This is a genomic window from Bacillus sp. Leaf49 (assembly GCF_001426125.1).
GTDB classification, from domain to species: domain Bacteria; phylum Bacillota; class Bacilli; order Bacillales; family Bacillaceae; genus Bacillus; species Bacillus altitudinis.
Window position 1 is genome coordinate 57,672 of the sequence record NZ_LMRK01000003.1, and the last position, 57,671, is coordinate 115,342.

The 57,671-nt window shown below is 40.0% G+C and carries 63 protein-coding genes and 1 pseudogene (1 of these 64 only partly in view); 32 read left to right on the top strand and 32 right to left on the bottom strand.

Translation table 11 applies throughout. The features are described 5' to 3' along the window. Positions 1-372 precede the first annotated feature (372 nt). The 5 genes and pseudogenes from ASG46_RS03620 to ASG46_RS03640 all read left to right on the top strand — a co-directional run bounded on the left by ASG46_RS03620 (position 373) and on the right by ASG46_RS03640 (position 7,153). Complete coding sequence (locus ASG46_RS03620; protein WP_041092751.1) at positions 373-1,833, top strand: CoA-acylating methylmalonate-semialdehyde dehydrogenase; 1,461 nt, start codon at positions 373-375, stop codon at positions 1,831-1,833. 223 nt (positions 1,834-2,056) lie between these two features. After that, the gene (locus ASG46_RS03625; protein WP_056703198.1) at positions 2,057-3,601 is read left to right on the top strand and encodes a glycoside hydrolase family 43 protein; all 1,545 of its coding nucleotides are present in this window, start codon (positions 2,057-2,059) and stop codon (positions 3,599-3,601) included. 44 nt (positions 3,602-3,645) lie between these two features. After that, positions 3,646-4,908: pseudogene (locus ASG46_RS03630) on the top strand (glucuronoxylanase). A 131-nt stretch (positions 4,909-5,039) separates the two neighbouring features. Then, the gene (locus ASG46_RS03635) at positions 5,040-5,747 is read left to right on the top strand and encodes a response regulator transcription factor (RefSeq protein ID WP_008343743.1); all 708 of its coding nucleotides are present in this window, start codon (positions 5,040-5,042) and stop codon (positions 5,745-5,747) included. A 2-nt stretch (positions 5,748-5,749) separates the two neighbouring features. Next, a complete protein-coding gene (locus ASG46_RS03640) occupies positions 5,750-7,153 on the top strand; it encodes a sensor histidine kinase (RefSeq protein ID WP_056703201.1) in 1,404 nt (467 codons plus the stop codon). A gap of 53 nt (positions 7,154-7,206) precedes the next feature. Here ASG46_RS03640 and ASG46_RS03645 read toward each other — a convergent pair whose 3' ends face one another. Then, a complete protein-coding gene (locus ASG46_RS03645) occupies positions 7,207-7,515 on the bottom strand; it encodes a DUF4870 domain-containing protein (protein WP_056703204.1) in 309 nt (102 codons plus the stop codon). A 373-nt stretch (positions 7,516-7,888) separates the two neighbouring features. Between ASG46_RS03645 and ASG46_RS03650 the strand changes: the two genes are divergently transcribed. The 6 genes from ASG46_RS03650 (at position 7,889) to ASG46_RS03675 (ending at position 14,470) form a co-directional block, all read left to right on the top strand. Further along, positions 7,889-8,731, top strand: coding sequence for a PRD domain-containing protein (locus ASG46_RS03650; protein ID WP_035700999.1), 843 nt, complete (start codon positions 7,889-7,891; stop codon positions 8,729-8,731). A 118-nt stretch (positions 8,732-8,849) separates the two neighbouring features. Further along, positions 8,850-10,742, top strand: a complete 1,893-nt coding sequence (locus ASG46_RS03655; protein ID WP_056703207.1) for a beta-glucoside-specific PTS transporter subunit IIABC — start codon at positions 8,850-8,852, stop codon at positions 10,740-10,742. 14 nt (positions 10,743-10,756) lie between these two features. Beyond that, positions 10,757-12,232 carry a glycoside hydrolase family 1 protein gene (locus ASG46_RS03660; RefSeq protein ID WP_056703210.1) on the top strand — a complete coding sequence of 492 codons (1,476 nt, stop codon included), beginning with the start codon at positions 10,757-10,759 and terminating at the stop codon, positions 12,230-12,232. Positions 12,233-12,467: 235 nt separating this feature from the next. Continuing rightward, complete coding sequence (locus ASG46_RS03665) at positions 12,468-12,869, top strand: MerR family transcriptional regulator (RefSeq protein WP_056703213.1); 402 nt, start codon at positions 12,468-12,470, stop codon at positions 12,867-12,869. Positions 12,870-12,895: 26 nt separating this feature from the next. Next, on the top strand, positions 12,896-13,822 hold the full coding sequence (locus ASG46_RS03670) for an alpha/beta hydrolase fold domain-containing protein (protein ID WP_056703215.1): 927 nt from the start codon (positions 12,896-12,898) through the stop codon (positions 13,820-13,822). Positions 13,823-14,047: 225 nt separating this feature from the next. Next, on the top strand, positions 14,048-14,470 hold the full coding sequence (locus tag ASG46_RS03675) for a cytidine deaminase (RefSeq protein ID WP_052320589.1): 423 nt from the start codon (positions 14,048-14,050) through the stop codon (positions 14,468-14,470). A 43-nt stretch (positions 14,471-14,513) separates the two neighbouring features. On the opposite strand, the gene ASG46_RS03680 is transcribed toward ASG46_RS03675, so the two are convergent. The 3 genes from ASG46_RS03680 to ASG46_RS03685 form a co-directional block, all read right to left on the bottom strand. Continuing rightward, positions 14,514-15,284, bottom strand: a complete 771-nt coding sequence (locus ASG46_RS03680) for a pentapeptide repeat-containing protein (RefSeq protein ID WP_056703218.1) — start codon at positions 15,282-15,284, stop codon at positions 14,514-14,516. 93 nt (positions 15,285-15,377) lie between these two features. Next, the gene (locus tag ASG46_RS20385) at positions 15,378-15,545 is read right to left on the bottom strand and encodes a YdhR family protein (RefSeq protein ID WP_125701701.1); all 168 of its coding nucleotides are present in this window, start codon (positions 15,543-15,545) and stop codon (positions 15,378-15,380) included. Positions 15,546-15,652: 107 nt separating this feature from the next. Next, positions 15,653-15,841, bottom strand: a complete 189-nt coding sequence (locus tag ASG46_RS03685; RefSeq protein WP_056703221.1) for a hypothetical protein — start codon at positions 15,839-15,841, stop codon at positions 15,653-15,655. A gap of 256 nt (positions 15,842-16,097) precedes the next feature. On the opposite strand from ASG46_RS03685, the gene ASG46_RS03690 reads away from it, so the two are divergent. From ASG46_RS03690 to arsC, 9 genes are all read left to right on the top strand, one after another. Then, on the top strand, positions 16,098-17,267 hold the full coding sequence (locus ASG46_RS03690; protein ID WP_056703224.1) for an FAD-dependent oxidoreductase: 1,170 nt from the start codon (positions 16,098-16,100) through the stop codon (positions 17,265-17,267). A 63-nt stretch (positions 17,268-17,330) separates the two neighbouring features. Further along, positions 17,331-17,990 carry a TetR/AcrR family transcriptional regulator gene (locus tag ASG46_RS03695; RefSeq protein WP_056703299.1) on the top strand — a complete coding sequence of 220 codons (660 nt, stop codon included), beginning with the start codon at positions 17,331-17,333 and terminating at the stop codon, positions 17,988-17,990. Between the two features lie 162 nt (positions 17,991-18,152). After that, on the top strand, positions 18,153-18,803 hold the full coding sequence (locus ASG46_RS03700) for a helix-turn-helix transcriptional regulator (RefSeq protein WP_017359563.1): 651 nt from the start codon (positions 18,153-18,155) through the stop codon (positions 18,801-18,803). Positions 18,804-18,814: 11 nt separating this feature from the next. Beyond that, on the top strand, positions 18,815-19,189 hold the full coding sequence (locus tag ASG46_RS03705; RefSeq protein WP_019744141.1) for a RidA family protein: 375 nt from the start codon (positions 18,815-18,817) through the stop codon (positions 19,187-19,189). Between the two features lie 72 nt (positions 19,190-19,261). After that, entirely contained in the window at positions 19,262-20,365 is a 1,104-nt protein-coding gene (locus ASG46_RS03710) for a threonine synthase (RefSeq protein WP_056703227.1), read from the top strand. Positions 20,366-20,489: 124 nt separating this feature from the next. Continuing rightward, positions 20,490-20,762 carry a hypothetical protein gene (locus ASG46_RS20895; protein ID WP_156376646.1) on the top strand — a complete coding sequence of 91 codons (273 nt, stop codon included), beginning with the start codon at positions 20,490-20,492 and terminating at the stop codon, positions 20,760-20,762. 555 nt (positions 20,763-21,317) lie between these two features. Beyond that, positions 21,318-21,632 (top strand): ArsR/SmtB family transcription factor, encoded by a 315-nt coding sequence (locus ASG46_RS03715; protein ID WP_034646476.1) that lies wholly within the window; start codon positions 21,318-21,320, stop codon positions 21,630-21,632. A gap of 6 nt (positions 21,633-21,638) precedes the next feature. After that, the gene (locus ASG46_RS03720; protein ID WP_412055243.1) at positions 21,639-22,943 is read left to right on the top strand and encodes an arsenic transporter; all 1,305 of its coding nucleotides are present in this window, start codon (positions 21,639-21,641) and stop codon (positions 22,941-22,943) included. A 14-nt stretch (positions 22,944-22,957) separates the two neighbouring features. Continuing rightward, a complete protein-coding gene (gene arsC, locus ASG46_RS03725) occupies positions 22,958-23,377 on the top strand; it encodes an arsenate reductase (thioredoxin) (protein ID WP_017367333.1) in 420 nt (139 codons plus the stop codon). A gap of 210 nt (positions 23,378-23,587) precedes the next feature. Here arsC and ASG46_RS03730 read toward each other — a convergent pair whose 3' ends face one another. Together ASG46_RS03730 and ASG46_RS03735 are read right to left on the bottom strand one after the other, a co-directional pair. Continuing rightward, positions 23,588-24,142, bottom strand: coding sequence for a sugar O-acetyltransferase (locus ASG46_RS03730; protein ID WP_056703233.1), 555 nt, complete (start codon positions 24,140-24,142; stop codon positions 23,588-23,590). A 2-nt stretch (positions 24,143-24,144) separates the two neighbouring features. Next, positions 24,145-25,308 (bottom strand): isocitrate/isopropylmalate dehydrogenase family protein, encoded by a 1,164-nt coding sequence (locus tag ASG46_RS03735; protein WP_056703236.1) that lies wholly within the window; start codon positions 25,306-25,308, stop codon positions 24,145-24,147. A 77-nt stretch (positions 25,309-25,385) separates the two neighbouring features. Between ASG46_RS03735 and ASG46_RS03740 the strand changes: the two genes are divergently transcribed. The 3 genes from ASG46_RS03740 to ASG46_RS21415 all read left to right on the top strand — a co-directional run bounded on the left by ASG46_RS03740 (position 25,386) and on the right by ASG46_RS21415 (position 27,256). Then, positions 25,386-26,558: an MFS transporter gene (locus ASG46_RS03740; RefSeq protein ID WP_056703239.1), complete on the top strand. Its 1,173-nt coding sequence runs from the start codon at positions 25,386-25,388 to the stop codon at positions 26,556-26,558. Positions 26,559-26,753: 195 nt separating this feature from the next. Next, entirely contained in the window at positions 26,754-27,101 is a 348-nt protein-coding gene (locus ASG46_RS03745) for a hypothetical protein (RefSeq protein WP_048001481.1), read from the top strand. Between the two features lie 29 nt (positions 27,102-27,130). Next, positions 27,131-27,256, top strand: a complete 126-nt coding sequence (locus ASG46_RS21415; protein WP_008343787.1) for a hypothetical protein — start codon at positions 27,131-27,133, stop codon at positions 27,254-27,256. A gap of 53 nt (positions 27,257-27,309) precedes the next feature. Here the strand turns inward: ASG46_RS21415 and parC are convergent, their stop codons facing one another. From parC to ASG46_RS03760, 3 genes are all read right to left on the bottom strand, one after another. Beyond that, complete coding sequence (gene parC / locus ASG46_RS03750; protein WP_046343633.1) at positions 27,310-29,751, bottom strand: DNA topoisomerase IV subunit A; 2,442 nt, start codon at positions 29,749-29,751, stop codon at positions 27,310-27,312. 2 nt (positions 29,752-29,753) lie between these two features. After that, entirely contained in the window at positions 29,754-31,721 is a 1,968-nt protein-coding gene (gene parE / locus ASG46_RS03755; protein ID WP_017367329.1) for a DNA topoisomerase IV subunit B, read from the bottom strand. A gap of 416 nt (positions 31,722-32,137) precedes the next feature. After that, complete coding sequence (locus ASG46_RS03760) at positions 32,138-32,551, bottom strand: CoA-binding protein (protein ID WP_017359577.1); 414 nt, start codon at positions 32,549-32,551, stop codon at positions 32,138-32,140. 154 nt (positions 32,552-32,705) lie between these two features. On the opposite strand from ASG46_RS03760, the gene plsY reads away from it, so the two are divergent. Both plsY and ASG46_RS03770 read left to right on the top strand, forming a co-directional pair. Further along, on the top strand, positions 32,706-33,287 hold the full coding sequence (gene plsY, locus ASG46_RS03765; RefSeq protein WP_008343794.1) for a glycerol-3-phosphate 1-O-acyltransferase PlsY: 582 nt from the start codon (positions 32,706-32,708) through the stop codon (positions 33,285-33,287). A gap of 96 nt (positions 33,288-33,383) precedes the next feature. Then, a complete protein-coding gene (locus ASG46_RS03770; RefSeq protein ID WP_008343795.1) occupies positions 33,384-33,671 on the top strand; it encodes a HesB/YadR/YfhF family protein in 288 nt (95 codons plus the stop codon). Between the two features lie 41 nt (positions 33,672-33,712). Here ASG46_RS03770 and ASG46_RS03775 read toward each other — a convergent pair whose 3' ends face one another. The 7 genes from ASG46_RS03775 to acnA all read right to left on the bottom strand — a co-directional run bounded on the left by ASG46_RS03775 (position 33,713) and on the right by acnA (position 38,504). Then, positions 33,713-34,021 carry a hypothetical protein gene (locus ASG46_RS03775; protein WP_017359578.1) on the bottom strand — a complete coding sequence of 103 codons (309 nt, stop codon included), beginning with the start codon at positions 34,019-34,021 and terminating at the stop codon, positions 33,713-33,715. A 3-nt stretch (positions 34,022-34,024) separates the two neighbouring features. Further along, positions 34,025-34,447 (bottom strand): acyl-CoA thioesterase, encoded by a 423-nt coding sequence (locus ASG46_RS03780; RefSeq protein ID WP_008343800.1) that lies wholly within the window; start codon positions 34,445-34,447, stop codon positions 34,025-34,027. Between the two features lie 103 nt (positions 34,448-34,550). After that, positions 34,551-34,793 (bottom strand): small acid-soluble spore protein Tlp, encoded by a 243-nt coding sequence (gene tlp, locus ASG46_RS03785; protein WP_017359579.1) that lies wholly within the window; start codon positions 34,791-34,793, stop codon positions 34,551-34,553. Positions 34,794-34,808: 15 nt separating this feature from the next. Then, positions 34,809-34,952 carry an acid-soluble spore protein N gene (locus ASG46_RS03790; RefSeq protein ID WP_008357830.1) on the bottom strand — a complete coding sequence of 48 codons (144 nt, stop codon included), beginning with the start codon at positions 34,950-34,952 and terminating at the stop codon, positions 34,809-34,811. Between the two features lie 51 nt (positions 34,953-35,003). After that, entirely contained in the window at positions 35,004-35,129 is a 126-nt protein-coding gene (locus tag ASG46_RS20390; protein WP_003211002.1) for an FbpB family small basic protein, read from the bottom strand. Positions 35,130-35,204: 75 nt separating this feature from the next. Further along, complete coding sequence (locus ASG46_RS03795; RefSeq protein ID WP_008343807.1) at positions 35,205-35,708, bottom strand: TlpA family protein disulfide reductase; 504 nt, start codon at positions 35,706-35,708, stop codon at positions 35,205-35,207. Positions 35,709-35,774: 66 nt separating this feature from the next. Beyond that, entirely contained in the window at positions 35,775-38,504 is a 2,730-nt protein-coding gene (gene acnA, locus ASG46_RS03800) for an aconitate hydratase AcnA (protein ID WP_025207399.1), read from the bottom strand. Positions 38,505-38,724: 220 nt separating this feature from the next. Between acnA and sspO the strand changes: the two genes are divergently transcribed. The 4 genes from sspO to ASG46_RS03820 all read left to right on the top strand — a co-directional run bounded on the left by sspO (position 38,725) and on the right by ASG46_RS03820 (position 40,215). Then, positions 38,725-38,871 (top strand): small acid-soluble spore protein O, encoded by a 147-nt coding sequence (sspO, locus tag ASG46_RS03805; protein WP_008343809.1) that lies wholly within the window; start codon positions 38,725-38,727, stop codon positions 38,869-38,871. Positions 38,872-38,888: 17 nt separating this feature from the next. Next, positions 38,889-39,035 (top strand): small acid-soluble spore protein P, encoded by a 147-nt coding sequence (locus tag ASG46_RS03810; protein ID WP_003211331.1) that lies wholly within the window; start codon positions 38,889-38,891, stop codon positions 39,033-39,035. Positions 39,036-39,137: 102 nt separating this feature from the next. Beyond that, positions 39,138-39,527, top strand: a complete 390-nt coding sequence (locus ASG46_RS03815) for an Hsp20/alpha crystallin family protein (protein WP_024719083.1) — start codon at positions 39,138-39,140, stop codon at positions 39,525-39,527. Between the two features lie 259 nt (positions 39,528-39,786). Further along, entirely contained in the window at positions 39,787-40,215 is a 429-nt protein-coding gene (locus ASG46_RS03820) for a DUF2621 domain-containing protein (RefSeq protein WP_007499335.1), read from the top strand. 21 nt (positions 40,216-40,236) lie between these two features. Here the strand turns inward: ASG46_RS03820 and ASG46_RS03825 are convergent, their stop codons facing one another. Both ASG46_RS03825 and ASG46_RS03830 read right to left on the bottom strand, forming a co-directional pair. Next, positions 40,237-40,719 carry a CcdC family protein gene (locus ASG46_RS03825; RefSeq protein WP_056703240.1) on the bottom strand — a complete coding sequence of 161 codons (483 nt, stop codon included), beginning with the start codon at positions 40,717-40,719 and terminating at the stop codon, positions 40,237-40,239. Between the two features lie 94 nt (positions 40,720-40,813). After that, on the bottom strand, positions 40,814-41,521 hold the full coding sequence (locus ASG46_RS03830) for a cytochrome c biogenesis CcdA family protein (protein ID WP_008343813.1): 708 nt from the start codon (positions 41,519-41,521) through the stop codon (positions 40,814-40,816). A gap of 208 nt (positions 41,522-41,729) precedes the next feature. On the opposite strand from ASG46_RS03830, the gene ASG46_RS03835 reads away from it, so the two are divergent. Then, entirely contained in the window at positions 41,730-41,903 is a 174-nt protein-coding gene (locus ASG46_RS03835; RefSeq protein WP_369810454.1) for an aspartyl-phosphate phosphatase Spo0E family protein, read from the top strand. Positions 41,904-42,171: 268 nt separating this feature from the next. On the opposite strand, the gene ASG46_RS03840 is transcribed toward ASG46_RS03835, so the two are convergent. From ASG46_RS03840 to yneA, 6 genes are all read right to left on the bottom strand, one after another. After that, the gene (locus tag ASG46_RS03840; protein ID WP_003212379.1) at positions 42,172-42,390 is read right to left on the bottom strand and encodes a YneF family protein; all 219 of its coding nucleotides are present in this window, start codon (positions 42,388-42,390) and stop codon (positions 42,172-42,174) included. 84 nt (positions 42,391-42,474) lie between these two features. After that, positions 42,475-42,921, bottom strand: a complete 447-nt coding sequence (sirA, locus tag ASG46_RS03845) for a sporulation inhibitor of replication protein SirA (protein WP_056703243.1) — start codon at positions 42,919-42,921, stop codon at positions 42,475-42,477. A gap of 198 nt (positions 42,922-43,119) precedes the next feature. Beyond that, positions 43,120-45,123: a transketolase gene (gene tkt, locus ASG46_RS03850; RefSeq protein ID WP_041092713.1), complete on the bottom strand. Its 2,004-nt coding sequence runs from the start codon at positions 45,121-45,123 to the stop codon at positions 43,120-43,122. A 188-nt stretch (positions 45,124-45,311) separates the two neighbouring features. Further along, on the bottom strand, positions 45,312-45,542 hold the full coding sequence (locus ASG46_RS03855; RefSeq protein ID WP_008343816.1) for a DUF896 domain-containing protein: 231 nt from the start codon (positions 45,540-45,542) through the stop codon (positions 45,312-45,314). A 69-nt stretch (positions 45,543-45,611) separates the two neighbouring features. Then, a complete protein-coding gene (locus ASG46_RS03860) occupies positions 45,612-46,259 on the bottom strand; it encodes a YneB family resolvase-like protein (protein ID WP_025207396.1) in 648 nt (215 codons plus the stop codon). A gap of 17 nt (positions 46,260-46,276) precedes the next feature. Continuing rightward, positions 46,277-46,588 carry a cell division suppressor protein YneA gene (gene yneA, locus ASG46_RS03865; protein WP_007499348.1) on the bottom strand — a complete coding sequence of 104 codons (312 nt, stop codon included), beginning with the start codon at positions 46,586-46,588 and terminating at the stop codon, positions 46,277-46,279. A 159-nt stretch (positions 46,589-46,747) separates the two neighbouring features. Here yneA and lexA point away from each other — a divergent pair, with 159 nt between their 5' ends. Further along, positions 46,748-47,368 (top strand): transcriptional repressor LexA, encoded by a 621-nt coding sequence (gene lexA, locus ASG46_RS03870; RefSeq protein WP_007499350.1) that lies wholly within the window; start codon positions 46,748-46,750, stop codon positions 47,366-47,368. Between the two features lie 47 nt (positions 47,369-47,415). Here lexA and ASG46_RS03875 read toward each other — a convergent pair whose 3' ends face one another. Next, entirely contained in the window at positions 47,416-47,859 is a 444-nt protein-coding gene (locus ASG46_RS03875; protein ID WP_056703246.1) for a hypothetical protein, read from the bottom strand. Positions 47,860-48,155: 296 nt separating this feature from the next. On the opposite strand from ASG46_RS03875, the gene ASG46_RS03880 reads away from it, so the two are divergent. After that, positions 48,156-48,698 (top strand): IseA DL-endopeptidase inhibitor family protein, encoded by a 543-nt coding sequence (locus ASG46_RS03880; protein ID WP_056703249.1) that lies wholly within the window; start codon positions 48,156-48,158, stop codon positions 48,696-48,698. 34 nt (positions 48,699-48,732) lie between these two features. On the opposite strand, the gene ASG46_RS03885 is transcribed toward ASG46_RS03880, so the two are convergent. The 7 genes from ASG46_RS03885 to ASG46_RS03915 form a co-directional block, all read right to left on the bottom strand. Next, positions 48,733-49,581: an STAS domain-containing protein gene (locus ASG46_RS03885; RefSeq protein ID WP_008343823.1), complete on the bottom strand. Its 849-nt coding sequence runs from the start codon at positions 49,579-49,581 to the stop codon at positions 48,733-48,735. Positions 49,582-49,724: 143 nt separating this feature from the next. Beyond that, a complete protein-coding gene (locus ASG46_RS03890) occupies positions 49,725-50,105 on the bottom strand; it encodes a NucA/NucB deoxyribonuclease domain-containing protein (RefSeq protein WP_224559893.1) in 381 nt (126 codons plus the stop codon). 227 nt (positions 50,106-50,332) lie between these two features. Beyond that, a complete protein-coding gene (locus ASG46_RS03895; protein ID WP_056703252.1) occupies positions 50,333-52,327 on the bottom strand; it encodes a glycosyltransferase family 39 protein in 1,995 nt (664 codons plus the stop codon). Between the two features lie 146 nt (positions 52,328-52,473). Next, a complete protein-coding gene (locus tag ASG46_RS03900; RefSeq protein ID WP_025207394.1) occupies positions 52,474-53,382 on the bottom strand; it encodes a trypsin-like serine peptidase in 909 nt (302 codons plus the stop codon). Positions 53,383-53,625: 243 nt separating this feature from the next. After that, complete coding sequence (locus ASG46_RS03905; protein WP_056703255.1) at positions 53,626-56,769, bottom strand: bifunctional cytochrome P450/NADPH--P450 reductase; 3,144 nt, start codon at positions 56,767-56,769, stop codon at positions 53,626-53,628. 21 nt (positions 56,770-56,790) lie between these two features. Then, positions 56,791-57,372 (bottom strand): TetR/AcrR family transcriptional regulator, encoded by a 582-nt coding sequence (locus ASG46_RS03910; protein ID WP_050827294.1) that lies wholly within the window; start codon positions 57,370-57,372, stop codon positions 56,791-56,793. A gap of 228 nt (positions 57,373-57,600) precedes the next feature. After that, on the bottom strand, positions 57,601-57,671 hold the 3' end of the coding sequence (locus ASG46_RS03915) for a DUF421 domain-containing protein (protein ID WP_056703258.1). Its footprint extends 640 nt past the window's final position; only the last 71 of its 711 coding nucleotides appear in the window; its start codon lies beyond the right edge, outside the window; the stop codon is at positions 57,601-57,603.

Genomic DNA, 57,671 nt, shown 5'->3' on the forward strand with positions numbered 1-57,671 from the left:
CTAACATAAACAGTCTTAGCCTGATGCACTTGGCATCAGGTTTTTTAGATCAACAAACTGATCATTGACTGGAAGCGTTTTTAATATTATGATTTTTCTAAAGTTAACCAACAGTTAACCAAAAATACATCATCAATTAGTTAACATGATCATGCCACATGACAAACAGACAAAACGACCTAAAAGGGGGACAGATCTTCGGAACCAAAAGAGCTAGAAGGTATAGACTTCACATGTTTTATCAGAACGTAAAGCAGAACTGTGGTTTCATTTGACAAAGAGTGTATACAGATGAAGGCCCCTTAGATGAGACAATGACGATAAATCAACACACGATTGCATCACAATCCAAACAAAGAGGAGAGAGGGAACATGACCAAAACAGATGTACAAACGTTGAAAAATTATATTGGCGGACAATGGGTGGACGCCGAAACGAACCAAACGGAAGCTGTTTATAATCCAGCTACTGGCGAGGTTATCGCAGAAGTACCGCTTTCAACAAAAACGGATGTAGAACATGCAGTCCAAGCTGCACAAGAAGCGTTCACCACTTGGTCTAAAACAGCTGTTCCCCGGCGCGCACGTATTTTATTTAAATACCAACAGTTACTCGTTGAGAAATGGGATGAGTTAGCTGAACTCGTCACGCTGGAAAACGGAAAAAGTGTAACAGAAGCAAAAGGAGAGGTGCAACGAGGAATTGAATGTGTGGAATTTGCCGCTGGTGCACCAACCTTAATGATGGGGAAACAACTACCTGATATTGCGACTGGTCTAGAGTCTGGCATGTACCGCTACCCAATTGGCGTCATCGGCGGCATTACCCCGTTTAACTTTCCGATGATGGTCCCATGCTGGATGTTCCCGCTTGCCATCGCTTGCGGAAATACATTTGTTTTAAAACCTTCAGAACGGACGCCAATCCTTGCTGCACGGTTAGCAGAACTATTTGAAGAAGCGGGACTTCCAAAAGGTGTGCTCAACATTGTCAACGGCGCCCACGATGTAGTAAACGGTCTGCTTGAACATGAAAAGGTAAAAGCCATTTCGTTTGTCGGCTCTCAGCCAGTCGCAGAATACGTCTATAAAAAAGGGACAGCACATGGTAAACGTGTACAAGCACTTGCCGGTGCAAAAAATCACTCCATCGTCTTGAAAGATGCTGATTTAGAATCGGCCACAAAACAGATCATTGGCGCTGCTTTTGGATCAGCAGGTGAACGCTGCATGGCAGCAGCCGTTGTCGCAGTGGAAGAAGACGTGGCAGACGACTTGATTCAACAATTGGTCGATGAATCCAACCAGCTTGTCATCGGAAACGGAATAAATGAAGATGTCTTTCTCGGACCAGTCATTCGGAAAGAGCATAAAGAACGAACTCTTCAATATATCCAATCAGGAATTGAAGAAGGCGCAAGCCTGATTCGTGATGGCAGACAAGATAACGAAACAAATGGAGAAGGGTATTTTGTCGGACCAACGATCTTTGATCATGTCACAAATCAAATGAAAATCTGGCAGGACGAGATTTTTGCCCCAGTCTTATCCATTGTCCGTGTCTCATCACTCGCAGAAGCAATCGACCTGTCCAATCAATCAAAATTCGCAAACGGTGCCTGCCTATACACAGACAGCGCTTCAAGCATAAGAGAATTTCGTGAAAACATCGAAGCCGGCATGTTAGGCATTAACATTGGTGTTCCTGCTCCAATGGCTTTCTTCCCATTTTCCGGCTGGAAAGATTCCTTCTACGGAGACTTGCACGCCAATGGAACAGACGGAGTAGAGTTTTACACGAGAAAGAAAATGGTGACCGCTCGTTATATGTAGCCTACATTTATTGAACATTGAGGAAGAATGCAGCTCCAACATGGAGACTGCATTTTTTTGTTGTCTTCTAGTTAAAAAGTAAGGGTTTTCATCGCACTCTTTACAAGGATTCACAGGGAGAAATCATTCTTTGTATTCATTCTTCATCACGAAACATCAACATAATTTGAAATTGGGCCTAAACCCCAATATCAGGAAGATGAAAACAGGAGGAAATGACACGATGAGGACGAGGATGAAGTGCAGCGTTTGTTTATTGATCTTCACTTTGGTACTGAGTTGTTTGCCGGTATATGAAGCAAATGCGGCAAGCACTCCTATTGCCAAGCAAGTAGGAAATGCAAACCCGCTCATTGATCATCACTTAGGAGCAGACCCGTTTGCGCTTACCTATAACGGAAGAGTGTACCTTTATATGTCGAGTGATGACTATGAATATCAAAGCAACGGAACGATTAAGGACAATTCATTTGCAAATCTGAATAGAGTATTCGTCATCTCTTCGGCGGATATGGTCAACTGGACCGATCACGGAGCGATTCCAGTAGCGGGGGCAAATGGGGCAAACGGCGGCAGAGGCATTGCCAAATGGGCAGGCGCATCATGGGCCCCATCAGCAGCGGTAAAGAAGATCAACGGAAAGGATAAATTTTTCCTTTATTTCGCTAACAGCGGCGGAGGGATTGGAGTCCTTACAGCAGACAGCCCGATTGGTCCATGGACTGATCCAATTGGAAAAGCGCTCGTTACGCCAAGTACACCTGGCATGTCCGGAGTTGTATGGCTTTTTGATCCGGCCGTATTTGTAGATGATGACGGTACTGGTTATCTATATGCCGGCGGTGGCGTTCCAGGCGGTTCCAATCCAACGCAGGGACAATGGGCAAATCCTAAAACAGCAAGAGTCCTGAAGCTAGGTGCTGATATGACAAGTGTGGCCAGTAGCGCATCCACCATTGATGCTCCTTTTATGTTTGAAGATTCAGGGATGCATAAGTATAACGGTACCTATTACTATTCCTATTGCATCAATTTTGGCGGCTCACATCCTGCTGATAAACCACCCGGTGAAATCGGCTATATGACGAGCTCAAGTCCGATGGGACCCTTCACGTATAAAGGACACTTTCTGAAAAATCCGGGTGCTTTTTTTGGTGGCAGCGGTAACAACCATCATGCGGTGTTCAATTTTAAAAACGAGTGGTATGTCGTGTATCATACGCAAACCGTTAGTTCTGCATTATACGGAAGCGGCAAAGGCTATCGCTCTCCACATATTAACAAACTGGTGCATAATGCAGATGGCTCCCTTCGAGAAGTAGCAGCCAATTATGAAGGAGTGAAACAGCTATCTAATCTGAACCCATATCAACGTGTTGAAGCTGAAACATTCGCTTGGAATGGACGCATTTTGACAGAAGCCTCGTCAGCACCAGGAGGACCAGTGAATAACCAGCATGTCACCAACATTCAAAACGGCGATTGGGTGGCTTTAGGGAATGTAGACTTTGGTTCAAATGGCGCTAGAACATTTAAAGCCAATGTCGCATCGACAGTAGGCGGGAAAATAGAAGTACGCCTTGGCGGCGCGAACGGCAGACTGGTCGGTACACTGAATGTCCCTTCCACCGGTGGAACACAAAACTGGCGGGAAATAGAAACATCGATTAACGGCGCATCCGGAGTGCACAACGTATTTTTTGTCTTTACCGGAACAGGCGGGGGAAATCTATTCCAATTTGATTCTTGGCAGTTTACTCAAAGGTAGCGAATAAAGGTGCTTAAATGTTTGATAGAGGAGTGGAAAATTTGATGTCATGTGTAAAAAAACCAATGCTTGCTTTATTGGTGTGTTTCACCATGCTATCTGTCATGTTCATAGGCCCCGGAGTAGCTGAAGTATCAGCAGCTGACGCAAACATTAACCTCAACGCAGAAAGACAAGTGATTCGTGGTTTTGGCGGAATGAACCATCCAGCTTGGATTGGTGATTTGACAGCACCACAAAGGGAAACCGCCTTTGGCAATGGACAAAATCAGTTAGGGTTTTCCATTCTTAGAATTTATGTAGACGAAAACAGAAACAATTGGAGCAGAGAAGTCGCGACGGCCAAACGAGCGATCGAGCATGGTGCTCTAGTCATTGCTTCCCCTTGGAATCCTCCAAGCAGTATGGTTGAAACATTCAACCGGAATGGATCACCTGCCAAGCGGCTTAAATACAATCAATACGCAGCATATGCTCAGCATCTGAATGATTTTGTCACTTACATGAAAAACAACGGAGTCAATCTTTATGCGATTTCTGTTCAAAACGAGCCCGATTATGCACACGAATGGACATGATGGACACCTCAGGAAATCCTGCGATTCATGAGAGAAAATGCCGGCTCCATTAATGCACGTGTGATTGCACCAGAATCTTTTCAATACCTTAAGAATATCTCAGATCCTATCTTAAACGATCCGCAGGCGCTTAGGAATATGGACATTCTCGGCGCTCATCTATACGGAACCCAAATTAGCCAGCTTCCGTACCCTCTTTTCAAACAAAAAGGGGCAGGGAAAGAGCTATGGATGACAGAGGTCTACTATCCGAATAGTGATAACAATTCAGCGGACCGCTGGCCTGAGGCATTAGGGGTATCAGAGCATATTCACCATTCAATGGTGGAAGGGGATTTTCAGGCGTATGTGTGGTGGTACATTAGGAGATCATACGGTCCTATGACGGAAGATGGAATGATTAGCAAGCGTGGATACAACATGGCGCATTTCTCCAAGTTTGTGCGACCAGGTTTCGTCAGAATTGATGCAACGAAAAGCCCTGAACCGAATGTTTTCGTCTCAGCCTACAAAGGAAACAATCAGGTCGTCATTGTGGCGATTAATAAAAACAATGCAGGGGTCAATCAACACTTCGTCGTGCAAAATGGCTCCGTTTCTCAGGCGTCTAGATGGGTGACGAGCGGCAGCAGCAACCTTCAACCTGGAACTGACTTAAACATATCAGGAAATCAATTTTGGGCGCATCTCCCTGCTCAAAGTGTGACAACATTTGTGGTCAAACGCTAGAGAAACACGAAAAGCCAATTTTCTCATTAAAAAAGAAAATTGGCTTTTTTCTGTGTAAATAGTAAGTTGATTTTTCACGACGTCAACACTTTGGGTATAATAATAACAATTACTTCAGGAGAGTGATCATCATGCCAAAGGTTCAAAGCAAAGTATTGATTATAGATGACGAAAAAGAAATTTTAGAATTAATCCATACCGTATTAACAAGAGAAGGCATTGACCAGGTGTTAACAGCTTCAACTGCCCGTGATGGGCTCACGCAATTTCATCAAGAACAACCAGATCTCGTCATACTGGATATTATGCTGCCAGACGGAGAAGGCTACGATATTTGCAAACAAATCAGAGATGTCTCACATGTTCCGATTATCTTTTTATCAGCAAAGGGAGAGGAATCAGACAAAATTGTAGGACTTGCCATTGGCGGCGATGATTACATTACAAAACCGTTCAGTCCAAAAGAAGTCGCCTACCGGGTAAAAGCCCAGCTAAGACGGTCATCCTACTTACAGCCTTCTCAAGCGGAGCCCGTGATCAAAAAAGGACCATTTGAGTTAAACGAGCAGCAAGCCGAACTGACGAAAAACGGAGCGGCAATTGAACTCACACCGAAAGAACTTATGTTGATGACTTATTTCTTGCAGCATCCGAATCGCGTCATCAGTAAAGAAACGCTTTATCAAACGGTTTGGGGAGAGGATTTCTTCGGTTCTGATAATACGGTAATGGTTCATATACGAAGACTGCGGGAAAAAATAGAACATTCCCCATCTACACCAGAATTTCTCGTGACGGTCAAAGGACTTGGCTATAAATTTGTTGTAAAGGATGCGTAAAGATGAAATGGCGATTAACAGGCAGATACATGGTCTCTGTCATTATCGTGACCATTATCACGGTCTTTATTAACTTATTTGGATTCATGATATGGCTTGTACTACAAGCAAGCAGTCAGCAAAACGAAGAAAATACGCCGGAAACCTTCACAAGAACATTTGAACAATACATCACCTTGTCTAATCAAAATATCACTGTGAGTAAAGAAGGACAGCAAGCCTTAAAACAACAAAATGCGTGGATTCAAATATTAGACGAAAATGGACAAGACGTCTATCATGCACTAGCACCTAAAGGCATAAAGAGCAAATACACACCTATAGAAATTGTAAACTTACATAAATATAAAGATAAGCAATTGATGTCGACGATCTATGCTGGAGGGAAAAATGGAAAGGGTAAGGAATACAGCTACTTCATCGGATTTAAGGACCCTTCCATCGGAAAATATTTATTTTCTTTTGATACGAAAGAATTAATATCGCAATTCAATATCGGGACGATGATTTTATTATCGATTGATGCCATCATTGCCTTATTCATTGGATACTTATTCAGCCGGCAACTCATCAAACCGCTCGGCCGTGCCATTTATGGCATCCAGCGGCTCGCAAACGGAGATTATACGACAAAGCTGCCAACGAAGGGGATATATAAAGATGTGTTCTATAATGTCAATCACTTATCCGAGCAGCTCGCTTCAAGCCAAAAAGAAAAAGACAAATTAGAGCAAATGCGGGAAGAGTGGATCAGTCATATTTCTCATGATATTAAAACACCATTATCCTCTATTCAAGGCTATGCAGAAATCATGAAAGATCCAAATTATCCTCTTTCAAATCAAGACATTAGACATTATGCCAGCATCATAGAGAATAAATCACTGTACATCAAAGATGTGATGGAGGATCTCAATTTAACAACAAGGCTGAAAAATAACGACATGATGCTGCATAAAGAACTGGTGAACATTGTGCCATTGCTGCGTGAAACGTTAATTGATATCCTCAACGATTCGAGATATGCAGATCAGACCATTGAGCTACAAACAAATGTAGACAAGCTTATGCTGAATATTGATACGATCCTCATAAGAAGAGCGGTCACCAATCTCATTTTAAATGCCCTTGTTCACAATGATGCTGATGTGAAAATCATTGTACAGCTTGAACAAAAAGAACATACCCACATCACCATTCAAGACAACGGCAAAGGAATTGAAGAGGCAGAGCTAGAAAAAGTATTTGACCGCTACTATAGAGGGACGAATACAGGAGGGACACATGCAGGCTCAGGTCTTGGAATGGCGATTGCAAAAGATATCATCCAAAAACACGGGGGAGATATTACAATACAAAGTATAATAGGAGAAGGAACAACGATTGATATCCAATTACCCGCTTAAACGGACATACAAAAAACGGTTCTGATCAATCACAGAACCGTTTTTTCTAACTCTTATTCTGAAAACACTTTAATGCCTTTCACAATGTTCCAAATGAAGAAGTAGATCGCCACAAGGAATGTCACAGCATACGTTGCAATTAAGAACGGACCAGCATGACTGATATCGTTCATGCCAAGTAAACCTGAACCGGCAATACCAAGACCGAAAATCAAATAAGGAATAATGTGTGTCCATAGTGATTTTTTCGCATGGTGTTTCACTTCGTCTTTTCCTAAGAAATAAACGATAATCGGAAATAGAAATGGTGCAAAAAAGATACTGAAGTAACATAATGAAGACAAAATTTTATTTTCTCTCAAAGCTTTTCACCTCTATGATTGATTTAGAAGAGGGGACCATTTGACTCATCCCTCAATTCCTTACAAACCCATTGTACAACCTCAACCTTAACTCGTATTAATCCGAACCTTACAGCAACCTTAAATATGTTAAACTGTAAAAAGACAAGGAAAGATAAAATGATTCTGGGTATTTCAATCTATTTTTTCAGAAAAAAATAGTTGACTTTGGTCATCCATCTATTTAAAATAAAGTCGTAACCGATGCAGGAGTGTTACTGATATGATCAGGCACCACCAAGTCAGGTAAACAGATTGTACATTTGTACGTTGTTTGCTGAGATTTTGGTGTTTTTTTATGCTTTTTTAGCATTTTAGGTAAGGTGGGATGAGGATGTTCACCGTCGTTAAAGTTTTAAATAATAATATCGTATTAGCTCTAACAGAGGCTCAAAATGAAGTCGTTGTGTTTGGAACAGGAATAGGTTTTAAAAAGAAGAAAGGTGATACACTTGATGAGAGCGCTGTCAGTAAGACATTTTATTCCGATCAGACGTCTCCATTAGAATCTCAACTTGCCGCTATCCCAACTGATATCCTTTTATTAACTGAAAAAATCATTCGCGTAGGCGAAGAGATGTTGAATAAGAAGTTAGGTTCCAGCGTGCTCTTTTCGCTATCCGATCATCTCACCTTCGCTATTCAAAGGCACGAAGAAAAAATGGCGTATGAAAACCCCATTGTGTGGGAAATTCCACATCTCTATTTTCAAGAATATCAAGTCGGGAAAAAAGCACTGACAATTATTCAAAAGATGATGGGCATTTCTTTTGAAGATACTGAAGCTTCATTCATTGCCCTGCATTTTGTAAACGCTCAAATAGATGGTCAGTCTATGGGAGACACCATTAAGATGACTCACCTGACGAAAGAAATCGTCAAAATCATTCAAAATATTTTCGAGATGATATTGGATAAATCATCCATTAATTATTCGAGGTTTATTACCCACTTGAGATATTTTATTGTCAGGCAGGAAACCAATCAACCACCGCAGCAGATGGATGACTCGTTAAAAGAATTAATACAGGATCGTTATATGAAGAGTTATGCCTGCGGATTGATCATCAAAGAAATGTTAAAACGAGAATTCAATTGGAATGTGACAGAAGACGAACTTGTTTTTTTAGTCATCCATATTGAGCGAATCACAAAGGAACACCAAAAAAATAAATGATTTCTTTTAGGCGTGTTATGAAAAAGCATTAACCTAAACAAATCTCCATGAGAAAGAATGATCTTTTCTATGGTGGATTTTGTTTAGGTTTTTTTTGTGAAAATGAAGGGGTGAAAGCATGGAAAACAAAGAATTGGCTGGAAAAATTGTGAAATTAATTGGTGGAACCGAAAATATATCTCAAAGTTGGCATTGTATCACACGGCTAAGATTTAATCTCAACGATGAAAGTCAGGTAAAAGTAGATGAGCTGAAAACATTAGATGGTGTTTTAGGTGCTCAATTCCAAAGTGGACAGTTCCAAGTCATTATTGGAGCAAAGGTAGCAGAGGTTTATGAGGAAATCGATCATCTGGCCGGTCATAGTAGCAATGATTCTGCTCCTGTTAAAAACACGTCAAAGATGAACCCAATTGAAGTCGTATTCGATGTGATCAGCGGGATTTTCACACCTATTTTGCCAGCGATTGTTGGTAGTGGATTGATCAAAGGAATCATGGCACTGTTCGTTAGCTTAGGCTGGCTGACGGAGACAAGTTCTACCTATCAAGTACTTCAAATTTTTTCAAATGCTGTCTTTTACTTTTTACCTTTCCTCATTGCTTATTCGGCAGCGAAGAAATTTAAAACGCGAGAATCTCTTGCGCTCGCATTAGCAGGGATTTTACTATATCCAACGATGGTCGAAGGTGCAGCAAAAGGAGCAGATCCGTTAAATTTATTAGGGTTAAGTATTCCACTAAATAATTACACATCTTCTGTATTACCAATTATTTTAGGTGTGCTATTACTAAGTTTTGTCGATAAGTGGATAACAAAAGCGATCCCAAAATCCTTAAGTATCGTATTTACACCGGTACTGAGCCTGATGATCACGGCTCCTCTTACACTGGCTTTTATCGCTCCTATTGGGAACGTTTCTGGGCAATATTTAGAAATCTTTTTCACTTCATTGTTCAATTTCGCTGGTCCGATTGCCGGTTTATTAATGGGGGGCCTTATGCCACTCATTGTGTTAACTGGAATGCATTACGCATTCTTCCCAAGCACGTTAGCCAGCTTTGAAAAAGTGGGTTACGATATCATGCTGCTTCCAATGAATTTCATTGCGAATATGGCACAAGCAGGCGCTGTTTTAGGTGTCATCATCCGCACCAAGCGGGTAGAAACAAGGTCTTTAGCGCTTTCAACATTGCTTCCTAGTTTCTTCGGGATCACAGAACCAGCCATTTATGGAGTCACACTTAGACTAAAAAAACCTTTTTATGCTTCATTAATTGGCGGCGCAGTCGGTGGATGTTTTTACGGTTTATTTTCAGTTAAAACGACAGCCTTTTCGATCCCAGGCATTACTTCACTGCCAACTTACATTATGAAAGGGACAAATAATTTTCAGCTGGCTCTGATTGGAATCGCCCTTAGCTTCATCGTGTCACTTCTCATCACCATTCTCCTTGGATTTCAGGAGTCTGTAACGGCTTTTAACGAGCAAGCAGCAGAAAAGCCAAATCACACTGAGAGTACAGAGAATCAACAAATGTCTAAGCAAACAAACCCTTATGAAGTTCAAGCACCTATGAGTGGAAAGGTCATTCCTTTATCTGAAGTGAATGATTCCGTGTTCTCAAGTGAAATGATGGGGAAGGGAGTCGCAATTTTGCCTGATAAGGGGGTGGTACAAGCACCGTTCTCAGGAAAAGTAGTGACTGTTACACCTACTAAACATGCCATCGGACTCGTTTCAGATGATGGGATTGAATTATTGATCCACGTGGGGATTGATACGGTCAGCCTAAACGGCCAATTCTTTGATGTACTGGTAAAAGAGGGCGATAAGATAAAGACGGGGGATCATTTATTATCGTTTGATATAGAAGGCATTCAATCAAACCATTTAGATGTAGTGACACCTATTATCGTCACAAATTCAACGCAATACCTTGATGTGATTCATACAGGTGACGCTCATGTCACCGCAGGTCAAAATAAGCTCTTAATGCTTATTCACTAATATAAAGAGAAGGGATGATTGAAATGAAAGAATTAAAAAAAGGATTTTCAGATGATTTTTTATGGGGTGGCGCAACTGCTGCCAATCAAATAGAGGGCGCATACTTAGAAGGTGGCAAGGGCCTGTCGACATCAGACTTTGCTGCATATAAAGATCCTTATGAAAAAGGAAAAGTGAACAACTTTACTTTCGATGTGAGTTCAGCTGAATTAACAAGATACAAGGAACAACCCGATGAATTTGATTTCCCGAAAAGACGCGGAATCGATTTTTACCATCGATATGAAGAGGATATTGCACTATTTGCAGAGATGGGCTTTAAAGTGTTTCGCTTGTCTATTTCATGGGCAAGAATCTTTCCAACTGGTTTAGAAGACAAGCCGAACGAAGAAGGATTGGCTTTTTACGATAACGTATTTGATGAGTGTGCGAAATATGGAATTGAACCGCTAGTCACGATGTCTCATTACGAAATGCCGATTACTTTAACAGAGAAATATAATGGCTGGATGAGTAGAGAGCTTGTCCCGTTGTTTGAAAAATATGCCCGCGCCATTTTAGAAAGATATAAAAATAAAGTGAAGTATTGGATTACATTCAACGAAATGAATATGAACCTCAACAGCCTTTACACCGGTGCTGGAATTTTAGAGGACCTAGTAGACCATAAATTACAGGCTGCGTATCAAGCATCACATCACCAATTTATCGCCAGCGCTCTCACAGTGAAGGCTGCAAAAGAAATCATTCCACATGCACAAATTGGCTGTATGATTAACCAAATTGAAGCCTATGCAAAAACAACGAAACCAGAGGACCAGCTGCAAGCGGTAAAATCGAACCAATTGAATATGTTCTATCCGGATGTTCAAGCTAGAGGTGAATATCCAACATACATGGTGAAATATTTTGCTGACAACGACATCAAACTTGATATCGAAGAGCAGGATGAGCAAATTTTGAAAGAGGGCATCGTTGATTTTGTGGCGATCAGCTACTATATGTCCCACGTAGCAGAAGCCCGAGAAGATGCAGCCGAGCTAGCGGGTACATTTGATAGTCCAATTAAAAATGAGCATTTGGAGTTATCACAATGGGATTGGCCAATAGATCCAATGGGTCTGCGCATTTCATTAATTAAACTGTATGACAGATACCAAAAACCTTTATTTGTTTGTGAAAACGGACTTGGCGCAAGAGATACATTGACACCAGACAGAGAAATTCACGACGATTATCGAATTGATTATTTAAAACAACATATTGAACAGATGAAAGAAGCAGTCACAGAAGGTGTCGACTTAATGGGGTATACACCATGGGGTTGTATTGACTTAATTAGCTGCGGAACATCTCAAATGAGTAAACGCTATGGTTTGATCTATGTAGATCAAGACGACAGAGGGAATGGGACATTAAATCGTTACAAAAAAGATTCCTTCTACTGGTACAAAAAAGTGATTGCAACAAATGGGGAAGATTTATCATAATCCAGATGGAATGATGATGACACCATTGCATCCGCCTTAATTGGCCGGGTACGATGGTGTTTTTTTGTTTACCGAAAAGTAACCTCAATTATGTCATAGCAAGCACTAGAGATCTCTTTGCTACAATCATTTGATAACAAAAGTTGGCCGAAAAATGTTTCACCTTGACCTTGAAGTATAGTTCAACCTTTATAATGTACATATAGTAAAACAAAATAATAAAAAAGGAGTAACGATGGAGTTGATGACTAGAGGAGAACTTGCCAAAAAAACAGGAGTAAGTCCTGCCGCAATTCGTTACTATGAAGAGCACAACATATTACCTGCTCCAAGACGACGTTCAAACGGTTACAGATTCTATACAGACGACTATGTTGTGAAAATTCAATTGATCAAAGATGCAAAAACGCTCGGTTATTCATTAAAGGAAATAGCTGAAATTATGGACATGCTAAGTCAAGATATAGACCTTGATACCCTAAGACAAGTTGTCCATCTTAAACATGAAGAAATTGAAAAGAAAATTAAAAGCCTTCGTCTCATTCAAGACCTTTTATCTAACTTATTAAAAACCCCTGAAAAAAAAGTACAAGTCTACTTGGAATCATTTCGTGTTCCAAAGCAGGATGATCAATAAACCTATTGGGTGAAGGAGAGAAAAAAATGAGTGTAGAAATGTATCATGGTGAACGTTCTAAAGAAAGTATTCAATTTGAAACATTATTCGCTTCGCAAAGTAATAAAGAGAGTTTTTCTAGTATCGAACAGACAAAAAAATTTCTTGGGCAAAAAGGAAATGAAAATACGCAGCCTCATGCCATTGGGGATGATGTGAATTTAATCAGTGAGGTACAAGAGCAGACTTTCGAAGGCATGCAAGTTTTCACATTGAATGAACAAGCATCACAAAATCAAAAAGTCATTCTCTATCTACATGGTGGTGCGTGGACAAATCAGCCTTTGAATGTCCATTGGTTGTTCATGGATAAAATGGCGCAATCACTAGGTGCGAAAGTAGTCGCTCCTATTTACCCAAAGGTACCTCATTATAGCAACCAGGATACGTATCCGAAAATGCTTAACCTATATAAAGACCTTCTGAAAACTGCCGGAAGTGCCAATCAATTGACGATCATGGGAGATTCAGCTGGCGGAAACATCTCACTTGGTCTTGCGCACCTTTTAAAGAAGGAAGATCTGCCGCAGCCAAAGGATATCGTGTTACTATCTGCGTGTGTTGATATGAGTATGAGCAACCCTCTCATTTTTGAATATGCAAAAAAGGACCCGATTCTAGGTCATGAAGGAATGGAAGTCATCACAAAATTGTGGGCTGCTGATCAAAGTCTCACAGATCCATTGATTAGTCCGATTTACGGTGACTTTAAAGGGCTCGGGAAGATCACTCATTTTATCGGAACACATGATATGTTATATCCAGATGCCATAAAGCTCGATGAAAAACTATCAGCACAAGGAATGGACATCAAAACCTTTGTTTATCCTGAAATGCTGCATGTGTTTGTTGTCATGCCAATTCCAGAAGCGGCAGATGCTCTGAAGAAAATCATTCAAGTGATCAATCGATAGGGATTCAGTTCACACCTAGAAAGGGTACATGTTCTGATGTAAATAAGGGAAAAGGTTGCTTACTTGAAAGCAGCCTTTTTCAATTGAATATGAAATAAATTCAAAATGGCCATTCACTACAGATTAAACGGTCTTTTGGCTGGTTAGTAAAGGGGAGTGAAGTTTAGTTCATCACCTCATGTTTGGTATAATACATACGAGCAGTGAGGTGAAAGGGGAAACGCGATGAAAACGTTTGATCTATCACAAGAAGATATCGAATTAATAGACGAAGCAAAAAAGAAGATTATCAGTCTTTATGAAGATGACAAGCATCATGTAGGAGCAGCTATCCGGATGAAAACAGGAGAAATCATATCAGCTGTCCATATAGAAGCCTATATCGGACGGGTAACTGTTTGTGCAGAAGCCATTGCGATTGGCAGCGCTTTATCGAATGGATACAAAGATTTTGATACAATTGTTGCAGTGAGACACCCTTATTCAGATGAAAAAGATAGAAGAATTAGAGTAGTCAGCCCTTGTGGCATCTGCCGAGAGCTCATTTCAGACTTTGGACCAACATGTTTTGTCATCCTTGATATGGATGGGGAGCTGGTCAAGGTGAAAATCGAAGAACTCATTCCGCTCAAATATACTCGAAACTGATGTACCACATAAAGATAAAATAGGAAAAGAGATGTAGCAAACGTTACATGTGATCCTTGCTACATCCAAGGTGACTGAAAAAGCGTTCAACAAAAGCGGCCCCATGTATGTTCTCCATATATTTCGTGTTAAAAATATACTGTTCCATTTGTTCAAGCTTCCGCAGACTGCGTACTAGTATTTTACGATCATCGTCAGAAAGAGTAGGATCATCATCATCTATCTTCTCCAAGGCCTTTTTCACACGTGCAGATACATGTTCAACATATAAATGGTTTTTGGATGCTGGCGGAATACATACCGCTAGGTCACAGCCTATAAAACGAACACCATCAAGGGTGCAGTTTTCAAAATTGGCGATCAGCTTTTGTTTGCCATTTCCCTCAAACGTTATATCTATTAGCTTACCAGCAAAGGTACAATTGACGATGTTCGCTGCCTGTAAAACACGGTCATTGAATCTACAATTAGAGAAAGTACAATCGATAAACGTAGCATTCTCCAATGTCATACCCCTCATATCGCAGGAAGAAAATTCGCAATTGGTGAAGACAGCTTCGTTTTTGCCAATGCCCACAGAGCGCAAGTCTGAATGACTAAAAGTACAATGATCAATCGTACTACCGGCAAAAAATCTCGCATTCGTCAGATCACACGTATCAAATACAAGATGATCCAAGTGACAGCTCCAAAAAATAGGAGAACGAATATTTGAGTTGATGATTGTCGTTCTGCTAATTGTTTCGTTTTCATACCTGGCAACATCAGAAAATGTTTCGTTGTCTACTGATATACCAGACTCAAGTCTTCTCATCGCTATCACCCTATCATTTCTACAGAATTTTTCACATTCATGATGTCCATTCAGCCAGTTCATTTTCTCTTAGCGCTTGTCTTTGACTCAAGATTATATCACAAAACGATATGCGTTTAATGGACCTTTTGTGATATGAGGAATGTCAGAATTCATATCAAAGATTTTCGCATTGATGTCTATTATGCCAAAGCTAGTGATTCGTTTAGCGTGCATATCGTGATATGTTTCAGCAGTTTCTTTTGTTTTGAATAAGTAGATTCCCTATCAGGGTCAGCTTGTATACATTCTTTGACTGAACACTAAGGTAAATCACAAAAACCTAAACACATCTCCATTGTTATAATGGTGGATGTTGTTTAGGTTTTTTAGCGATTGAATCGTTTTCGAAGAACTAGGCATGAGACAGCGAATACTGCGAAAGCGCCCGCTGATCCAGCAGCAAACACCAGCTCAAATTGTTCTGGTTTGACTTTGAATAACAAAGGGATAGAAAGAATAAGTGCGGCACCACTAAAGCCTAATCCTAATATCAACATAGCCAATAATTTATTCATAGAAACACCTCTTACACTTAGAGTGAGAACACTGGAGACCTACTGATCTAAGTATCATTGTTATGATTCGACAACCTTTAACCTTCCTAGATGGAGTGTATCATATGAGGGTGGGAGATGGGTTTCTTTTCATGAAAACAAAATCGTACAACAAACGATTTTTAACGAACACTGTTCTTTACGAACGATGTTCGTTATAATATAAATGAAATGGAATTTAAAACGATTTCCACAAAGGGATGAGGAGATGCAGAAGATGACGTCATTATCTAAGAATCAAAAGCAAATCGCTATCATCGGAGGAGGACCTGGGGGACTAACACTTGCCTTAATTTTGCAAAATTACGGTATACAAACAACCATTTATGAACGAGAGATGCATGACAAGAGCCTTGAACGAGGCGGCTCACTGGATATTCACGAAGAAACAGGTCAAAAAGCCTTAAAAGAAGCAGGAGTTTATGAGAAATTTCAAAAGAACGCCCGCTATGAAGGGGAAGATTTCCGATTACTTGATAAATCAGGAAGAATTTATTTAGATGAAGAAACGGAATCAGATCAAAAAGGTACTCGCCCGGAAATTGATCGTGGTGTGTTATGTGAACTACTGTTAGAACCAATTGATGCTGAAACCATCAAATATGGATATAAACTAGAAAGATGCGTTTCATTAGAAAGTGGTATGACAGAGCTTCATTTTGAAAACGGGGTTGTCGAGACAGTTGATCTTTTAATTGGGGCAGATGGTGCTTTTTCTCGTGTGCGTCCTCTGTTAACAGATATTGAGATTGAATACTCTGGGCTCACGATGCTAGAACTGAATGTCTTAAGCGTAGAGGTGAACCACCCTGATTTAGCTGCATTTAATAAACGAGGTAAGATGTTTGCTTTGGCAGACCACAAAGGACTGATTGGGCAGTTAAACGGAGATGGCCGAATCAAAGTGTATGCAAGCCTTATGGTAGAACGCAACTGGATCGAGACTTGTGGTATACCGTTTCATCAAGCGAAAGAAGCAAAAGAACAATTATTAGCGTTATTTAGTGATTGGGATGATCAGCTGAAAAATTATATTCGTTATGCAGAAGATGCCATCATTCCAAGACGGATTTATACGCTTCCTGTCGGTTTCAAATGGAATCGTCATAAAGGAGTAACGCTTATCGGTGATGCAGCTCACGTCATGTCGCCATTCGCAGGCGAGGGTGTGAACATGGCGATGTTTGATGCAAGGGAGCTAGCACTTGCTATTGTCCGGCATCCTCATCATTTTGAAAAGGCGATTGAAGAATACGAAGACATGATGTACGAATATTCATCGAAAAAAGCTAATGAATCGGAGAATAGTTTAAAACTGTGTTTTTCAAAAGACGCTGCGGTCAAGCTTGCAGATATGATGAATTCTTTTCAAAAGGATGATGATTGATGCTCAATTTACTATTTTACTTTGACATGTTATAAAGAGAGTATGAACAATTCAAATCGTCGTATGATCAGTCGCCGGTCTCGGCCGGCTAAAGAACCCTTAAGCCGTGAGCTTATTGTGAAAACGGCCTATGAGCTTCTTAAGGAGCAAGGAATAGAGGGCATGAGTATGCGTAAGGTGGCTAAAGCATTGGATACGGGACCTGCATCCTTGTATGTCTACGTGAACAATTTTCAAGAACTCAGTGCTTACGTATTGGATTATGGTCTCGGACAAATGGTTTATCCAGAGTCAGAGGATGGCACATGGAAAGAACAGTTATTCGACATATTGCATACTTATTTCCTACTGCTGTTCGAAAAACCTGGTCTCGCTGAAATTTCTCTTTCCACCATTCCACAAGGAACGAACTTTCTTCACTTGACCGAACATCTTCTCGCTGCATTGCATGAAGGCGGGATCAAATCTACATCCGCAGCATGGGGAGTAGACCTATTGCTGTTATACGTATCTTCTGTAGCATACGAAAAGGTCTCTTGGAAGAAACAAGGCTCTTCACAGATTTCAGACACAAAAAAAGCATTTCTTCAAGCAGACAAAACGCAGTTTCCTCTCATTCATCGTGTAAAAGAAGAAATGTTTGCAGGTGATACCGTATCAATGGAACGGTTCCGATGGGGAATTGACGTCATTTTGTATGGAATCCAGCAGGAAGACAATTAGAAAGGAGCATAAGCAAAAAGCAGTCAATGGCTGCTTTTTTTATGTGGTGATTTTCATATTTGTGATCTTGTGAGCATTACAACATATAAATAAATCTATATATTGTTTTTATATATAAAAAATTATATAATCTAGTGGAATAAAAAAATGAGGTGCTTAGGCATGGAACATATTAAAAAGTTATTAGAGAGTTATATTCCTTTAGCAAAATCTACTGCAAAAATGTTTGGACCAAATTGTGAAGTGGTGATTCATGATTTAACGAATCCTCAAGCATCTGTCATGTTTACAGTAAATAACCATGTGACAGGAAGAGAAATCGGTCAATCATTTGATCATCTAGTCAAGACTGTATTACAATCAGAAGATTTTAAAGAAGATTATTTGGCTGGTTATACATTTGTAACAGAAGATAAGCGTACGATTCGTTCTTCGACTTCATTAATACGTGATTCAAAGCAAAAAGTGATCGGAGCTTTCTGTATCAATTTTGATGTTGAAGCACTAAATCAAATGCAGCAATTTATGGACACATTTCTTTCTACACAAGTGGAAGCTCAAGAAAAAGAAACAACATCAAATGATGATCTTGAAAATGTGGAAGAAATAGTAGATCAATTGATTCAACAAATCATTCAAAACAGTGTTCATCCAGTCATGAAACGCCATGAAAAAATTGAACTAATCAAATTTATGGATGAAAAGGGCATTTTTTTAATGAAAGGATCTGTTGAGAAGGTCGCATCTATGTTAGGCATTTCCAAAGTAACCGTCTATAGCTATTTGGATGAAATCAAAAATAAATCGAGGTAAGGAGTGTCAAAATGGAAAGCGTACTCGAGGTAGGAAATCTAAAATCAAACGGACACTATGCATTCGCAACCATTCATCAAAACACGGTCTATGTGTCGGGACAATTTGCCATCAATCCCGAAACGACAGAAAAAGAGTTCGGCCCCATTGAAGAAGAAACATTACAAGCGCTTAAGAATGTGGAGATGATTGTAGAAGCTGCAGGAAGTAAAAAAGAAAAGATTTTGCGCATGACATTATACATTTCAGATATTGAATTATGGGACAAAGTAGATACGGTTTATACCGAATTTTTCGGTGAACATAAACCAGCTCGTACGGTTGTGCCAACGAATGCATTACATTTTGGATTCAAAATTGAAATGGATGCCATTGCATATATTTAGAATATTTTTTTGACCACCCTATATAAAAAATTATATTTTGTATAAAAAAATATTCAAAGGGGCAGATGAAGAATGAATCAATTAATTTGTAACCATTGCGGGGAAAAATATGAGATGACACCAACTCTATGGAAATGTGATTGTGGTGGAGTATTCAATCTAGTGAAAGATACCCCGAAAATAGACGTCACAGCTTGGGATCACTATCCAAGTTCATTATGGCGTTATGTTGAAACCATGCCATTTCCAAAAGGTTCTAAGACGTGGGAAACTGTGACAATGGGCGAGGGCCAATCTCCTTTAATCGTTCTAGATCCTAATGAGCCAAACACTTATGTAAAAGTTGATTATATGATGCCTACACTATCATTTAAAGACCGTGGAGCAGCTGTGTTAATGACAAAAGCTAAGGAATTAGGGGTAACAAAAGTCATTGCTGATAGCAGCGGGAATGCAGGAACGGCAATTGCTGCGTATTCGGCGCGTTGTGGTATTGCCTGTGACATCTATCTAAGTGATCAAACATCACCTAAAAAAGTCGCTCAAATAAAAGCCCACGGAGCAACGATTAAAGAAATTCATGGTACACGAGAAGACATTGCAGCTGCGGCCCAAAAGGCAGTAGACGAGGAAAACGTTTTTTATGCAAGCCATGTCTATAACCCTTATTTTTTCGAAGGTACAAAAACATACGCCTATGAAATCTATGAGCAACTAAAAGGAGCACCGGATGCTTTAATCATTCCGGTTGGAAACGGCACTCTGCTGCTCGGTGCGTATTATGGCTTTAAAGAGTTATTCGAAAATGGTCTCATTCATAAAATACCGAAAATTATTGCCGTACAAGCAAAGAACTGCGCACCACTTGTGAAAGCTTTTCAACATGCGCAGGAATCAGCAATGCCTGTCACAAATAAAGGGACTGTAGCAGAAGGAATAGCTATTGCTGCCCCGGCGCGCTCCAAACAAATTTTAGAAGCTGTATACAAGACGAATGGTACGTTCATTGATATTGAAGAAGAAGAAATTCTCCATGCACGCTCTAAACTAAGTCAGAAAGGATTTTATGTAGAGGTGACATCTGCCATCAATTTTGCTGGCTACATGAAATATCAAAAGGAATTAGAAGAAACCATTATCATACCTCTTTGTGGGGCAGGGATTAAATCAAAATAACCTTAGGACTCTGGTAGAACAGAGCGTTGCGTGCTTCGTTGTCCTATTATAGGTTCAATCACGAGTAATATTTGCGAATGTTGAAAACATTGACCATCACAATTTGAAAACGGAAGAATGATTCGTGGAAATGGATTTTACTCATTGCGAAGCACATTGGTCTTGCACCAACTTCCATGATTTTAGATGCAGGTTAGCAGCGTGTATTGGGATGAATTTAGATAATATGCAAGGATTTGGCGGAGACATACCATTTGAAGATTATTCAGATGACATCATCCCGTTGTTAGAAAAACCATATTTTGACATTTACTTAATGCCAGAGGTTTGTCAGACCGTTGCAGTAAGATTGCGTCAACTGATCCGCAATTGGCCAGATGATGATATGGATAAATGAACGCTCTCCATCTAGCAGACTAGCAAAGGGAATGGAACTAGCACATCAACAAAATGAGCCTTTGGGATTTATATAAAGTAAAGAGAATCTTTACGGATCAATTGATTCTTTCCCTCAATAAAATAGAGGTCAAGGATAAAGTTTTTCATTTGTGTTCATGACGTAAAGCCATGTCTTAAGTGACATGGCTTTTTGCTTGCAATAAAGTACGAAAGCGATATTAGAACATATTCAAACAGCTCGACATTACACAATAACCAAAGCATAAGCAGAAAATTGGTTTGTAAAAAAAATGTTGGTACTGGTACTTCCCCCCCTAATGACTCATGATAGCATCATAAATCTAACAGCATGCTGGCACAAAAATGATAGCTATTATGATCCAAAAATAGAATTTCCTTAAGGTGAAATGAAAGGTGAGCATAACTAAGAATCAATTTTTGTTTGAATTCATATAATCAATTGATTATATAAGTTTTCAGTTATATACTATTGAAGGAGTTGAAAAGAGGGGGAATCATTGTGAGTACAGATGTTTCAATTGGTGTGACACATATGTCGAATTGTTTAAAAACACTCAGTGATCAAACAAGACTGATCATGATGAAATTGTTTTTGGAGAAAGAATATTGTGTTTGTGAACTGGTAGATATGTTCGAAATGAGTCAACCAGCGATTAGTCAGCATCTACGAAAATTAAAAAAAGCTGGATTTGTTCATGAGAACAGAAAAGGGCAGTGGCGTTATTATTCAATCAATACACTGTCTCCAGAATTTGAGACGATTCGGATCATCTTAAATCAAATTGATAAAGAAGATGACCTTTTAAAAAGTATACAACATAAAGCAACAAACATTTCTTGTTCGTAAGGAGGGATGGGTTTGAGTTTTGCCGTTTTATCATTAATCATATTTTTGTTCACTTTGGTACTGGTTATTTGGCAGCCAAAAAATTTATCCATAGGGTGGTCCGCTTGTGGAGGAGCTATTTTAGCATTAATCGTAGGTGTTGTGAATGTAGACGATGTGATCACCGTGACAGGCATTGTTTGGAATGCGACTTTAGCTTTTGTCGCCATTATCGTCATTTCACTCATCCTTGATCGAATCGGCTTTTTTGAATGGGCAGCATTGCATATGGCAAAGGCTGCAAAAGGCAGTGGGCTACGTATGTTTGTGTATGTGACCATCCTTGGTGCAATCGTCGCTGCTCTATTTGCAAACGATGGTGCAGCACTTATTTTGACACCCATTGTTTTAGCCATGGTCAGAGCATTACACTTCAATGAAAAAATAGTATTCCCTTTTATTATCGCGAGTGGGTTTATTGCAGATACAACGTCGCTTCCACTTGTCGTAAGTAATTTGGTGAATATTGTAACAGCCGACTATTTCAACATTACATTTATTGAATATGCATCCAGAATGGTTGTTCCAAACCTTTTTTCATTGCTAGCGAGTATCACTGTGCTGTACCTTTTCTTTAGAAAGAGTATACCAAAACGCTATGATATGACTGAGTTAAAGCAACCTAGGGAAGCAATAAAAGATCCAAATATGTTTAGATTATCTTGGTATATATTAGCTTTTTTGTTGATTGGTTATTTTGCAAGCGAATTTTTATCTATACCTGTATCGGTCATAGCTGGAGTGATTGCCATTTTATTCTTGGTCATTGCACAAAAAAGCCCTGCTGTTCAAACAAAAAGCGTTCTAAAAGAAGCTCCCTGGGCGATCGTTTTCTTTTCCATAGGTATGTACGTTGTTGTCTATGGCATGCGAAATGCAGGGCTTACTGATGCTCTTTCAAGCGTGATTCAAGCTGTAGCAGATCAAGGTTTATTAGCAGGGACTCTTGGTATGGGATTTATCGCAGCGATTCTTTCATCTGTCATGAATAATATGCCAACGGTCATGATCGATGCATTGGCCATATCCGGCACCGATACACAAGGAATGATGAGAGAAGCGTTAATATACGCAAATGTCATTGGTTCTGATTTAGGACCAAAAATTACGCCCATTGGCTCCTTAGCAACACTACTATGGCTCCACGTCCTTTCTCAAAAAGGTGTGAAGATTTCCTGGGGGACATATTTCAAAATAGGGGTCATTTTAACTGTACCAACACTATTCATCACACTTTTAGCGTTGTATTTCTGGCTAATGATTATACATTAAAGGAGACGATCAACATGTCAAAGAAAACAATATACTTTTTATGTACCGGTAATTCTTGCCGCAGTCAAATGGCTGAAGGTTGGGCTAAAAAATATCTTGGAGATGAGTGGAAGATCTATAGTGCTGGTATCGAAGCTCATGGATTAAATCCGAATGCTGTAAAAGCAATGAAAGAAATAGGGATTGATATTTCTCATCAAACGTCTGACCTGATTGATCAGAAAATATTGCATCACGCTGACTTAGTCGTCACACTATGCGGTGACGCAGCTGATAAATGCCCGATGACTCCTCCTCATGTCGAACGTGTCCATTGGGGCTTTGATGATCCAGCAAAAGCAGAAGGAACAGAAGAAGAGAAGTGGTCATTTTTCCAAAGGGTAAGAGATGAAATTGGAGATCGATTGAAACAGTTTGCTGAGACTGGAAAATAGTGCTGCGTTTGAGTCAATTGAATATAAAATCTAATAATAAAGAGGATCAAGTCAAAGATTCTCTTTTTGCATTAATTAATATCTAGTTTACATAATATATATTCTAGGAAGTTAAACAACAATTGAATTTTCTTTGTCTCATTATTAAGTATACTTATCTTATTGAGATAAAATAAAAAATGAAAATCCAACGGTTGATTCGTCAGATTTTCATTCCTCTAAATGTTTTAAGATTTTTGCAGGATTCCCGCCAACAATCACATTTGACGGAACATCTTTTGTCACAACGGATCCTGATGCAATGACAGCATGATCTCCGATTGTCACACCTGGATTGATAATGGCACCACCGCCAATCCATACATGATGTCCAATTGTGACTGGTTTGCCGAATTCAATACCTGTTTGACGTTCTTCTGGATTTAACGGATGTCCAGCTGTATATATATGTACATTCGGACCTAACAAACAATGATCTCCAATTGTAATCTTGCAAACATCTAATAACACAGCATCAAAATTCGCAAAAAAATGCTCACCAACCTCGATATTGTATCCATAATCACATTGTATTCTGCCTTCAAACACCACATCTTCTCCGCAAGCGCCTAAAAGCTCCTTTAAAATGGCCTTTCTCTGTGATGGCTCATTTGTTTGCTGATAGGCAAATGTCAATTGTCGCGCTTTTGCTCGATCTGCCAGCAATGTGTGGTCATTTGGATGATAGTATTCTCCCTTGATCATCTTTTCTTTTTCTGTTTTCATGTTCATCTCCCTTTTATTGAAACTTCATTCATCGTTTGAATGAATGCCTCGGTGAATTGTGTCGTCGTCTCATTTCCTCCTAAATCCTTCGTTTTCAAGTTCTTTTTTAAGGTCTCACCAAGAGTATGTTCGATCAGACTGGCTGTCTGTTTTAATCTTTCATCTTGATATTTCACATGTAGCCAGTTACAAAGCATCACTGTAGAAAGAATCATGCCCATTGGATTGGCGATATTTTGACCAGCAATATCCGGTGCTGAACCATGTGCCGCCTGTGCCATCGCTTGATTTTCGTTACAATTTAATGAGGGTGCCATTCCTAAACTGCCGACTAGTTCCCCTGCAAGATCAGATAATATGTCGCCAAACATATTTTCTGTCACAATCACATCAAAATCACCTGCACGTCTCACTAAATGAGCAGCCATCGCATCAATATGAATATCCTCAACCTCTACTTGCGGATATGCTTTCGCTACCTCTTGACATGTTCGTAAAAACAAGCCAGATCCTAATTTGATCACGTTCGCTTTATGAACAATGGTGACTTTCCCCCTCCTCTCCACTGCACGTTGAAAGGCCGCGTGGGTAATACGGGTAATTGCTTTTTTTGTAAACACACCTGTAGATATGGCGACATCTGGTGTAATCATCCACTCTCCTGTCCCCTGATACATATTCCGGTCTGGATAAAAGCCTTCTGTATTTTCTCGAAAAATGACAAGGTCGACGCCACTGGCAACGCTTTTCACACCTGGTAGCGATTGCGATGGACGAATATTTGCAAATAAATCAAATGTATGACGCAGTTCTCCACTTGGATTTCTTCTTTCTTTCAATTGATCAGGATATGAAGCTGAATCATGAGGTCCTAATATCCAGCCATGGCATTTTTTCAAGGCGGCTATCGTAGAAGCTGGCACTGGATCTTGATGAGAATGAATGGCTTCAGCACCGATAGGACACTCTACAAATTCCACAAATGGTTCATTGAACTGTGACAGCGCTGTCTTAAAAATACGCATACTAGAATTAACAATTTCCGGTCCAATCCCGTCTCCCTTTAAAACACCTATTCGATATGACATATGTATCGCCCCTTTTGTCTTTATTCTATCAAAGAATGATGAAGTTGGAATATTTTCTTCATGATGATCCTCCCTCATGTTATTTACGAATCAAGAAGTCTCCTTTATAATCGAGTAGATTTGTTCTGTAAGACTACATAGATATGAGGGATTAGATGAAATTAAAGTGGTATAAAGCGATCATTGTTATTTTTACGATGTCTGGGATCTCCATCTCCACTTGGTTTTCAAGGACACCAGAAGTGAGAGATTTGTTGCAAGCAGATACAGGCACAATGGGACTCATTTTACTCGGCCTATCTGTAGGTTCCATTGTCGGGCTGATTCTTTCCAATGTATTCGTTCGCAAAAAAGGCGGCCGAGTGGCGATTGTGGTCAGCGCTTTTTTGATGTTTATTGGATTCTCAACCCTTGCAATCGGCGCCGCCCTCTCTTCTACGCTGATTGTCACTGCTGGTCTTTTTCTTTTTGGTTCAGGCTCAGGCATGTGCAATGTAGCCATGAACTTAGAAGGAACGGAGATTGAGTATCAGATCAAGAGAACGATCCTGCCGATTTTGCATGCTTCTTTCAGTATTGGAACGTTAATTGGTGCAGGTGCCGGAATACTCTTTATTTATTTAGGTGTGTCTGTCTTCATTCACCTTCTCACCATTGCACTCCTTTTCTTTCTCAGCATCCTGATTTGTACACGGTTTATTCCGCACGGGACAGGAAAAGATCCGGATAAGACGCAGACAGAATCAGTTGAGGCTTCTCAAACATCATGGCTGAACAAACGGACGATCTCATTAGCGATGATTGCCTTATGTCTCGCATTTGTAGAAGGTTCTGCAAATGATTGGATTCCACTAGCAATGGTTGATGGCTATCAGGTTTCTCATTCAATGAGTACGGTCATCTATGCATTATTTTTGTGCGGGATGATTAGTGGCAGATTACTGAGCGGACGTTTCATTGATCGCTTTGGCAGGGTGCTGTTGCTAAGAGTCGCGATCTTATCTGCTGCCGCCGGACTATTCTTGGTGATTTTAAAGATTTCACTCGTCGTGTGTATGATATCTATCTTTTTATGGGGACTTGGCGCGTCCTTAGGCTTCCCGCTGACCATTTCAGCAGCTGGTGATGATAGCCGCTATGCTGTCAAACGTGTCAGTATCGTCACTTTATCTGGGTATACAGCCTCTCTATCAGGGCCTCCTGTTTTAGGACTGCTCGCCAATCAAGTCGGTCTGCTTCATGCGTTTATTTTTGTTCTGTTTGCCATTTGTATTGCAGGAATCTTTACAAAAGCTGTTGCAAAACCGACATCAATACATTCTTTTTGAAAAGTGCCAGATCTTTGATCTTGGTACTTTTTTTAAATTTAATAAATAAAATTGAAACCTTTCATGAAGTGAAACAGTCCTATAGATGTCTTGATGTTTATCGCTTTTTTAAAGAGGGAAAGTAAAAAAATAAGACTTTTCAAATAACTGAAAACGTGGTAAGATCATGAAAATAAACAGGAAGGGGTGAGAAAAATGAAAAAAAATATGCTGTTAAAATTAGCAGTCTTATTCATAGCACTTGCAAGTTTTCATTTGTTCTCAATGCCTCATTCCGTTCAGGTATACCATCATGCAAAGGTGGTTGCTGATCAAGAATCACATGAAATGAAAATCGTTCAGACAGCAGGCGATGAAAAGAAACAAAAACATGTGAACGCAGTATTTGCGGCATTTACAGCACTGCTAGTCATTGGCAGTATGGCAGCTGGATTTGCACGCATCACTTATACTGATCGATTTGACCGGAAAAAGAAGCATTTACTTGCAGTGTTCTACCAGTCTTCGAATTTCCGAGTAGCTCGTGTTAACCCAATCATTTAAATCAAACAAAAATTGGGAGGTTTTACACGATGTTATTTTTCTTAAGAGTATTCATTCTAGGTCTATTCTCTGTCACTTCACTTTCTCTTTTCGTTTACCAAGGAATTGAAGTAGTGCATGCCATCACAAGCATGTTTGGCAATCACGAGAGTTAAATTGACCTCATCATAAAAAACCCCCTGCCTTACGCAGGGGGTTTTCGATTTGCTTATTTATTGTCATCTTGGTCAGATGCAGCAGGTGATAAAAGAACTTGAGTTACTTCTCCCTGCTCTTCCTCATCTAAAATAAACGATCCATTGCTATAACGATCATTTGCCCTTAGTGTGGAAATATCGAGCGGGATCGTGGAACCCTTTTCCGTATCAATCTCAAGTGTATCGTGCAGTGAAGCAGCAATCACAGCAACAATTCTGTGAGGGTTTTTCTTTAATTCTCTTAGCATGATCACTCCACGTTTTGCTCTTGATGTCTTATCGAATTCAGAGAGGTTCATTCGCTTCACAGCACCTCTTTGTGTCGTGAGAACAAGCACATTGTTCTTCGGATCAATGATTTGTCCAGAAACCACCTCGTCTCCGTCCTTCAAATTGATGCCTTTCACACCAGCCGCTCTCGGACCGACCACACTCACTTCTTCTTCATCAAACCATAATCCATAGCCATTTTTCGTTGCAATAAACAATTCTTGCTGACCTGTTGTAACATGAACATCTACAAGTTCATCATCACCTTTTAAATTCAAGGCGACAAGCGGTTTTGAATAACGCTGCGCTTTATATTGGAGAAGCTCTGTTTTCTTCACCATACCGCCTTTTGTGAAGAACAGGAGATACGATGATTCATCAAATTCTTTAATTGGGATCGCTTTTTGAATGGATTCATCGCGATCAATCGAAATAATATTCGTAATATGCTGCCCCATGTCTTTCCAGCGTATATCTGGCAGCTGGTGAACTGGACAGTAAATATAGCTCCCTTTATTCGTAAAGAGCAGAAGAACATCTGTTGTATTCATTTCAAACTGGTGAATCAGTCGGTCTGTATCCTTCATACCGAAGTCCTTACCGTTTGATGCAGCATAGGAACGCTGGCTTGTCCGTTTGATGTATCCATCCTTTGTGACTGTGACGTACACGTCCTCTGATGCGATCATCACTTCAAGGTTAATCTTAATTTCTTCAATTTTTTCCTCAATGACGGATCGTCTTTCATCAGCATACGTCTTTTTCAACTTCTTCAAGTTGTTCGTAATGACTTTAAACAGCTTCTTCTCATTCGCTAAAATGTCTTCCAGCTCTGCAATTCGCACGTCAAGCTCTCTTGCTTCGTCTCTTAGTTGAGTGATATCTGTATTTGTTAAACGATATAACTGGAGAGAAACAATCGCTTCTGATTGAGCTTCTGTAAAATCATATTTCTCCATCAAATTGTTTTTCGCATCACGCTTATCATTAGACGAACGAATCGTCGCAATGACTTCATCTAAAATGGAAAGAGCTTTAATTAATCCATCTACAATATGATGACGTTCTTTTGCTTTTCGAAGCTCGTATGCTGAGCGGTTCGTCACCACTTCTTTTTGATGAGCAATGTAAGCGTCTAGTACAGTTGTAAGCGTCATTAAAGTCGGTCTTCTGTTATGTATCGCGACCATATTAAAGTTATATGGGATTTGCAGATCAGAATTTTTATATAAGAAATTCAAGACACCATTCGCATCCGCTTCTTTTTTCAGCTCTACAACAATCCGAAGGCCGGTACGATCCGTCTCATCCCGAACTTCTGAAATTCCTTCTACTTTTCTTTCAATGCGGAACTCGTCCATCTTTTTGACAAGATTGGCCTTATTCACTTCATAAGGAATTTCTGTGATCACGATTTGCTGGCGTCCACCGCGGATGGTTTCAATCTCCGCTTTTCCGCGAATCATAATCTTTCCTTTTCCTGTTTCATATGCCTTCTTAATACCATCCACACCTTGAATGATCCCGCCTGTTGGGAAATCTGGCCCTTTGATGACTGTCATTAAATCCTCAACCGTACAATGCGGCTGTTCAATTCGCTTAATCACGCCATCAATCACTTCTCCTAGGTGGTGCGGCGGAATATCAGTCGCATAACCGGCTGAAATCCCTGTTGACCCGTTCACAAGAAGGTTGGGAAACATCGCTGGTAAGACAACAGGCTCTTTGCTTGTATCATCAAAGTTCGCGACAAATTCGACCGTCTCCTTGTCGAGGTCCTTTAAAAGCTCTGATGCAATGGCAGAAAGCCTTGCTTCCGTATAACGCATGGCAGCAGGAGGATCTCCGTCGATACTCCCGTTATTTCCATGCATCTCAATTAGCACGTTTCGCACTTTCCAATCCTGGCTCATTCTCACCATTGCTTCATAAACAGATGAATCACCATGCGGATGATAGTTACCAATGACGTTACCGACTGTTTTGGCAGCTTTACGGAAGTTTTTATCTTGTGTATTTCCTTCTGCATACATCGCATATAAAATTCTTCGTTGTACAGGCTTTAATCCATCACGTGCATCTGGAAGTGCACGATCTTGGATAATATATTTACTATAGCGACCAAAACGGTCCCCAATCACTTCTTCTAACGGTAAATCATGAAATCGTTCTTGTTGTGCCATGTTTAAACCTCCTCAGCTAGCGACAAGTTTTCATTTTCAAGAATGTTGCTTTCCTCATCAAGTCCAAAGGCGACATTCTTTTCAATCCATTTACGGCGTGGTTCTACTTTGTCACCCATCAGTGTCGTGACGCGGCGTTCCACCCGTGCAGCATCATCGATCTTCACCCTGACAAGCGTTCTCGACTCTGGATTCATTGTCGTTTCCCATAGCTGGTCGGCATTCATTTCACCTAAACCTTTATAGCGCTGAATCGTATATCCTTTTCCAACTTTCTTTAGTACGTCATCCATTTCTTCATCAGACCAAGCATATTCAATGACTTCTTTCTTCCCTGAGCCTTTGCTAACTTTATATAAAGGCGGAAGGGCAATGAATACTTTGCCATGCTCAATCAGCGGCTTCATATAGCGGTAGAAGAATGTAAGCAATAGAACCTGAATATGCGCGCCATCTGTATCAGCATCTGTCATAATGACAATTTTGTCATAATTGATGTCTTCTACATTAAAATCGACACCAACCCCGCCGCCAATAGCATGGATAATGGTGTTGATTTCTTCGTTTTTGAAAATGTCCGCAAGCTTTGCTTTCTCTGTATTAATGACCTTCCCTCGAAGCGGCAGCACCGCTTGGAATTTCCGATCACGTCCTTGCTTAGCTGATCCACCTGCTGAGTCACCCTCTACTAGATACAGTTCGTTTCTTGCCGGGTTTCTAGATTGAGCAGGTGTTAATTTTCCGCTGAGTGTTGCTTCAGATTTTTTCCGTTTCTTGCCGCTCCTTGCTTCTTCTCTTGCTTTTCTAGCCGCTTCTCTTGCCTGCTGCGCTTTAATCGCTTTTTTCACAAGCAGTGTCGCCGTTTCGCGGTTTTCTTCAAGAAAATAAGCCAATTTTTCAGAAATCACGGCATCAACAGCTGACCTTGCCTCACTCGTTCCAAGCTTTCCTTTTGTTTGCCCTTCAAATTGAAGAAGTTCTTCAGGAATTCTCACAGAAATAACAGCTGACAGGCCTTCACGAATATCCGTACCTTCTAAATTTTTGTCTTTTTCTTTTAAAAGGGTCACTTTGCGTGCATATTCATTAAAGGCTCTCGTCATGGCCGTTTTTGCACCAGACTCATGCGTACCGCCATCTTTGGTTCTTACGTTATTGACGAACGACAAAATATTTTCTGAATATCCGTCGTTAAATTGAAAGGCAAAATCGACTTCAATGGACTGATGTTCGCCTTCAAACGAAACGACTTCACTAAGTACATCCTTTTCCTCGTTTAAATAAGCAACGAACGCTTCAATACCTGTCTCATAATAAAAGGTTTCCTGCACATCATGGCGCTCATCAATCAGCTCTATTTTTAGCCCTTTTAATAAAAAGGCTGATTCTCTTAAACGCTCTGATAATATATCAAAATTATAGGTGGTGACACTGAACATCGTTGGATCTGGCTTAAAATGAATCAGTGTACCGGTCTTTTTCGTTTTCCCGATTTTTTCAAGTGATGTGACTGGCTTTCCGCCATGTTCAAAGCGCTGGTGATAAATAAATCCATCGCGTTCTATCGTCACGGTGAGCCACTCTGAAAGTGCGTTCACAACGGACGCCCCAACCCCGTGAAGTCCACCACTTGTTTTATAACCACCTTGACCAAATTTTCCGCCTGCGTGCAGGACAGTTAAAATGATCTCAGGTGTCGGTTTTCCAAGCTTATGCATACCAGTAGGCATTCCGCGCCCTTTATCTTGGACGGAAATGCTGTTATCTTTATGTATTTTGACAATGATATGATCTCCATGGCCAGCGAGCACTTCATCGACAGAGTTGTCTACAATCTCATAGACAAGGTGATGAAGACCGCGGGAATCCGTCGATCCAATATACATCCCTGGACGTTTACGGACCGCTTCAAGCCCCTCTAGCACCTGAATAGAATCATCGTTATAATCTACTTGCTGCTTTTTAACCAAATGCTTAATCCCCTTTCACTAACAAACATAACCGGCTAATCATCAATGATCTCTCTAGATTTTAATGATGATCATGCTGCTCATTACTGTCCACTTTAATAAGCTGCATCATCACCATGCATGTGTGATTCAGCGATACATGCTCTTTTGCACGGTTATGAATCATGTTCTACATTTTGCAATCAGAACTAGAAGTCCATTATAAACAAGACTGTTTCATAAGCCAAATGCAATCATATGATGGTTTTAGCAAAACAGAACAAATGTTCTATATTTATCTTATCGCTCTTTTTCTCGATATGCAAGGTCACCGATAGGTCCCTGTCGCCTTATTTTATCGCTTTCTTCTAGAATCGCAAATATATTTCTGCAACAAAAAAGCAAAAATCCTTGAAAAACCAAGGATTTTTGACGATTTAATGAGTTTTTGTCATCGCATGAGCCACTTTGATACATAAATCCATGATGGCGACCTTGCCATTTTCCTCAATCAGCCTTTTTGCCTCTTCATGATATACGCCTTGCTGCGCCCAAAAAACAGGTGCGTCTATTTCAAGAAATTCTTTCGCCACCTCAGGCAAAAACTCAGAACGTCTAAAGACATTGACGATATCAACAGGCCCTTCTATGTCTTTTAAAGAGTCGACCGCTTTTACCCCAAGTGCTTCATCAATCGTTGGATTGACAGGAATAATGTCATAACCGGCATCTTGCATGGCTTTTGAAACCATATAAGACGTTCGGTGCGGCTGATCTGACAAACCTACAACTGCAATTCGCTTACTGCTTTTTAATATACGCCCAATTTCTTGTTTTGAAGGATGATTCATCCAGACACTCCTTTTCTTCTATTTTAGCGAATTTCTTGTTAAAAACAAAGCTGAATTCATCGGCCATCGTTTTTTTCAAAAAAAGATCGCCATGTTTTTCATAAGATCATGTTAAAATGTAAGACAAGAGGGAGAATATAAAGGAGTTATGCAGATGTTAATTGCTTTGATGTTTATTTTGGCTTATCTTCTCGGCAGTATTCCATCAGGTCTCATTGTCGGGAAAGCTGCAAAGGGAATCGATATCCGTGAACATGGCAGCGGGAACCTAGGTGCGACGAATGCATTCCGTACACTGGGTGTGAAAGCAGGGTCCATCGTTATCACTGCTGATATTTTAAAGGGGACTCTTGCTTCGGCTTTACCGTTTTTCATGCAACTGGACATTCATCCCTTATTAGCAGGAGTGGCTGCTGTTATCGGTCACAGCTTTCCTGTCTTTGCAAAATTTAAAGGGGGAAAAGCGGTCGCTACATCAGGCGGCGTGCTGTTATTTTATGCCCCGTTCTTATTTATCACGATGATCGCTGCTTTTTTCTTATTTTTATACATTAGTAAATATGTTTCATTATCATCTATGCTGACTGGGATCTACACATTCATTTACAGCATATTCACCCAAGATCTATTTTTAATTATTGTTGTTGCTGTTCTTGCTGGCTTTGTGATCTTCAGACACATCGCCAACCTCAAACGAATTCTCAACAAAACTGAACCGAAAATCAAATGGCTTTAGCCGTTTCATCAATTTAAATATGTGGTAAAAGTAAAGAAAAGCTGTTTTTGCATCCTGCATTTAAAAACAGCATGACTTCAAAAAGGGGCGATCACATTGAAATTAACGATAAAAGATGATGCACTCAATTGGTACAAGAATGAACTGGATTTAGAAAAAGGTGATCATGTTCGCTTTTTTGTCAGATATGGCGGGTGCAGTAATGTACAAAAAGGCTTTTCTCTCGGCGTCGCAAAAGATGAACCTCAAAATGCCGGCGCAACCGCTGAAGTAGAAGGCATTACTTTCTTTGTGGAAGAAAGTGATATTTGGTATTTTGACAACCATGATCTGCATATTGATTATAACGAGTCCGTGAAAGAACCAGAATTTCATTATGAATAAACAAAAAAGATACCTCATCCCTCGGGTATCTTTTTTGTTTATCACTCAATATAAAGTCCATACTCCTGAATGTTTCCTAATGACCGCTCTTTTTGCAAAATCCGTTTTTGCGAATCACCAATGAGATCAAAATGAGGAAAACCTTCGCGAACATGGATCCATTCTTTCTTTAATCCATGCTTTTGTCCCCAAGCGATTAATTGCTCCATATCCTGACAGGCTGCCTTTGTGACAGTATTCGCATGCGGAAAACGGTCATCAAGCCAATAGTGTGTCAAAAAGGCCACATTCCCTTCCCGAACAGCTGATTTCCAAGCATGTAGATCCTTTCTTTTAATTCCAAATGCCATGAATCAAACCTGCTTCTTGGACTGTTCGTAAACGCTGTGCCATGCAGGGAAAGCTTTTCTAAATTGAATCGGTCTAAAGGTTTCTTTGTCCACACAAATATGTGAGGTGGTCCCTGTAATAGCCGTTTGTCCATCAGGTTTTTGTATTTCATAGCCATACACTGTTTTCACGCCGTTATATTCTTCTATCCATGTGTGAACTGTAGCCGTTTCACCGTACAGTAGTGGTTTCTTATATTGAACCTGAAGATCGACAACAGGTGCAAGGACACCGTCTGCCTCTAACTGGGCATAGGAAAAGCCTAATTCTTTAATTAACGCTGTTCTGCCGACTTCCATCCAAATTAAATAGTTGGCATGATACACAATGCCCATTTGATCTGTTTCTGCATAACGGACTTCTATTTCTTTTTTAGATACATACACGTTTTCATCGCTCTCCTATCAAAACCTAACGTCTCTGACATTTTACCACATTCCAATTGGTTCTTCTAAAAAGAGGCAATAAAATAAACCAGGAATCCCTGGTTTATTCAGTGTAACCGCTCTTTCTTGCTGCTTCCTCGTCCTTTATTTCAGAACGCATTGCGTCAATACTTGTTCTACGGTTTTCATTTTTTTGCTTGATCATCTGCTTTTCTTCCTCTGTTGAAAGACCCATTGCTGCTTCAGATTCATCAATATTTTCAAGTGTGTTTTCGATCATATCCTGCAGCTTCTCAACATTATCAGAACGATCATCTGGATTGGATTGATATGACTTGTCATTCATCATGCTTCCCTCCTATTATTCGCCCTTCGTCTGTATCACATCAGGCTGTTCATTCGATTTATTATGCATCTTTTTGCCTTTATTTCGTTTGTATGCTACAGGTTTTGTCCCTAAATGGTCTGGTGTAAACTGCGCTTGTTTATCATGCTCTCTACCCATCATTCATCCCTCCCTCTTCTTTAGGATGAACGAAAAAGGTCAAATCATAACTTATTTCTGTCTAAATCGCTCTTCCAACTTTTCTTCAAGCTGGTTTAAAAATTCCTCATTGCTTAATAATTCTTTTTTATTTTCAAGCACAAGTTCTTCAAAAGTACGGCGCTTTCTTCGTCTCATTTCTATCACCACCTCCACTCTGTTCATACCATTTTCGCCAAAACATTTAGAAAATAAGCAAAAAGAGCTGAATCATTATAGATCCAGCTCTTTTTCAATTTCTTTTTTTGTGAGCATTTGATGCTTTACAGACAGGATACGCCCTTTTTCATCTAGTATGTATGTCGTCGGATAGGAAAGTACCTGATATCTCGCTTGAATACCTTTTTGATCTAATAAAACAGGAAAACTGACCTTAAGTTCATCAATAAATGAGGCGACGTGATCCACACTCTTTTCAGTGTTCGTCAAATTCACCGCTAGTACCTCAACTTGGTCATTTTCACTTCTAATTGCATCTAGATCTGGCATTTCTGTTCGGCAAGGCTTACACCATGTCGCCCAAAAATTGAGGAGTACTTTTTTCCCTCGATAATCAGATAACGATGCCGTTTTGCCATCAAGGGTTTTGAGCTCAAAATCAGGGGCTTTGTCCCCTGTTTCAAGACCGATGGCAGGTTCTTTTGGTCCGAATACATTCCATGCAAGTAAACCAATCAACACAAGTAAAACAGCGCTTGCCATTCCTTTTTTCCACATGATTGATCCTCCACTATGTTAAAAAAGAAGAGAAAGCTGTCTAAGCGCCTTCTCTTCTTTGCTTTATTAGTTGCTTGCCAATTTTTCACGCAGTACCATTTGAAGGATACCACCATGACGGTAGTAGTCAATTTCGACTTCACTGTCAAAGCGAACAATTACTTCAAATGTTTTCTCGTTGCCATCTGTATCAATTGCTTTTACAGTGACAAGATCACGCGGACGAACTGTTTCATCAACATCTACTTCAAATGTTTCTGTTCCTGTTAGTCCATAAGTTTCTGCACTTTCACCGTCTTTAAACTGTAAAGGAAGTACGCCCATGAAGACAAGGTTACTTCTGTGGATACGCTCAAAGCTTTCCGCTAGAACGAATTTAATTCCAAGAAGATTTGTTCCTTTTGCAGCCCAGTCACGAGAAGAGCCCATTCCGTAATCTTTACCTGCTAAGATCGCAAGACCAGTCCCATCTTCTTTATAACGCATGCATGCATCATAAATGGATGTCACTTCACCAGTTGGCCAGTACGTTGTATACCCGCCTTCTGTTCCTGGTGCGATTTGGTTCTTAATACGGATGTTTGCAAAAGTACCTCTCATCATAACATGGTGGTTACCACGGCGAGATCCATATGAGTTAAAGTCTCTAGGCGATACGCCTCTTTCTTGCAAGTATTTACCTGCAGGTGTGTCTTTACCAATCGCTCCAGCAGGAGAAATATGGTCTGTTGTGACAGAATCACCGAACTTCGCCACTACGCGCAGTCCTTTAAGTGGTTCAACTTTACCAGGTTCAACTGATAAGTTTTCGAAGAATGGCGGGTTATCAATGTATGTGGAATTTTCATCCCATTTATACAATGCATCATCCGTCGTTTTAATTTCATTCCAGCGGTCATTGTTGTCAAAAACAGTTTCATACTCTGAACGGAAGAGTTCAGGTGTAACTGTGCTTTTCACGACGCTGTTGATTTCATCCATTGATGGCCAAATGTCATTGAAATAAACGTTCTCGCCATTTTTATCGACACCGATCGGATCTTTTGTTAAATCAATATTCACCGTACCAGCAAGTGCATAAGCCACAACTAATGGTGGAGATGCAAGGTAGTTTCCTTTTACAAGCGGGTGGATACGACCTTCAAAGTTACGGTTACCTGATAAAACAGAAGTGATCAGCAGATCATTTTCAGAGACAGCATCTTCAATTTCTTTTTCAAGCGGTCCTGAGTTTCCGATACATGTTGTACAGCCATACCCAACAATGTTAAATCCGAGGTCTTTTAAGTATGGAAGAAGTCCTGAGTTCACGAGGTATCCTGTTACAACCTTAGAACCTGGCGCTAGTGACGTTTTCACGTAGTTTGGCACCTTCATGCCAAGCTCACTTGCTTTCTTCGCAACAAGACCTGCTCCGATTAAGACGTATGGGTTCGATGTATTCGTACAGCTCGTAATCGCTGCAATCGCAATCGCACCTGTCTTCATCACAGCTTTTTCACCATTTGCTAGATCAAATTCGATTTGTTTGTCTAGCTCTGATTTTTCTAAGCCAAACCCTTGGTTACCAGCTGGGCTTTCAATGTGCTGATGGAACGTTTCTTTCATTTTAGAAAGTGGAATCAAATCTTGTGGACGCTTTGGACCAGATAAGTTTGATTCAATTTGAGAAAGATCAATTTCCACAACATCTGTAAAAATTGGCTCTTCTGCATCTGGCGTATAGAATAAGCCATTTGCGCGAGAATATTCTTCAACGATATTAATTTGCTCTTCATCACGTCCAGTAAGGCGAAGGTAAGCTAGCGCTTCTTCATCTACTGGGAAGAATCCGCAAGTAGCACCGTATTCTGGCGCCATGTTCGCAATTGTTGCACGATCTGCTAACGGCAATTGTGCAACACCAGGTCCGAAGAACTCGACGAACTTGTTCACTACGCCTTTTTCACGAAGAACTTGTGTCACTTTTAAGGCAAGGTCAGTTGCAGTTGTTCCGTTTGGAAGCTCTCCAACTAATTTAGCACCAATAACTTCTGGTACTGGGAAGTATGAAGGCTGACCAAGCATACCAGCTTCTGCTTCGATACCGCCAACGCCCCATCCAAGTACACCGATACCGTTAATCATTGTTGTATGTGAGTCAGTACCAACTAATGTATCTGGGTAAGTGATGATCTCGCCATCTTCTTCGATTGCATGAACAACACTTGCAAGATACTCTAAGTTCACTTGGTGAACGATCCCTGTTGCAGGCGGAACAGCTTGATAATTGTTAAACGCTTTCTTTGCCCAGCTAAGGAAGTTATAACGCTCTGCGTTACGTTCGAATTCTAAATCCATGTTAATGTTTAATGCATCTTCAGTTCCAGCTTTATCGACTTGTACAGAGTGGTCAATGACCAGGTCAACTGGAATTTCAGGGTTGATTTTATCTGGGTCTCCGCCCACATCTGCCATTGCTTTTCTTAAAGAAGCAAGGTCAACGACAGCTGGTACACCCGTGAAGTCTTGTAAAATAACACGAGAAGGTTTAAATGGAACATCAATTTCTTTTACCTCGGCAGTTCCCCATTTTGCCAAGTTCTCAACGTGTTCCTTTTTGATCACTCTACCGTCTACTTGGCGAAGCACTGATTCTAACAGTACCTTAATGGAATAAGGCAATTTAGAAACATTTCCGATTCCTTGTTTCTCGAGTGCTTCTAACGAATAATAGTGATACGTTTTCCCATTTGTCGAAAACGTTTTTCTAGATTGAAAAGCGTCTTGTTTAGCGACTTGCTGCTGTTTCGACATGTCCAAAATCCCCCTTTTGATGATCAAGATCAATTTCAATTCTCAGAAAAATCGTCGTATTTCACCACAATTTTCTCACAATTTCATCTTAAAACAAATTCATACATAAGTAAATAACAATGCTTTTATTAAATTCAATAAGTTTAGCTTATCATGAGGAAATGATTACTCTTCATAAACTGAGCAGCACGGGTTCATACTAATGCTGAGGTGATAGAACATGACAAAAAGAAAAGCAAATCATGTCATTGAAGGCATGAACGCAGCCAAAAGCCAAGGAAATGGTGCAGGCTATATAGAAAATGATCAGCTCGTTTTAACAGAAGAACAAAAGCAAAACAATAAAAAGCGTAAAAAAAACCAATAAGAAAGGAGTGAGTAATGATGACGAACAAAAACACCGGGAAAGACATACGTCAAAACTCTCCTAAAGAGCATCAAGGCGGGCAGCCTGAGCCACTATCAGGCAGTAAAAAAGTGAAAAACCGCAACCATACAAGACAAAAGCACAATTCACATCATGATATGTAAACATTTTCTCTTAAGCCCGTGACCAAACGGGATGTTTTAGGTCTTTCACACATTTCAACTTTCATCATATGATTTATTATGAGATGTGATGGAGGAGTGTTTATGGAGAATGAAAAGCAAGTGAATTCCTCTGATTTTCTTGAAATAGATGATTGGCTGAGTGTATTAATGGATGATCCTTTTGCATGGTATGACGAACAGCTCCCAATCGATCTTTATGAAACGAGCCGTGATTATATTATTGAGATCGACCTCTCCACCCTATCGATCACTGATTTAAAACTGACCTTTTCCGGATGTGAGCTCATCCTCGCTTATTTGATTGATGAAAGAGAACAGCCGATTGAAAAAAGTGTCATGCTCCCTTTTTATTTGAATGACAAAGACATTGATACAGATTACGAAAACAGAATCATATCAATCAAAATCAAAAAGGATGCCCATCGTCAAGACGGAGCATTTTCCTTTCAAATGCCGCACTTCAAACATTAAGAGCCCACCTGTATACAGGTGGGCTCTCTTCCGTTCGTTTCAAGTCAATACCTTGTGCGAACCACCATGGCCAAATAGTAGAGTCGCTATACAATAATGTATTCCTTTTCTACTAAATGGTTTGGGTCATTCTAGTAAATGGGCACCTCTTTATCAAAAAAGGCGTTTATAGAGAAAAAACACATACATTTTTGTTATTTTCTTCTACCTTCCCTTCATGTAAAATAGAGTAGAGAGAAGGGATATAGGGAGTGAGAACATGTTAAGCGGCTGGTTTTTGTGGTTCATTTTATTTTGGGGTACAGTGATGATTGGATTACTAGCAATCGGTGGCTTTTTTATGTTTCGCAAGTTTTTAAAACGATTGCCGAAAGAAGACGGGAAATCAGAGCTTGATTGGCAGGATGAATATATTCAAAAGAGCCTGCACCTATGGCGCGATGAAGACAAACAGCTATTAAATGAGCTAGTATTACCGGTTCCAGAGCTGTTTAGAGACGTCGCCAAAGAAAAAATCGCCGGTAAAATTGGCGAGCTGGCACTTAAAGAACAAGCGGCCAGCATTAATTTAGACTTAATCATTCGCGGCTATATTATCGCTACACCGAAGCGGGATCATAAATTTCTACTAAAGCGCCTTCAAGAAAAAAAGATCGACCATTCGCCATATGAATCTTTATTAAAATAACCTCCTTTTTAAAAAGGAGGTTTAATTTATTTGGGCCTGCTGCAGATCTAATTGTTTAGACATCTTTCTAAACGACAAATACATCGCAATCCGCCAAGGGACAATCATGCCAAAGGCTAGAATCCAAAACATCCCGCTGAGCGCACCATAATCAATGGAAGAGCTTAAAATCGTCTTCATACCGATACGAAGGACAAGAAGTCCAATGAGAATAAACACAAATGCTTTTGAACGCTTCAAATAGATTTCATTGCCTCTAATTTCAAATTTCGATGTTTTAATTAAAAAGATAGAGAAAAACATCCCTACAGTAATCGCCTCTAAAAACTCAGCTCCAGTTACTTGAAACATTGGCACAAAAAACATCAGTGCACCAGTGCTCATAAAGATAGGAGGTAAAATAATTTTTTTCGCGGTTGCAGGTTTTGCAGATGATTTAATGCGAATAAACATGACGGCTACCGCCATACATACCGCCACTATAGAAGAAATTATGATCATCATATCAAATCATTCCTTTATTCTTTAAGGTCAGCCTATGTATAATATACTCCAATTGACGAAAAAAAACCATTCGCCGCGACTGTAGAAAACGATTTCAAAAACCAGTAAATCCTCCAAATAATGATGAGAACATAATAATGATCCACGTCAGAAGATCAAAGAACAGCAAGATTCCTACCACGATCATAATAATCCCGCCAGTTTTCATAATGAGCTGCTGACGCTTTCTGATCCAAGCCATTTTTGTGATGAAAAAGGAAAGAACAAAAAATGGGATAGCAAAACCTAATACATACGCAATCATGTAGGTCACAGCGGACTCTGGCTTGTTGCTGGCAAGTGTGATGACAGCTGATAAAATCGGGCCGGTACATGGTGTCCAACCAGCAGCAAAACCCATTCCGATGAGAATCGATCCAAAAAAACCGGCTGGACGATTCTTAAACTGCAACCTCTTTTCTCCCATTAAAAAAGAAGGCTGAAATACACCAAGAATCATAAAGCCAAAGAAAATAATGAGAATGGCACCAATTTGACGAATCGCATCTTGATATTCAATGAAAAACTTCCCAACAAACGATGTCCCAAATCCAATGGCAATAAAAATGAGAGAGAATCCAATTAAAAAGAATAATGTATGAAGAAGACTTCTCCTTCTCAGCATCACCTTCTCAGATTTCACTTCATCTATACTAACGCCCGTAATATAGGATAAAAAGGCTGGATAAAGTGGCAGACAGCACGGTGAGATAAAAGAAAGAAACCCTGCTCCAAACGCTAAAAAGTAATTCAAATCTGACAAAAGAACACCCCCTTCTTACAATATACAATAAGAGATGACAAATTCATTTCATTTTTTTTACATCATCTCAATAAAGATGGTCTAATCTCTTAAAACCTTATATAATTTAATTTGACATCAAGATACCAAACCCTTTAAATTTGAAAATAAACCTTAAAATGGATATAATAGAACCGATTCTTTTTATCAAGATTTGCATGAAAGGAACATGACTTTGGTAAAAACATCATTATTAACTCAAATTGAAGAAAAAAGAGAAGAGTTGATGAAAGTTGTCTTGCATAATGGGATGACATCAACAGTGACCATCGAACATAGCCAGCAGCTAGATCATCTCCTCTTACAATATCAACGACACTTACACTCAAACTCAGCCAACTAATGATATCTCAAGATAGAAACAAATGCCGCACGATTTTAGAAAAGTTGATATGTGTGACAATAAAAGAAACGAAAACCTCTGCTCACAGGGGTTTTTTGTTTTGTCTTTAACGGACGGTTCACGGCAAAATAAAAACCACTTTCCCTGCTTTATTCATGCAAGTACAGTGGTTTTATGCGTCTGATGAAGGTGACTTCAATAAAGAAAGGACATCGCTTGTCCAATCTTTAGGGACCATGTTCCATCTATGATCATAATAACGTACGTATTATTTCGCTTGGTTGTTCATGGCTTTCATCATTTGATTGATTTTCTTTTGGGACGGTTTCATGCCCATTTGCATCATCATCATTCGAAGCATTTGTTCATTAATTGGTGGATTCTTTTTCAAGTAGCTCATCATATACTTACGAGCAATAAAGAATCCGAGTGCAACTCCTGCAAGCAGTGCAACAACGCCTACAAGGATGACAACCCATAAATCCATAATTCTTCCTCCTTCATGTTGTCTCGTATAAAGTGTACTAAACAAAAGGCTATTATACAACATTTCACGTTCAATTTTATTTTTTTAAACAAAATTCCTCACTTTTACCGGATTGAGCCAACCATGCTTCTTTGATCCAAAGTCCATAGCTAGGAAACAAGGACTAATTTTTCTGAGTACTTCAAAAAACACCGCTTCTGCCTCATAACTGCCTGTGGCAGACATTTGAATGTAACGGTCTTTTATAATGAATGCGGCTGTGCCTTTTCCATCTGGCAGCGATGCACTGTATATTGAGCCTATTTGTGTATAGTGAATGTTGGTTAAATTGTTCATTAAACGCTGGTGCATATGAAAAGCAGGGATTCGTTTCGTTACATAATCCACTTGCTTAACAAGCATGACTAATTCATCATCACTGCGGTTCGTCCAGTGTAACGATTCAAACAAATGAAACAAGGTAGATTCTCTACCAAAATAATGATGAGCAAACTCATCCTCAATCCAATAAATATAATAATGGCGTTCCATGTCTATCCCTTCCTTTCACATTTCGTCAATCTCGCTTATTGCTTGTATTATACAAAAATGTGAAAGAAAGAATTGTCTATATATGAAGCAAGAAGAAACTAGTTTTGTCAAAAAAACAAGAAAAAAGAAAAAAGTTTGCAGAGCATAGTGAAAAGCTCTGCAAACCGACTGCAAAAAAGCATGATGCTTGGAGACTGATTATTTATTTAGCTTTGCCTTTACGCGGCTCACCACGTTGCTGACAGTGAAACCGTATTTTTCAATAATGGTTTCGCCTGGTGCAGAAGCGCCAAATTTATCAATCGCAATCACATCGCCATCAAGGCCAGTGTAACGTTCCCAACCAAGTGAAGCACCCATTTCGATTGCAACACGTGCTCTCACTGCTTTAGGAAGAACGGACTCTTTGTATTCGTCTGACTGCTCATCAAAGCGATCCCATGCAGGTAAGCTCACGACAGAAACGCGAATGCCTTCTTTTTCAAGTGCTTTTTGCGCTTCAATGGCTAAACCTACTTCAGATCCTGAAGCAAGTAGAAGAGCTTCTGGCTGTGCATCAGCTGCTTCAACGACGACATATCCACCTTTTTCTACGCCTTCATACGCCTTCTCTGGTGCTTGATCAATCGTTGGAAGGTTTTGACGAGTAAGAACAAGCGCTGTCGGTTTATTCGTTGAAGATACAGCAATTTTCCATGCTGCAGCTGTTTCGTTTCCATCAGCTGGACGAATCACAGAAAGGTTAGGCATCGCACGTAATGAAGCAAGCTGTTCAACTGGCTCATGCGTTGGTCCATCTTCCCCAACCGCAATGCTGTCATGCGTAAATACATAAGTGACAGGAAGTCCCATTAATGCAGCAAGACGAATGGCAGGTCTTAAGTAGTCAGAGAAAACAAAGAATGTTCCGCCGAATACTCGAAGTCCGCCGTGAAGTGCCATACCGTTTAATGCTGCACCCATTGCGAATTCTCTCACACCAAACCAAATGTTTCTGCCAGCGTAATTCTCTCTGCCAAAGTCAGTTGTATCTTTGATTGTTGTTTTATTTGATCCAGCAAGGTCAGCAGACCCGCCAATAAAGAATGGTACTTGTTTTGCAATGCCATTTAATACTTCTCCAGAAGAAGCACGAGAGGCAAGGCTTGAACCTGCTTCATAAACAGGAACCTCTTGATCCCAATTCTCAGGAAGTTTTCCTTCAATCGCAAGCTTCAGCTGAGCTGCTAGTTCTGGATATTCTTTTTCATATTGCTCAAACAGTTCATTCCACGCTGCTTCTTTTTTCTGTCCAGCGTCTTTAACAGCTGTTTTGAAATGATCGTACACTTCAGAAGGTACATGGAAATCTTCTTCAAACGTCCAAGAATAAGCTTCCTTCGTTAGCTTCGCTTCCTCACTGCCAAGCGGTGCACCGTGCACCCCAGACGTTCCCGCACGGTTTGGAGATCCGAAACCGATTGTCGTCTTCACTTCAATAAGTGTAGGTTTGTCTGTACTTTGTTTGGCTTTTTCAATGGCAGCCGTCACTTCGTCAATGTTATTGCCGTCTTTTACATAAAGAACTTCCCAATTCATCGCTTCAAAACGATTCTTCACATTTTCAGAGAAAGAACGATCGAGGTCGCCATCTAAAGAAATGTCATTTGAATCATAAAGAACAATTAAACGGCCTAAGCCTAAATGACCAGCAAGTGAAGCAGCTTCAGAGGAAATGCCCTCCATTAAGTCTCCATCTCCGCAAATGCTGTATGTATAGTGATCCACAACATTAAAGTTATCTTTGTTATACGTTTCTGCAAGATGTCTTTCTGCAAGTGCCATTCCAACAGCCATCGCAATCCCTTGTCCTAAAGGACCTGTTGTCGCATCTACACCCTCTGTATGTCCAAACTCAGGATGTCCAGGTGTTTTGCTTCCCCATTGGCGGAATTGTTTTAAATCTTCGATGCTCAGATTGTATCCGCTTAAATGAAGCATGCTATATAAAAGCATAGAGCCATGTCCCGCAGATAACACAAAACGGTCTCTGTTAAACCAATTTGGATTTTGCGGACTTACGTTTAAGTGATTCGTCCATAAAGCGTATGCCATTGGTGCAGCGCCCATCGGCATTCCAGGGTGACCGGAATTCGCTTTTTCAATTGCGTCTATGGAGAGAGTACGTATTGTTGCAATAGATTTCAATTCAATCGTTTCCATATAAATCCCCTTCCGTATCTTGTGTACACCATTATCATAAATCTACTGTCCTTTTTTCACAACTATTTCACGCCGAAAAAGAAGGATTTTGTCACATTTAGTTTATCGATCACCTAAAAACTTATACAAATATGAAAAAAGATGAGAATATTCCTCCCATCTTTTCAAAAATCAAGAAATGATGACCTTTAATGAAGATTCTGGTCTCTTTCTCTTTTTAATTTTTCTGGTGTGACATCGTTTCCTTCTGGATCGACGATTTTCACGGTTTTGAGTGTATTTTTCATAGAAGAACGAAAAGCCTTTAAATATTCCTCTCTTAATTGCTTCTGTTCTGTTTTCTCAGCGTCCGACAAACCGGCCTCTTTCGACTTTTTTGAAAGCTCATTGATTCTTGCAAGCTGTTCTTTAGAAATCATGACAAACTCCTTTAAAACATTTTCTCTACATACTACTAAATATCAGTCATTTTTACAACAAATCACGCTTTAAGTCGCAAGCCCTTTTTCATATTCTTGGTACCTTCTATGGACGGTTGCTTTTGAAATGTCAAAACCAAGTGCCTGCAATGTCACTGCAATTTCAGCGAATGTCATGTTATTTTTTCTTAATCGAACAATTTCAGAAATCGGTACTTCAATACGTTCGCGGCCAGGCGCCTGTTCTTGGTGTTTTAAATTCAGTTCGGGTTGATACCCTCGCTCAACAGCTTTTTTCATCCCACGCTTAATTTTTAAATTATGAATTTTCCGCTGATACTCTTCAACAACACCTACAATTTCAATGACCATCTCGTCTGCTTCTGAAAGCTCAAGCTCTCCTCTATGAAATACGCTGTACACCTTGACTTTCTCTTTAAACAGACAATGAAGAAGAGCGATTTTCGCCTGCCCTCTTCCAAGGCGTGTCTCATCTTGAATGAGAACAGCATCGATTTCTTCCTCTTTCAGCGTAGCCAGCATGTCAAAAACACCGTCACGATCAAGATCGTATCCACTCGCTTTTTCTTTAATCACTTTGACTACATTCATCTTGTGCGCTGCAGCTAAAGCAAGCAGTTCTTCTTCTTGTCTTTTAAGCGAGGTTTCTTGCTCTTCTTTGGCAGTACTTACTCTCGCATAAATGATTGCATTCATGTCTTCAATCGACCTTTCTACTGTACTGTTGCAAGTTGATATACGACTGGATGCTCTTTTTTAACTGGAATGACAAGGATATCTCCAGGCTGGATGTCAGTTGAAGCGAGATCATTGTGTTCAGTTACCCAGTCAATAAAAGCATTTTTATCGATTGATTTACTGTCGTTTACTTGATCAGCTAATCCCCAAAGAGTATCACCTGATTGAACCTCTATTTTAACATATTGATTTGGATCATTATGGCTAGTGACTGCAATAAGTGAGAGAAATATGCCAACGATGAATGAGAATAGCCCAATAAAAATAATAGATTCCTTTAACCTCATAATGTCATCTCTCCTAATAGAATGTGTGTTCGTTGTTTCTGACACTCATTATAAATACGAACAAACGTTTCTGTCAAACGTTTTTTTCGAACCTATGTTTGTACTGTTAGGAAAAACATGCTATAATTTCTTTAAAATTGACGTTTTGAGGTGCAAAAGATGACGAAGCTATCAAAAAGACAACTCGATATCCTGAAATTCATAAAAGAAGAAGTAAAAAGCAAGGGTTATCCCCCATCCGTTCGTGAAATTGGCGAAGCTGTCGGTCTAGCATCAAGTTCAACTGTCCATGGACATTTAGCTAGACTAGAAACGAAAGGTTTAATTAGAAGAGACCCAACGAAACCTAGAGCGATCGAAGTACTAGATGAAGAGGAAATGAATATTCCAAAGAGCGCTGTAATGAATGTTCCAGTCATCGGAAAAGTCACAGCAGGCTTGCCTATCACGGCTGTTGAGAATGTAGAAGAATATTTCCCACTTCCAGAAACTTTTGCAGCGCCAGATGAACAAGTATTTATGCTTGAAATTATGGGAGAAAGTATGATCGATGCAGGTATTTTGGACAAAGACTACGTCATTGTGCGTCAACAAAGCACTGCCAACAATGGAGATATTGTGGTGGCTATGACAGAAGAAGATGAAGCAACAGTGAAACGTTTTTATAAGGAAGATACACACTTTAGATTACAGCCCGAGAATCCATCAATGGAACCGATTATTTTACAGAATGTGAGTATACTAGGTAAAGTGATTGGCGTATTTAGAAATATTCATTAAAAAAAGCCGGTATTTCATCAACTGCTGATGAGAGCCGGCTTTTTCTTTTATGAACAAGAATATGCAAGAATACTAGAGCTTGGGAACGAGCCAAATGTAAAGTTCGGCCATATGAAACCCGTTGTACGGCCAAAAGGCTGCGAGGAAAGAACATACATGAGAAATACTTGACCGTTTCTAAGGAACACAATGGTCCACCTTCTATTACATCCAGCTGCAAATTGAACCGTTTGCTGGCTTCCGCCTACACTCTGCCCTGCAATGAGCGGCTGCATACTTTGAGGCTGAGAAACTGCTTGGTGATATTGCGAGATGATATGCTGCGGCGGGGCTGGCGGGACCGATTGTCCTCCTGCACCTTGCCCTTGCCCAGTCCCTCCGAATGGCAAGCCGGGAAATCCTCCAACTTGAGAAATAGGAAACGCCGGCATGCTTTGTACCTGCCGATCGTACAAGTACCCATTCCACGTACCTTCATATGGATTATACATACTAAACACCACTTTCTTAGACATTCATCACGACAGTATATGTCATACATAAAAAAAGAGTGTTGAGGAGACAAATAGAAATCTTTCCAAAAGACGTTTTATTCTTCTTTAGAACGGTTAAATACTAATGAGGAAGAAAAAAATAAAAAAATGAAAACTTTTTGTCTCCCCCAAACGTTATATAGATAGAAAGAAAAGAAATAAAAAACATTTAGATTTAATACTTGTAATATCTCTGTAACTATTGTAACATTTGTAACATAAGAAGTTTTCATTGAGAAAAGGAGGCAATCGCCTTGAAAAAATTATTTGTTTTATTAACCGCTATTATGCTTATGATCTCATTACAAACAACAACACTGGCCGCTTCCAAAAAATCAGCCGCTTTGACAAATAAAGAAGCGTTACATATTGCCCTTGATGCAAGAGAACACTTTTGGAGTGCTATGTCAGGCTACAACATTAAAGAGCATTCAGATTACAAATTAAAATCATTTACTTATAAAGACATGACTTACAACTACCTGTCTAACACATTTGATACAAAGAAAAAACTAAACAGCTATCTATCTCAAGTGTTCACAAAAGATGCCATTACTCACGGTTTAAAAGACTATCAGTTCATCGTTCATAAAGGAAAAATGGCTGTGCCAGTTGGTGACGGAGACAATATGCTTAATTGGAATAAGGCAACACCTAAACTCGTCTCTAAGAAAAATACAATCCGCACATACGAATTCACAGTCCCAACACTTGATGGACGCAAAGTAAAACGTACTGTCACTTTCGAGAAAGTACAAAAGGATTGGAAAGTAACAAAAATTGACGCTGTGATCTAAATAAAAAACCAGGCCGTTTACTAGGCCTGGTTTTTTATATTGGTGAAAATTCAGTCATACGATCTAAAGCGTGAGCAAGTGATGAAGCCGTTTGAAATTCATTAAAAGGAAGTCCAAGCTGTACAGCCGTTTGAGCAATTTCTGGTCTAATACCTGAAATGGTCGTATCAACCCCGATTAACCGAAGTGACGTGACAAGATCAAAGATTTGATGTGCTACCATCGTATCAATGATGACGACACCCGATAAATCAATACATAAATGTTGAACACCTTTTTGCGAACACTGTTTTAATGTATTTTCTAAGATAATCTTTGCTCGCGCAGTGTCAATATCTCCAACTAAAGGCAATAAGGCAACATGACTTTTTAACACAATGACTGGGGAACTCAACTCATAAATCATGTCTCTTTGTGCAACGAGTTTTTTGGTGGTATTTTTCACATATTGCTGAATAAAGACATGAATTGAAATGTTAAATGCCTCAGATATCAAATCATACCAATAAAATATTCGGTCAATGTCAATATCACCTTGATGCTGTTTTATAAACTCTTTTAAGTAATGAAGAACTACTCTTTGATTGGACATATATTCTCTCACGACGTAATCTAATGGCGTGTTCAAGTGCTTCGGATCACTTGCTAAGTCTTCAGACCATTTTTTAAATTTCGTATGTAAATACGTCTTGTCTTCAATAAGTGCGCGTATAAAATGCTGATAATAATCTTGATTTTGCCGTTTTAGCTCTGCTATGATGCTGGAATCTGTTGAACGATAAATGGATTCTGGATCATCATCCTCAATTGATTCATACCATGTTTCAGTCAGTTTCTCTGCATGTTGCATGAAAAAATCGTATAATGCACGGTTCTTTTCCATAAGCATATGTCCCTTCACATTTTCTACTTGTCAGTCTTTGTACCTGATGGATTAATTGTACCACTGAATCTTTTGTACCTGCTAGCTCGAATACGCTCCTGTTGAACAAAAAGAGCCCCTCTCAAGGAGCCTCTTGTCTATGTTTATTTGACAATAAATAAAATTCGTTTCCCGTCAGGATACCCACTGATTTGATGCCCGACCCATGAACCAGCGCCTCTATTATCTGATGGACTGACATATTGAACGCTCGCCCCCTTTCCTCCTTCAAGACACACCGCCATCGGCCATTCATCACGGTCAAAACCAGGTTTTGTGGGAATTCCTTTTAATGATTCTTGCCTGCGGGCATCTGCCCCATTTCGGTCAATGGTACACACATCTGAGTGCCCTTTTCGAATAGCTTCTTGAATATGACTGCCTGTTTCAGGATACCGTTCCTTAGGAAATTGAATCACATGATCGTAACGATCTGCCCCTTTTGCGGAACGATCCTCTCCAAAACCACCTAATAACGCACCCATCCAAATGACAAAACAAAGAACGACAGCAGCGATCCAGCCTTTTCTCATTTTCAAAAGCTCGTGACCTCCTCATACTTTTGATGAAATGATGTTGACTTGAAGGAAATGAGTCATTTTTAATGTATGAGTGGCTGCGTGATGACATGTGAAAAACATGAGCTGAATCTGCCTAGCAAAAGATTCATAAGAAAAAGCGAATGATTTCTTCATCATTCGCCTTGTTCTACTTAAGATATTTCATCTACTCTATATAATATTTCATTTTGCGAAGACATCTCGGACGGCATCCCTTCTTCAGCTGATGAGGATTGTTTATATTCTTCTGATGAGATGACTGTACCATGTGATTTAATCCAGCTCACCAATTTGCTGTTAGCTGATGACTGATTGTCTGGTAATAAAAAGTATTTCACCTTTCCTTGTTGAATAAGTGCTTTTAATTTATTGACAGTCAAAATAGGATCTGTCCCATTAAAACCGCCTAAAGCCATGACATTCTCATCTTCATCAATAATATATGGCGCTGCGGTAACAGTCGTAAGCGTTGCAAATAAATACGTTTCTCCTGTTTGATGCGCCTTTAAATAAGTGAGTAAGCCTTGATCGACACTAGATGTAAACATGTTCCCTCCTCGTGAACTAGCCAGCTGTACACCTGCCTCTGGAAGAACAGCATTTCCACCATAGATGATTGGGGTGGCGGACCAAAAACCTGGAATCAGTAACAGCGTTGTCAAAGCGGTGATGAGCAGTCGTTTCATGATCAATTGTTTTTCTCTGTATATCAGCAATAGGATAGCGATAATCATCCCTGCAATCGCAATGGCATACATCCAAATACTACTGATTTGAGTCGTATAGTTACTCAAAATATACCCTTGGAAGATGGCTGTAACAGCGATTGCTGCTGGAAGCAAATACGCAGATACTCCTTTGTTGGCCTTAAATAAATCTCCCATCTTCTTAGCTCCTATGCCGCATAGTGCTGCAATAGGCGGGGCAAGCATAATGAGATAGTAATGGTGAAAGAAACCCGCAATACTAAAGAATCCGGCAGCAGGAATCAGCCATGCTGTCCAAAACATCGTTTGTTTCCATTCATTTAATTGAGCTTTTCTCTCCTTCCACCAGCTGATGATCATCCCTAAAAGTCCAAACAAAGCAAACGGCAGCATCCAGCTGATTTGACCTGACAATGCAGATTGAAATAAACGAAATATACCGGGATTCCCAATGCCATACATATTCATGCTTTGTTGACCTACAGCACTTCCAGGCGGAGAACCACCATCTGGACCATGTTGAGGTGGCATCATTTGATTTTGGGATGGCGGCGGCTGATTTCTGTTTGACTGATCCTCTGACGAATCGCCTAATCCAGAATTGTCTGGCATCACCATACCTGCTTGCTGGTTCATGTCACCAAAGGATTTCCCTGTCGTCTGACCAAGCAGCCGTTCCGTGCCGTTATAACCAAAGGCAAGTTCTAACACTGAATTTGTTTGGCTGCTTCCCACATAAGGGCGCTCACTTTCAGCTGTCATATCTACAGCAACTGCCCACGATAGAGATAAGCAGACTAATACGACGATCGAGCATAAGAGAGAGAAAATTTTCTTTTTTAACGGTACGCGAGCAGCAATGAAATAGTAGAAAATAAATGCCGGAACGACCATAAAAGCTTGCAGCATCTTCATATTAAATCCTACCGCTACCAAAGCGAAGGCAATAAGAAGCCAGCGCAACTTCCCTCTTTTTACAGCACGCATCAAGAAATACGTACCCGCAAGTAATGTGAAGACGAGCATACTGTCGATATTGTTCGTTCTGCTCACAGCTGCGGCAATTGGTGTGAGAGCCATAACGGCCGCTGACACCCTTGCAGCACCTTGACCGAAAGCTGGTTTTATCATGAGATAAAGAAGAAGAACAGACCCCACTCCAGCAAGTGCCTGCGGCAATATCACACTCCATGTATGAAAGCCAAAAATAAGTGCACTGATGGTTTGAATCCATAAAACGACGGGTGGTTTATCAATTGATACGAATCCAGTTGCATCAAACGAGGCATAAAAAAAGTGATGGAAGCTTTTGGACATACTTTTGACTGCAGCTAAATAATATTGATTGGCACTGTCATTCTGCCAAATTTGATAGGTGTAGAGAAAAGCTGCGATCAGTAAAATCAACAACAATATCATATCTATTTTTTTATTTTTCACTCATATCTCTTCTTTCTTTTTCATTTATTTCATTCAGCATAGCTTTTAAATATGAAATAGTGATGAACAAAAAAAGAAACTTTTCTGCATTTGACGATAAAAAAAGCCTGTCCCCTGTAAAGGAAACAAGCTGAATGCCCTATTTTTTATTGCGCCTTCGCATAGTTGATAAATTCAACAAAGGCAGCAGTCGCTTTTGGTCCGCCGTTGATCGTTCCGTTTGAATAACCCGCATTATGGACCCCGACGATTTGTTGGTTCTGATCTAGCATCGCAGAGCCAGAGTTTCCGCTAAATGTATCGATCGTATAGTATGCGAGATTCGTATCTTCTCTCGTGACTGGACCTGACATTTCCCATTGTGACACTTTGCCAGTCGATCTCATTTTATCACCTGGATATCCAGAAATTTTAATCGTTGTACCTGTTAGATTTGTCACTTGACGAATAGAGCGATAGCCGACCGTATTTCCAATGTTCGTATCTGTTTTAATGACGGCAAAATCATATTGACTCGCCCCCGTGTTGATATATCCACTTGGTACATAGAATTCGGTCATGTTTGCTGAGCCGTTCACGGCCGTGCTGTCATTCATGCCTGGGTAGACAGACCCTTTTGCACTATAGCTTCTTGTGGCTGTATTGTAGACGCAGTGTCCGTTTGTCAATATTTTGTTTGGAGCAATGAGTGTTCCTGTGCAGCTAGATCCACCAAATGTAATATAAGCAATAGAATTATAGGGTGCTACTCTTGTATTCGTCACTTTTGTTCTACCATCGTCTCCAATGACTACTTTTGTTTGAAAGTCTTTTAAATATTTTGTGAGTGGTTTTACTTTTTCGCCAATAGTAGAAGAGAGATCATCCACTTTGTCAAAGGATGAGGGGGTTTTCAAATCGTTGTGGAAGTCAGCTGAAGAAATCACCTTTCCGTCAGAAGTCACCATGTCATAATCAGACGTAAGTACTGAATCAGATGCTGCATGGGCAAAACTAGGCACACTTAAAGCACCAAAAACGAGTAGAGAAGGGATTAATTTTTTCACCTTTTTCATCATATTCCTCCTTTATGTCCTATATCAAAAATGATACGATTGTTTCATATTGGAGTAAATGAGAGAATATTCTTATTTTTTACAAAATATTTCATTTGTAAATTAGGTGTTTCGTATCTTCCAAATATTTATTCTAGCGATCTCTCTATGAAAAAAGAAAAACCGCCATTTTGGCGGTTTCAGATTGTTGACAAAGGGCTAAAATGTGATTTATTTTAGTCCTTTGTCTTCTTTTCAGTGAGATCAGCTCCATACATCTTTTACATATCTGTTGTCATTGGCTAGAGATGTCAGCCATTGTTCAGCTGTTTCTTTCGCACTCTGTTTCTCAGTCTGATACAGTTCAATAAGTGTTGCCTCGACATCTGGTGCCATGACCTTTCCATCCCCGCAAATATACAGGTAGGCGCCTTTGTCGAGCAATTCAATGAGCTTGGCTCCATCATTTTTAATGAAGTGCTGGACATACACTTTTTGCTCCTCGTAGCGAGAGTAAGCACGGTGGATGGTGACGACTCCTTTTTGTTCTGCAAGCTGCATTTCGTCATAATACAGATCATCTTCATGCGGGTGGCGGCAGCCAAAATAAAGATGGGCTTCACCTAACGGCTTCCCTTCATTTTGCCATGTTTCCCTTGCCTGAATGAACCCTCTAAACGGGGCGATACCTGTTCCTGGTCCAATCATGATCATTGGTATTTCAGGAGAAGGCGGCAATCCGAATCCTGCTTGAGCTTCATGAAGGAAGCAGGCCACTTCATCTCCTTCTTGCAGTCCGCATAAATAGTTTGATGCGACGCCTGCGTATTCACCGCGTCCGCTCCATGATTTTCCTTTCACAACAGCTACTGTGATACTAAGCCTCTTTTCATCCACCTTTGGCGAACTGGAGATCGAGTAATAACGAGGCTTCAATCCTGGTAAAAGGGCTAAGAAATGATCAAATGGCAGTTCACATGCTTCGTATTGTTCTAGTAAATCCAGCATGGTCACACGCTTCTTTAATACAGCTTCTTGATAAATTTCTCCCGCCATTTGTTCAAGTTCAATACGATGAGGTGGGCATACCGTATATTTTGCAAGTTCTCTTAGCTGAGTACGTGTCACAGGCTCTTGCAACTCTACATGTGACGCCAACAATTCTTCGACTTGAATTGGCTGATTTAATGGTAAATGACTTGCTTCTTTTTCCGAAGAGAGTATCATGTGCTGCTTGGGATCCAGCTTAAAACGATCGGTCACTCGCTGAACGAGTGTTGCACTATTTTTTGGCACGATTCCGATATGATCTCCTTCTTTATAGTGCTTGCCTTCAGGTAATTGAAGTTCGATATGCCTTGTTTGGCGGGTACTTTTTTCAGATTGTAATTCTTGATTTTTCAATACAACAGCTGAAAAGGCACCGTATGTTTTAGCTACAGGACGTTCCACTAGCTCATTCGTATATGCAATGGATAGGTTTGGCTTTTCTTGGCGTTTCTCCTGCAAGGTTAAATTGAATTCTTTTGCAAGCTCATCGAAGACTGTCTTCTGGAATGTTTCTTTATCTTCATCCATATCACCGCCCGCATCGCCTTCACCAATATCCGTTACACGCTTCGCCCCTTTTCTTTCAAGTGCTTCATCAATCAGACGAGGAATACGCTGATACGTGCTCGCCCAATTTCGATCCCCACACCCAAAGACTGCAAATGTCACGTTTGATAGATCTTGCTCCTCATCCTGCGTCACCCAATCCACAAACTGTTTCGCATGATCAGGCGGATGACCGTTGTATGAAGCCGTTACAATTAAAACTGCGCCTGACTCTGGTAACTTCCGAGTATAATCATCAAGCGGTGCCGTTGTCACGTCAAACCCTTTTGCTTTTCCGTCTTCAGCAAATTCGTTTGCCATCTGCTTTGCTGTGCCAAGATTTGATCCGTACAAGACCAATAGCGGTGTTCCATGACTCGCTATTTTCACTTCAGCAGATGCCGTGCTTTTTGTTGGTTCTTCTTTCGGAGGCGCCATAAAGAATTGCTGCTTTCTTGGCCGCACTTTGATTTTAAAATCATTCGGCTTAATCGTCAGAGATTCTTTTAAATCCAGTTCATACGACGTATGGTCAATCAGTTCAAGGTTGTGCAGAACCATCGCCAGAACCATCGTGGCTTCATGAAGGGCAAATTGCATCCCAATACACGCACGCTGGCCATTTCCGAACGGTTTATAGGCATGCTGTGGAATCTTTTCAGGATGCATAAAACGTTCAGGCTTGAATTCTTCTGCATCCTCCCCCCAAACCGCTTGATCCCGATGTAATTTAGGAAGCAGCACATTGACACTTTGGTTTTTTTTGATCGGATATTTTCCTCCAATGACTGTATCCTCTTTCGCATAAAGAGAGAACGTAGGCGCCGTCGGCCAGAGGCGAAGTGCTTCATTTAAGACCATACGCGTATAACTTAGTTTTTGAACCTGCTTAAATGTCGGCAGGCCGCCTTGTAGCACGTCGTCTGCTTCTTGTACGGCTTTTTTTAATTTGTCAGGATTTTTTAGTAAAAAATAAATCGAAAATGACAACAATCCGCTTGTTGTTTCATGACCAGCTATTAAGAAGGTAATGATTTGATAACGAATATTTTCATCTGACAGGCGTTCACCTGTTTCAGGATCCTTTGCATGTAGCATGAGAGAAAGTAAATCATTGCCCGTTTTATCTTGTTTTTTCCGTTCTTGAATAATGTCATCTACTAATTGCTTCATAAAATCAACATCTTGTTCAAATTCTTTTCTTCTTTTGATCATTAATTTATCTGCGACCGGCAATCTACTTGCTTGATCCATCGCTTCATTTAAGCCATTCAGCATGCTTTCAATAAATGGATGTTGATTTTCTTTGTAAAAGCTGTTAAATCGAAAATCAAAACCGCATAGCCCTATCGTATCTAAAGTGAGCTTTGTCATATCCTCTGCTACTTCAATTTCTTCATCACGGCCCGTTCTTTGCCATTTTTGTACAAGCTGTGTGGCAATATCGAGCATCATCTCATGATAGCCCTTCATGGCCTGCTGGCTAAACGCCGGCATCAAGATGTGATGAGCCTTTCTCCAATTCGGCTCTTCTGTCCAACTTGTGAATAACCCATCCCCTGAAAATGTTCTCACTTTATTGAGACTGCTTCCAATGAATTTATCAAAACGCCTCTCATCAAATACTTCTTTGGCAAGTTCATGGCTGGAAACAAAAATACTTGTTGCTTTTGAAAATTCAAACTGAAAGATCGGCCCTAATTCATCTGCCAGCCGCCAAAAGGTTTGAGAAAGCTCTCCTTTTTTGATATGAGGAATATTTTTTAAAGGTCCGTATGTTTTTGGTTTTGGAATGATTGATGTTTGTTGCATGTGCCCACTCCCTTTATTTCTTTATGATGCAACGCTAATGGCACGCCATAAGCATTGCTCAATATCTTCTAAAAATTCAATCGTTGGCTCAATTTCCTCTGCTAGAATCTGTTTATGAAGCTGAACGAACGCTCCAAATACAATGGATAAAATCGTTCTCCCTGAAAGATTTGGATGAATTCCATCCTTTTTGCCTTCTTCAAAAATATGAAATAGCTCATTTAATAGCTGCTGCATCTTCTCTTTACTTGTCTCATCTAAATAGTGTGAGCGTTTGTCAATTTCTAAGAAGTACAGACCACTTGGATTCTCTTTTGTAAAGAGCACTAAGCAATAAAAGACATGTTTGAAATAAGTCCTGATGCTTGCTTTAGGGTCTGGACTGTTTGTATTCACCTTGTCGATAAATGCAGTCAGGCTACGCTGGTATAAAATGTTCACAAGAGCTTCTTTACTATCAAAATAACGATAAATAGTTCCTGCTCCAACATTGGCTCTTTTCGAAATCATCGGCATCGTTGTACCGTCAAAACCCCGTTCAATAAATAAGTCCAGAGAAGCCTTCATAATCTGCTCCTGTTTATCAGTAGTTGCTGCGGGCATTTCATCCTCTCCTTTCGTTATAATAGGAATGAATGTTCATTCCGCTTGATGTATATTATATTAATATTTTAAATTCTTCTATTTATACTTAAACATACTTATTTTTCTCCGTCACTACATTTTCTAAAAATAATAATAATTGAGAAATGATACCTAGATAGATGACATCCAAACGACTTATAAATATTGGCAGTTCTGTGACGCGCGGGTGTCGTCCGTACTACATATTCATTCTTGATCAATTGGAGAATGGATGTGATCGTCATATGTATCAATATATAAACTGCCATTACTTGATC

Coding starts and splice junctions, on each gene's coding strand:
- ASG46_RS03620 (WP_041092751.1), top strand. CDS start 373: ATGACCAAAACAGATGTACAAACGTTGAAAAATTATATTGGCGGACAA.
- ASG46_RS03625 (WP_056703198.1), top strand. CDS start 2,057: ATGAGGACGAGGATGAAGTGCAGCGTTTGTTTATTGATCTTCACTTTG.
- ASG46_RS03635 (WP_008343743.1), top strand. CDS start 5,040: ATGCCAAAGGTTCAAAGCAAAGTATTGATTATAGATGACGAAAAAGAA.
- ASG46_RS03640 (WP_056703201.1), top strand. CDS start 5,750: ATGAAATGGCGATTAACAGGCAGATACATGGTCTCTGTCATTATCGTG.
- ASG46_RS03650 (WP_035700999.1), top strand. CDS start 7,889: ATGTTCACCGTCGTTAAAGTTTTAAATAATAATATCGTATTAGCTCTA.
- ASG46_RS03655 (WP_056703207.1), top strand. CDS start 8,850: ATGGAAAACAAAGAATTGGCTGGAAAAATTGTGAAATTAATTGGTGGA.
- ASG46_RS03660 (WP_056703210.1), top strand. CDS start 10,757: ATGATTGAAATGAAAGAATTAAAAAAAGGATTTTCAGATGATTTTTTA.
- ASG46_RS03665 (WP_056703213.1), top strand. CDS start 12,468: ATGGAGTTGATGACTAGAGGAGAACTTGCCAAAAAAACAGGAGTAAGT.
- ASG46_RS03670 (WP_056703215.1), top strand. CDS start 12,896: ATGAGTGTAGAAATGTATCATGGTGAACGTTCTAAAGAAAGTATTCAA.
- ASG46_RS03675 (WP_052320589.1), top strand. CDS start 14,048: ATGAAAACGTTTGATCTATCACAAGAAGATATCGAATTAATAGACGAA.
- ASG46_RS03680 (WP_056703218.1), bottom strand. CDS start 15,284: ATGAGAAGACTTGAGTCTGGTATATCAGTAGACAACGAAACATTTTCT.
- ASG46_RS03685 (WP_056703221.1), bottom strand. CDS start 15,841: ATGAATAAATTATTGGCTATGTTGATATTAGGATTAGGCTTTAGTGGT.
- ASG46_RS03690 (WP_056703224.1), top strand. CDS start 16,098: ATGACGTCATTATCTAAGAATCAAAAGCAAATCGCTATCATCGGAGGA.
- ASG46_RS03695 (WP_056703299.1), top strand. CDS start 17,331: ATGATCAGTCGCCGGTCTCGGCCGGCTAAAGAACCCTTAAGCCGTGAG.
- ASG46_RS03700 (WP_017359563.1), top strand. CDS start 18,153: ATGGAACATATTAAAAAGTTATTAGAGAGTTATATTCCTTTAGCAAAA.
- ASG46_RS03705 (WP_019744141.1), top strand. CDS start 18,815: ATGGAAAGCGTACTCGAGGTAGGAAATCTAAAATCAAACGGACACTAT.
- ASG46_RS03710 (WP_056703227.1), top strand. CDS start 19,262: ATGAATCAATTAATTTGTAACCATTGCGGGGAAAAATATGAGATGACA.
- ASG46_RS03715 (WP_034646476.1), top strand. CDS start 21,318: ATGTCGAATTGTTTAAAAACACTCAGTGATCAAACAAGACTGATCATG.
- ASG46_RS03720 (WP_412055243.1), top strand. CDS start 21,639: ATGGGTTTGAGTTTTGCCGTTTTATCATTAATCATATTTTTGTTCACT.
- arsC (WP_017367333.1), top strand. CDS start 22,958: ATGTCAAAGAAAACAATATACTTTTTATGTACCGGTAATTCTTGCCGC.
- ASG46_RS03730 (WP_056703233.1), bottom strand. CDS start 24,142: ATGAAAACAGAAAAAGAAAAGATGATCAAGGGAGAATACTATCATCCA.
- ASG46_RS03735 (WP_056703236.1), bottom strand. CDS start 25,308: ATGAGGGAGGATCATCATGAAGAAAATATTCCAACTTCATCATTCTTT.
- ASG46_RS03740 (WP_056703239.1), top strand. CDS start 25,386: ATGAAATTAAAGTGGTATAAAGCGATCATTGTTATTTTTACGATGTCT.
- ASG46_RS03745 (WP_048001481.1), top strand. CDS start 26,754: ATGAAAAAAAATATGCTGTTAAAATTAGCAGTCTTATTCATAGCACTT.
- ASG46_RS21415 (WP_008343787.1), top strand. CDS start 27,131: ATGTTATTTTTCTTAAGAGTATTCATTCTAGGTCTATTCTCTGTCACT.
- parC (WP_046343633.1), bottom strand. CDS start 29,751: ATGGCACAACAAGAACGATTTCATGATTTACCGTTAGAAGAAGTGATT.
- ASG46_RS03760 (WP_017359577.1), bottom strand. CDS start 32,551: ATGAATCATCCTTCAAAACAAGAAATTGGGCGTATATTAAAAAGCAGT.
- plsY (WP_008343794.1), top strand. CDS start 32,706: ATGTTAATTGCTTTGATGTTTATTTTGGCTTATCTTCTCGGCAGTATT.
- ASG46_RS03775 (WP_017359578.1), bottom strand. CDS start 34,021: ATGGCATTTGGAATTAAAAGAAAGGATCTACATGCTTGGAAATCAGCT.
- tlp (WP_017359579.1), bottom strand. CDS start 34,793: ATGAATGACAAGTCATATCAATCCAATCCAGATGATCGTTCTGATAAT.
- ASG46_RS03790 (WP_008357830.1), bottom strand. CDS start 34,952: ATGGGTAGAGAGCATGATAAACAAGCGCAGTTTACACCAGACCATTTA.
- ASG46_RS20390 (WP_003211002.1), bottom strand. CDS start 35,129: ATGAGACGAAGAAAGCGCCGTACTTTTGAAGAACTTGTGCTTGAAAAT.
- ASG46_RS03795 (WP_008343807.1), bottom strand. CDS start 35,708: ATGTGGAAAAAAGGAATGGCAAGCGCTGTTTTACTTGTGTTGATTGGT.
- acnA (WP_025207399.1), bottom strand. CDS start 38,504: ATGTCGAAACAGCAGCAAGTCGCTAAACAAGACGCTTTTCAATCTAGA.
- sspO (WP_008343809.1), top strand. CDS start 38,725: ATGACAAAAAGAAAAGCAAATCATGTCATTGAAGGCATGAACGCAGCC.
- ASG46_RS03810 (WP_003211331.1), top strand. CDS start 38,889: ATGACGAACAAAAACACCGGGAAAGACATACGTCAAAACTCTCCTAAA.
- ASG46_RS03815 (WP_024719083.1), top strand. CDS start 39,138: ATGGAGAATGAAAAGCAAGTGAATTCCTCTGATTTTCTTGAAATAGAT.
- ASG46_RS03820 (WP_007499335.1), top strand. CDS start 39,787: ATGTTAAGCGGCTGGTTTTTGTGGTTCATTTTATTTTGGGGTACAGTG.
- ASG46_RS03825 (WP_056703240.1), bottom strand. CDS start 40,719: ATGATGATCATAATTTCTTCTATAGTGGCGGTATGTATGGCGGTAGCC.
- ASG46_RS03835 (WP_369810454.1), top strand. CDS start 41,730: ATGACTTTGGTAAAAACATCATTATTAACTCAAATTGAAGAAAAAAGA.
- ASG46_RS03840 (WP_003212379.1), bottom strand. CDS start 42,390: ATGGATTTATGGGTTGTCATCCTTGTAGGCGTTGTTGCACTGCTTGCA.
- sirA (WP_056703243.1), bottom strand. CDS start 42,921: ATGGAACGCCATTATTATATTTATTGGATTGAGGATGAGTTTGCTCAT.
- tkt (WP_041092713.1), bottom strand. CDS start 45,123: ATGGAAACGATTGAATTGAAATCTATTGCAACAATACGTACTCTCTCC.
- ASG46_RS03855 (WP_008343816.1), bottom strand. CDS start 45,542: ATGATTTCTAAAGAACAGCTTGCAAGAATCAATGAGCTTTCAAAAAAG.
- ASG46_RS03860 (WP_025207396.1), bottom strand. CDS start 46,259: ATGAATGCAATCATTTATGCGAGAGTAAGTACTGCCAAAGAAGAGCAA.
- yneA (WP_007499348.1), bottom strand. CDS start 46,588: ATGAGGTTAAAGGAATCTATTATTTTTATTGGGCTATTCTCATTCATC.
- lexA (WP_007499350.1), top strand. CDS start 46,748: ATGACGAAGCTATCAAAAAGACAACTCGATATCCTGAAATTCATAAAA.
- ASG46_RS03875 (WP_056703246.1), bottom strand. CDS start 47,859: ATGTATAATCCATATGAAGGTACGTGGAATGGGTACTTGTACGATCGG.
- ASG46_RS03885 (WP_008343823.1), bottom strand. CDS start 49,581: ATGGAAAAGAACCGTGCATTATACGATTTTTTCATGCAACATGCAGAG.
- ASG46_RS03890 (WP_224559893.1), bottom strand. CDS start 50,105: ATGGGTGCGTTATTAGGTGGTTTTGGAGAGGATCGTTCCGCAAAAGGG.
- ASG46_RS03900 (WP_025207394.1), bottom strand. CDS start 53,382: ATGAAAAAGGTGAAAAAATTAATCCCTTCTCTACTCGTTTTTGGTGCT.
- ASG46_RS03905 (WP_056703255.1), bottom strand. CDS start 56,769: ATGCAACAAACATCAATCATTCCAAAACCAAAAACATACGGACCTTTA.
- ASG46_RS03910 (WP_050827294.1), bottom strand. CDS start 57,372: ATGCCCGCAGCAACTACTGATAAACAGGAGCAGATTATGAAGGCTTCT.